53 protein-coding genes and 1 other RNA gene (2 of these 54 running past the window's edge) are annotated in these 56,316 nt (G+C 63.2%); 18 read left to right on the top strand and 36 right to left on the bottom strand.

Annotated elements, in window-relative coordinates; genetic code table 11:
* The 14 genes from LB554_RS05795 to mraZ form a co-directional block, all read right to left on the bottom strand.
* Positions 1–522 carry the 5' portion of a cell division protein FtsQ/DivIB gene (locus LB554_RS05795; protein ID WP_140822250.1) on the bottom strand. 420 nt of this gene lie to the left of the window's left edge, so 522 of the gene's 942 nt are visible here — the first part of the coding sequence; the start codon lies at positions 520–522; its stop codon lies beyond the left edge, outside the window.
* Positions 510–1,436, bottom strand: coding sequence for a D-alanine--D-alanine ligase (locus tag LB554_RS05790; protein WP_224583502.1), 927 nt, complete (start codon positions 1,434–1,436; stop codon positions 510–512). Before LB554_RS05790 ends, LB554_RS05795 begins: the two co-directional genes overlap by 13 nt.
* A 301-nt stretch (positions 1,437–1,737) precedes the next feature.
* Entirely contained in the window at positions 1,738–2,703 is a 966-nt protein-coding gene (murB, locus tag LB554_RS05785) for a UDP-N-acetylmuramate dehydrogenase (RefSeq protein ID WP_224583500.1), read from the bottom strand.
* Complete coding sequence (murC, locus tag LB554_RS05780) at positions 2,700–4,100, bottom strand: UDP-N-acetylmuramate--L-alanine ligase (protein ID WP_015317211.1); 1,401 nt, start codon at positions 4,098–4,100, stop codon at positions 2,700–2,702. The genes murB and murC overlap by 4 nt, the downstream gene beginning before the upstream one ends.
* Positions 4,097–5,224 carry an undecaprenyldiphospho-muramoylpentapeptide beta-N-acetylglucosaminyltransferase gene (gene murG, locus LB554_RS05775; protein ID WP_140789197.1) on the bottom strand — a complete coding sequence of 376 codons (1,128 nt, stop codon included), beginning with the start codon at positions 5,222–5,224 and terminating at the stop codon, positions 4,097–4,099. Before murG ends, murC begins: the two co-directional genes overlap by 4 nt.
* 1 nt (position 5,225) lies before the next feature.
* Positions 5,226–6,377 carry a putative lipid II flippase FtsW gene (gene ftsW / locus LB554_RS05770; RefSeq protein ID WP_015317209.1) on the bottom strand — a complete coding sequence of 384 codons (1,152 nt, stop codon included), beginning with the start codon at positions 6,375–6,377 and terminating at the stop codon, positions 5,226–5,228.
* The gene (murD, locus tag LB554_RS05765; RefSeq protein ID WP_224583498.1) at positions 6,377–7,777 is read right to left on the bottom strand and encodes a UDP-N-acetylmuramoyl-L-alanine--D-glutamate ligase; all 1,401 of its coding nucleotides are present in this window, start codon (positions 7,775–7,777) and stop codon (positions 6,377–6,379) included. The genes ftsW and murD overlap by 1 nt, the downstream gene beginning before the upstream one ends.
* An 8-nt stretch (positions 7,778–7,785) precedes the next feature.
* Entirely contained in the window at positions 7,786–8,868 is a 1,083-nt protein-coding gene (mraY, locus tag LB554_RS05760) for a phospho-N-acetylmuramoyl-pentapeptide-transferase (RefSeq protein ID WP_224583496.1), read from the bottom strand.
* Between the two features lie 17 nt (positions 8,869–8,885).
* On the bottom strand, positions 8,886–10,367 hold the full coding sequence (locus LB554_RS05755) for a UDP-N-acetylmuramoylalanyl-D-glutamyl-2,6-diaminopimelate--D-alanyl-D-alanine ligase (RefSeq protein WP_224583494.1): 1,482 nt from the start codon (positions 10,365–10,367) through the stop codon (positions 8,886–8,888).
* On the bottom strand, positions 10,364–11,818 hold the full coding sequence (locus LB554_RS05750) for a UDP-N-acetylmuramoyl-L-alanyl-D-glutamate--2,6-diaminopimelate ligase (protein WP_224583492.1): 1,455 nt from the start codon (positions 11,816–11,818) through the stop codon (positions 10,364–10,366). Before LB554_RS05750 ends, LB554_RS05755 begins: the two co-directional genes overlap by 4 nt.
* A 54-nt stretch (positions 11,819–11,872) precedes the next feature.
* Positions 11,873–13,597, bottom strand: a complete 1,725-nt coding sequence (locus tag LB554_RS05745) for a peptidoglycan D,D-transpeptidase FtsI family protein (protein WP_224583490.1) — start codon at positions 13,595–13,597, stop codon at positions 11,873–11,875.
* Complete coding sequence (locus tag LB554_RS05740; protein WP_224583488.1) at positions 13,594–13,989, bottom strand: hypothetical protein; 396 nt, start codon at positions 13,987–13,989, stop codon at positions 13,594–13,596. The genes LB554_RS05745 and LB554_RS05740 overlap by 4 nt, the downstream gene beginning before the upstream one ends.
* A 4-nt stretch (positions 13,990–13,993) precedes the next feature.
* Entirely contained in the window at positions 13,994–15,010 is a 1,017-nt protein-coding gene (gene rsmH / locus LB554_RS05735) for a 16S rRNA (cytosine(1402)-N(4))-methyltransferase RsmH (RefSeq protein WP_224583486.1), read from the bottom strand.
* On the bottom strand, positions 15,007–15,480 hold the full coding sequence (gene mraZ / locus LB554_RS05730) for a division/cell wall cluster transcriptional repressor MraZ (protein WP_224583484.1): 474 nt from the start codon (positions 15,478–15,480) through the stop codon (positions 15,007–15,009). The genes rsmH and mraZ overlap by 4 nt, the downstream gene beginning before the upstream one ends.
* 406 nt (positions 15,481–15,886) lie before the next feature.
* Between mraZ and LB554_RS05725 the strand changes: the two genes are divergently transcribed.
* Positions 15,887–17,002, top strand: coding sequence for a cystathionine gamma-lyase (locus LB554_RS05725; protein WP_015317200.1), 1,116 nt, complete (start codon positions 15,887–15,889; stop codon positions 17,000–17,002).
* A gap of 115 nt (positions 17,003–17,117) precedes the next feature.
* Here the strand turns inward: LB554_RS05725 and LB554_RS29410 are convergent, their stop codons facing one another.
* From LB554_RS29410 to LB554_RS05690, 8 genes are all read right to left on the bottom strand, one after another.
* Positions 17,118–17,225 (bottom strand): type II toxin-antitoxin system RelE/ParE family toxin, encoded by a 108-nt coding sequence (locus LB554_RS29410; protein ID WP_281405543.1) that lies wholly within the window; start codon positions 17,223–17,225, stop codon positions 17,118–17,120.
* A 52-nt stretch (positions 17,226–17,277) separates the two neighbouring features.
* On the bottom strand, positions 17,278–17,421 hold the full coding sequence (locus LB554_RS29405; RefSeq protein WP_263485734.1) for a type II toxin-antitoxin system RelE/ParE family toxin: 144 nt from the start codon (positions 17,419–17,421) through the stop codon (positions 17,278–17,280).
* The gene (locus LB554_RS05715; protein WP_140615618.1) at positions 17,418–17,693 is read right to left on the bottom strand and encodes a type II toxin-antitoxin system ParD family antitoxin; all 276 of its coding nucleotides are present in this window, start codon (positions 17,691–17,693) and stop codon (positions 17,418–17,420) included. The genes LB554_RS29405 and LB554_RS05715 overlap by 4 nt, the downstream gene beginning before the upstream one ends.
* 179 nt (positions 17,694–17,872) lie before the next feature.
* An RNA gene (gene rnpB, locus LB554_RS05710) (RNase P RNA component class A) lies at positions 17,873–18,272 on the bottom strand.
* Between the two features lie 64 nt (positions 18,273–18,336).
* Entirely contained in the window at positions 18,337–19,074 is a 738-nt protein-coding gene (locus LB554_RS05705) for a lytic transglycosylase domain-containing protein (RefSeq protein ID WP_015317197.1), read from the bottom strand.
* A 212-nt stretch (positions 19,075–19,286) separates the two neighbouring features.
* Positions 19,287–20,042: an N-acetylmuramoyl-L-alanine amidase gene (locus LB554_RS05700; RefSeq protein WP_140615614.1), complete on the bottom strand. Its 756-nt coding sequence runs from the start codon at positions 20,040–20,042 to the stop codon at positions 19,287–19,289.
* The gene (locus tag LB554_RS05695) at positions 20,039–20,758 is read right to left on the bottom strand and encodes a J domain-containing protein (RefSeq protein WP_224583482.1); all 720 of its coding nucleotides are present in this window, start codon (positions 20,756–20,758) and stop codon (positions 20,039–20,041) included. Before LB554_RS05695 ends, LB554_RS05700 begins: the two co-directional genes overlap by 4 nt.
* 161 nt (positions 20,759–20,919) lie before the next feature.
* Entirely contained in the window at positions 20,920–21,132 is a 213-nt protein-coding gene (locus LB554_RS05690; protein WP_015317194.1) for a hypothetical protein, read from the bottom strand.
* Positions 21,133–21,315: 183 nt separating this feature from the next.
* On the opposite strand from LB554_RS05690, the gene LB554_RS05685 reads away from it, so the two are divergent.
* From LB554_RS05685 to LB554_RS05665, 5 genes are all read left to right on the top strand, one after another.
* Positions 21,316–24,966, top strand: a complete 3,651-nt coding sequence (locus LB554_RS05685) for a hydantoinase B/oxoprolinase family protein (protein WP_224583480.1) — start codon at positions 21,316–21,318, stop codon at positions 24,964–24,966.
* 32 nt (positions 24,967–24,998) lie between these two features.
* A complete protein-coding gene (locus LB554_RS05680) occupies positions 24,999–26,297 on the top strand; it encodes a DUF3419 family protein (protein ID WP_224583478.1) in 1,299 nt (432 codons plus the stop codon).
* A complete protein-coding gene (locus tag LB554_RS05675) occupies positions 26,294–26,959 on the top strand; it encodes a class I SAM-dependent methyltransferase (protein WP_140873322.1) in 666 nt (221 codons plus the stop codon). The genes LB554_RS05680 and LB554_RS05675 overlap by 4 nt, the downstream gene beginning before the upstream one ends.
* Before the next feature lie 163 nt (positions 26,960–27,122).
* Positions 27,123–27,419, top strand: a complete 297-nt coding sequence (locus LB554_RS05670; protein ID WP_140873320.1) for a type II toxin-antitoxin system RelE/ParE family toxin — start codon at positions 27,123–27,125, stop codon at positions 27,417–27,419.
* 8 nt (positions 27,420–27,427) lie between these two features.
* On the top strand, positions 27,428–27,736 hold the full coding sequence (locus LB554_RS05665) for a HigA family addiction module antitoxin (RefSeq protein ID WP_015317189.1): 309 nt from the start codon (positions 27,428–27,430) through the stop codon (positions 27,734–27,736).
* Between the two features lie 28 nt (positions 27,737–27,764).
* Here LB554_RS05665 and LB554_RS05660 read toward each other — a convergent pair whose 3' ends face one another.
* Complete coding sequence (locus LB554_RS05660; RefSeq protein WP_140873318.1) at positions 27,765–29,144, bottom strand: serine hydrolase domain-containing protein; 1,380 nt, start codon at positions 29,142–29,144, stop codon at positions 27,765–27,767.
* Between the two features lie 288 nt (positions 29,145–29,432).
* Here LB554_RS05660 and LB554_RS05655 point away from each other — a divergent pair, with 288 nt between their 5' ends.
* Both LB554_RS05655 and LB554_RS05650 read left to right on the top strand, forming a co-directional pair.
* Positions 29,433–30,233, top strand: coding sequence for a GH25 family lysozyme (locus LB554_RS05655; protein WP_224583477.1), 801 nt, complete (start codon positions 29,433–29,435; stop codon positions 30,231–30,233).
* A gap of 287 nt (positions 30,234–30,520) precedes the next feature.
* Entirely contained in the window at positions 30,521–31,699 is a 1,179-nt protein-coding gene (locus LB554_RS05650; RefSeq protein WP_224583474.1) for a lytic murein transglycosylase, read from the top strand.
* Positions 31,700–31,793: 94 nt separating this feature from the next.
* Here the strand turns inward: LB554_RS05650 and LB554_RS05645 are convergent, their stop codons facing one another.
* Entirely contained in the window at positions 31,794–33,014 is a 1,221-nt protein-coding gene (locus LB554_RS05645) for an alanine racemase (protein ID WP_224583473.1), read from the bottom strand.
* Between the two features lie 307 nt (positions 33,015–33,321).
* Between LB554_RS05645 and LB554_RS05640 the strand changes: the two genes are divergently transcribed.
* Positions 33,322–34,239, top strand: a complete 918-nt coding sequence (locus LB554_RS05640) for a DMT family transporter (protein ID WP_224583471.1) — start codon at positions 33,322–33,324, stop codon at positions 34,237–34,239.
* Between the two features lie 434 nt (positions 34,240–34,673).
* Here LB554_RS05640 and metF read toward each other — a convergent pair whose 3' ends face one another.
* Together metF and LB554_RS05630 are read right to left on the bottom strand one after the other, a co-directional pair.
* Entirely contained in the window at positions 34,674–35,585 is a 912-nt protein-coding gene (metF, locus tag LB554_RS05635; RefSeq protein ID WP_224583469.1) for a methylenetetrahydrofolate reductase [NAD(P)H], read from the bottom strand.
* Positions 35,585–36,607 (bottom strand): ArsR/SmtB family transcription factor, encoded by a 1,023-nt coding sequence (locus LB554_RS05630; protein ID WP_015317182.1) that lies wholly within the window; start codon positions 36,605–36,607, stop codon positions 35,585–35,587. The genes metF and LB554_RS05630 overlap by 1 nt, the downstream gene beginning before the upstream one ends.
* A 176-nt stretch (positions 36,608–36,783) precedes the next feature.
* Here LB554_RS05630 and tsaA point away from each other — a divergent pair, with 176 nt between their 5' ends.
* The 3 genes from tsaA (at position 36,784) to LB554_RS05615 (ending at position 38,611) form a co-directional block, all read left to right on the top strand.
* Positions 36,784–37,308, top strand: coding sequence for a tRNA (N6-threonylcarbamoyladenosine(37)-N6)-methyltransferase TrmO (tsaA, locus tag LB554_RS05625; protein ID WP_140714549.1), 525 nt, complete (start codon positions 36,784–36,786; stop codon positions 37,306–37,308).
* Entirely contained in the window at positions 37,305–37,619 is a 315-nt protein-coding gene (locus LB554_RS05620; RefSeq protein WP_140714547.1) for a DUF2293 domain-containing protein, read from the top strand. Before tsaA ends, LB554_RS05620 begins: the two co-directional genes overlap by 4 nt.
* 152 nt (positions 37,620–37,771) lie before the next feature.
* Positions 37,772–38,611, top strand: coding sequence for an SDR family oxidoreductase (locus LB554_RS05615; RefSeq protein ID WP_140714545.1), 840 nt, complete (start codon positions 37,772–37,774; stop codon positions 38,609–38,611).
* Positions 38,612–38,650: 39 nt separating this feature from the next.
* Here LB554_RS05615 and LB554_RS05610 read toward each other — a convergent pair whose 3' ends face one another.
* The gene (locus LB554_RS05610) at positions 38,651–39,280 is read right to left on the bottom strand and encodes an MOSC domain-containing protein (protein ID WP_224583467.1); all 630 of its coding nucleotides are present in this window, start codon (positions 39,278–39,280) and stop codon (positions 38,651–38,653) included.
* Between the two features lie 184 nt (positions 39,281–39,464).
* Between LB554_RS05610 and LB554_RS05605 the strand changes: the two genes are divergently transcribed.
* Complete coding sequence (locus tag LB554_RS05605) at positions 39,465–40,031, top strand: methyltransferase family protein (RefSeq protein WP_224583466.1); 567 nt, start codon at positions 39,465–39,467, stop codon at positions 40,029–40,031.
* Between the two features lie 12 nt (positions 40,032–40,043).
* On the opposite strand, the gene LB554_RS05600 is transcribed toward LB554_RS05605, so the two are convergent.
* Positions 40,044–41,165 carry a beta-ketoacyl-ACP synthase III gene (locus LB554_RS05600; RefSeq protein ID WP_224583463.1) on the bottom strand — a complete coding sequence of 374 codons (1,122 nt, stop codon included), beginning with the start codon at positions 41,163–41,165 and terminating at the stop codon, positions 40,044–40,046.
* Between the two features lie 138 nt (positions 41,166–41,303).
* Entirely contained in the window at positions 41,304–42,089 is a 786-nt protein-coding gene (gene tam / locus LB554_RS05595; RefSeq protein WP_224583461.1) for a trans-aconitate 2-methyltransferase, read from the bottom strand.
* A 149-nt stretch (positions 42,090–42,238) separates the two neighbouring features.
* Between tam and LB554_RS05590 the strand changes: the two genes are divergently transcribed.
* Positions 42,239–43,015: a DpnI domain-containing protein gene (locus tag LB554_RS05590; protein ID WP_015317174.1), complete on the top strand. Its 777-nt coding sequence runs from the start codon at positions 42,239–42,241 to the stop codon at positions 43,013–43,015.
* A 320-nt stretch (positions 43,016–43,335) separates the two neighbouring features.
* Here the strand turns inward: LB554_RS05590 and ettA are convergent, their stop codons facing one another.
* On the bottom strand, positions 43,336–44,985 hold the full coding sequence (ettA, locus tag LB554_RS05585; protein WP_015317172.1) for an energy-dependent translational throttle protein EttA: 1,650 nt from the start codon (positions 44,983–44,985) through the stop codon (positions 43,336–43,338).
* A gap of 253 nt (positions 44,986–45,238) precedes the next feature.
* Here ettA and LB554_RS05580 point away from each other — a divergent pair, with 253 nt between their 5' ends.
* Positions 45,239–46,525 carry a sensor domain-containing diguanylate cyclase gene (locus LB554_RS05580; protein WP_015317171.1) on the top strand — a complete coding sequence of 429 codons (1,287 nt, stop codon included), beginning with the start codon at positions 45,239–45,241 and terminating at the stop codon, positions 46,523–46,525.
* A 169-nt stretch (positions 46,526–46,694) separates the two neighbouring features.
* On the opposite strand, the gene LB554_RS05575 is transcribed toward LB554_RS05580, so the two are convergent.
* Positions 46,695–47,702, bottom strand: coding sequence for a ribonuclease T2 family protein (locus LB554_RS05575; RefSeq protein ID WP_224583459.1), 1,008 nt, complete (start codon positions 47,700–47,702; stop codon positions 46,695–46,697).
* A gap of 186 nt (positions 47,703–47,888) precedes the next feature.
* Between LB554_RS05575 and LB554_RS05570 the strand changes: the two genes are divergently transcribed.
* From LB554_RS05570 to LB554_RS05560, 3 genes are all read left to right on the top strand, one after another.
* On the top strand, positions 47,889–48,821 hold the full coding sequence (locus tag LB554_RS05570) for an alpha/beta fold hydrolase (RefSeq protein WP_224583457.1): 933 nt from the start codon (positions 47,889–47,891) through the stop codon (positions 48,819–48,821).
* 99 nt (positions 48,822–48,920) lie between these two features.
* Positions 48,921–50,096: a CaiB/BaiF CoA transferase family protein gene (locus tag LB554_RS05565; RefSeq protein ID WP_224583455.1), complete on the top strand. Its 1,176-nt coding sequence runs from the start codon at positions 48,921–48,923 to the stop codon at positions 50,094–50,096.
* Positions 50,093–51,742, top strand: coding sequence for a thiamine pyrophosphate-binding protein (locus LB554_RS05560; RefSeq protein ID WP_140714533.1), 1,650 nt, complete (start codon positions 50,093–50,095; stop codon positions 51,740–51,742). Before LB554_RS05565 ends, LB554_RS05560 begins: the two co-directional genes overlap by 4 nt.
* Before the next feature lie 63 nt (positions 51,743–51,805).
* Here LB554_RS05560 and LB554_RS05555 read toward each other — a convergent pair whose 3' ends face one another.
* From LB554_RS05555 to LB554_RS05535, 5 genes are all read right to left on the bottom strand, one after another.
* A complete protein-coding gene (locus LB554_RS05555; protein ID WP_015317166.1) occupies positions 51,806–52,249 on the bottom strand; it encodes a CHRD domain-containing protein in 444 nt (147 codons plus the stop codon).
* 188 nt (positions 52,250–52,437) lie between these two features.
* A complete protein-coding gene (locus tag LB554_RS05550) occupies positions 52,438–53,409 on the bottom strand; it encodes an ABC transporter substrate-binding protein (RefSeq protein WP_015317165.1) in 972 nt (323 codons plus the stop codon).
* Between the two features lie 38 nt (positions 53,410–53,447).
* On the bottom strand, positions 53,448–54,602 hold the full coding sequence (locus LB554_RS05545) for an ABC transporter permease (protein WP_140665296.1): 1,155 nt from the start codon (positions 54,600–54,602) through the stop codon (positions 53,448–53,450).
* On the bottom strand, positions 54,599–55,477 hold the full coding sequence (locus LB554_RS05540) for an ABC transporter permease (RefSeq protein ID WP_140615568.1): 879 nt from the start codon (positions 55,475–55,477) through the stop codon (positions 54,599–54,601). Before LB554_RS05540 ends, LB554_RS05545 begins: the two co-directional genes overlap by 4 nt.
* Positions 55,478–55,797: 320 nt before the next feature.
* Positions 55,798–56,316, bottom strand: the 3' portion of a protein-coding gene (locus LB554_RS05535) for an ABC transporter ATP-binding protein (RefSeq protein ID WP_015317161.1). Its footprint extends 273 nt past the window's final position; 519 of the gene's 792 nt are visible here — the last part of the coding sequence; its start codon lies off the right edge, out of view; it ends in the stop codon at positions 55,798–55,800.

The raw sequence follows: 56,316 nt of genomic DNA, 5'->3' as shown, positions 1-56,316 counted from the left end.
GACGGAGAGGTCGTTGCCCTGCTGCCAGAGCGCGAAAGCCGCACGCTCCTCGACGCGCACTTCCAGCGTGTGCGGATAGACCTTGCGCACCGCGGCAACCTGGATCCACGGCAAGGTGGCGATACGCTCCCGCGCGGCCTCGGCGTCGAAGCCGATCAGCGACGTCCAGCCATCGAGTTCCAGCCTGTCGAGAATGTCGATCTCCGAAGTCTGACGGTTGCCGACCACCTTGACCTGGTCGACCGCGAAGCCGGTGCGGGCGGTGATGCTTTGAATGATCCCGTCGGCGTGACCGCCGAGGTAGGCGCCATAGGCGCCACTCGACACCAGCAGTACCGACGACATGATCGCGGCGGAGAAGCGCGGCGCCTGGAATTCACCATCGCCCAGGCGCGTCAGGATGCGTACCGGGCGGCGAAGCACGCGCGGCAGAACGAAATGGTCCAACGACAATGGCAGGCCGAACAGCGACGGCCCGGCCGCGCCCCTCACCTTACCCTGTCCCCATTTCAACGCAGACACGAAGCGTCCTCCACCATCCAACTCAACAATTCACCAAACGAATGCCCGGCATGGGCGGCAATTTCAGGCACCAGAGACGTCGGCGTCATGCCCGGCTGAGTGTTGACCTCGAGCCATACAACCTCGCCATTTTCGGAGTGACGATCGTCATAACGGAAGTCCGACCGGGAAACGCCCCGACAGCCGACAGCTTGGTGAGCCTTGAGCGCCAGTGTCTGTATTTTTTGGTAAATATTCGGTGAAACTTTTGCGGGGCATTCGTGTTTTGATCCCCCCGCGACATATTTTGAATCATAGTCGTAGAAGGAATGGCCCGTCGGGATGATCTCGCAGACGCCAAGCGCCACATCGCCCATGACGGCGCAGGTCAGCTCGCGCCCATGGATGTAGCGCTCGACCATGACGGTATCGCCATATTTCCATTCGGACGACCCGATCACCTGCGGCGGGTGCGATTGCCCCTCCGACACGATGACGACGCCAAAGCTCGACCCCTCGCTGACCGGCTTGACCACATAGGGCGGCTTCATCGGATGCTTGTTCCGGATGGAGAACCGATTGGCGACCTTCGATTCGGCAACGGGGACGCCGACCGATTTGACGATCTTCTTCGCCTGCTCCTTGTTCATGGCAAGCGCCGAGGCGAGCACGCCGGAATGGCTGTAGGGAATGCCGAGATATTCGAGGATGCCCTGGATGGTACCGTCCTCACCAAAAGGCCCATGCAGCGCATTGAAGGCGACGTCAGGCTTGAGCTCGGCAAGCACCGAGCCGACATCGCGCCCGACATCGACGCGGGTGACCTGGTAACCCTCCTGCTCCAGCGCATCGGCACAGGCCTTTCCGGAAGACAGAGACACGGGCCGCTCGGACGAGAAACCTCCCAGCAATACGGCCACATGCTTGCTTTTCATTCCCCGTCATCCCCTCTCACCGCGGACCAAAAACACAAGATTTCCGCAACATTGAGTCCGAGTCTCCCGGCAGGTTGCCCCCCCAGACGGAAAACGCTGAAACGCGTCGAACGACTCAAATCAGGAAACGCTTTAGGGCAGAGAATCAGAGAGTTGATTCACTGGCAAGCACTTATGATTCCGAGAGATTCACTTTCTGAGAAAACAGATGCGAAAACCGTGTCGCTGAGTCTTTGCAGCAACGATTTCACGGCATTTCGATCCCCTTGAAGTTCACGCATCACATGAACTTCAAGAGGCGCTAGAGAAGCTGGCCGAGGAACTCCTGGACGGCGTATCCGGAACGGAAATTGCCGATGCGCTTGATCTCCCACTGCAACCGGATGCCGGAATGCTCGAGCACCCGCGCGCGCACCGTCTCGCCGAGATATTCGAGGTCGTAGCCGGTCGCCGTTCCGGTGTTGATCATAAAGTTGCAGTGCATCGGCGACATCTGCGCACCGCCGATCATCAGCCCGCGGCAACCCGCCTTGTCGATCTCCTTCCAGGCCGACGTGCCTTCCGGATTCTTGAAGGTCGAGCCGCCCGTCTTCTCGCGGATCGGCTGCACGGTCTCGCGATGGTTCTGCACCGCATCCATCGCCGCCTTGATCACCGCCCTGTCCTCGACAAAGCCTTCGAAAACGGCCGAAGTGAAGATCAGCCCGGCGGGCGCCGCCGAATGGCGGTAGGCATAGCCCATCTCGGCATTGCTCAGCGTTTGGGCGTTGCCCGCGCGGTCGAGCGCCCGCACCTCGACGACGCGCTCGCGCGTCTCGACCCCGTTGGCGCCGGCATTCATCCTGAGCGCGCCGCCGATAGCGCCTGGAATGCCGTGATAGAAATGGAAGCCGCCAATGCCGGCCTCGAGCGCCACCGCCGCCATGCGCTTGTCTGGCGTGGCGGCACCTGCCTTGATCCTGATCGGGGAAACGACTTCGGCCTCGCCAAAGCCCTTGGCCGAAAGCCTGATGACGAAACCCGGAATGCCGCCGTCGCGGACAAGAAGGTTCGAGCCGACGCCAACGATGGTCAGGGGTATCTCTTCGGGAACGGCTCTGAGGAAGGCCGACAGATCCTCCTCGTCCGCAGGCTGGAACAGCGCCTCGGCAAGGCCGCCAGCCCGGAACCAGGTGATCTTGTCCATCTCGGCATTCGGCGTGATGCGGCCGCGCAGACCGGCTAGCCGGCCGCCAAGTCTGTCGATCAGCGCCTGGCCGTTCATCATGGGGCGGCAAGCTCCTTCGGCAGCGCATAGGCCCACTGAGTGATATTGCCGGCGCCGAGAAAGACGACAAAGTCGCCGGGCTTGGCGATGTCGCGGATGACGGGCGCGATGTCGGCCGGTCCCTCGATGTAGCGGGCGTCGCGATGGCCGCCGGCGCGGATACGCGACACCAGCGCGTCCGATGTCACGCCGTCCATCGGCTCTTCGCCGGCGGCGTAGACCGGGGCGACCATCACCGTGTCGGCATCGTTGAAGCAGGCGGAGAACTCGTTGAACAGATCATGCAACCGGGTGAAGCGGTGCGGCTGGGCAATGGCGATGACACGCCCGTTGGTGGCGCTGCGCGCCGCCTTCAGCACCGCCGAGATTTCGACCGGGTGGTGGCCGTAATCGTCGAACACGTCGACACCGTTCCAGGAACCGGTGTGGGTGAAGCGGCGCTTGACGCCGGCGAAGGACGAAAGGCCTTTCTTGATCGCCTCGGCCGACAGGCCGAGTTCGTGCGCGACCGCGATCGCGGCGGTCGCGTTGGAAACATTGTGGCGGCCGGGCATCGGCAGGCGCAGGCCCGAAATCGCCGTCTGGCCGCGCCCCTTGCGGTCGCGGATGATCACGTCGAACTCCGAGGTCGCCCCCGCCATGCGATGGTTGGTGAAGCGCACATCGGCCTGTGCGTTCTCGCCATAGGTGATGACACGCCGGTCCTCAATGCGCCCGACCAGCGCCTGCACTTCCGGGTGATCGGTGCACATCACCCCGAAGCCATAGAAAGGCACGTTCTCGACGAACTGGCGGAACGCCTCGCGCACATTGTCGAAATTGCCATAATGATCGAGATGCTCGGGATCGATGTTGGTGACGACGGCGATGTCGGCCGGCAGCTTGAGGAAGGTGCCGTCGCTCTCGTCGGCTTCGACCACCATCCACTCGCCATCGCCCATGCGGGCATTGGTGCCGTAGGCGTTGATGATGCCGCCATTGATGACGGTCGGGTCGAGCCCGCCGGCCTCCAGCAGCGTCGCCACCATCGAGGTCGTCGTGGTCTTGCCATGCGTGCCGCCGATCGCCACGGCCTGGCGGAAACGCATCAGTTCGGCCAGCATCTCCGCGCGGCGCACGATCGGCAACAGCTTTTCACGCGCCGCCTTCAGCTCCGGATTCGACTTCTTGATCGCCGTCGAGACGACGATGACCTCGGCGTCACCGAGATTCTCCGCCTTGTGGCCGACGAAGCATTCGATGCCCTTGTCGCGCAGCCGCTGCACATTGGCGCTGTCGGCCTGGTCGGACCCCTGCACCTTGTAGCCGAGATTGTGCAGCACCTCGGCGATGCCGCTCATGCCGATGCCGCCAATGCCGATGAAATGCACGAGGCCGATGGTCTGCGGCATCTTCATGGGTGCGTCCCCTTCCTGAAATCCGATACTGTTTTGCGGGACGCAATAGCCTCTGTGAGGTCGGCGAGCAACCGCGCCGCGTCGGGCCTGCCGACCGACTTGGCCGCGGCAGCCATCGTCGCCAGCCGCTCCGGTTGGTCTATCAGGGCGCCGAGCAGTGCCGCGATGCGCTCGGGCGAAAGCGAGGATTGCACATGCACCTCGCCACCGCCGGCGGCCGCAAGGGCGGCTGCATTGGCCGCCTGGTCGTGGTCGAGCGCGAAGGGATAGGGCACCAGCAGCGCCGGCCGGCCGATGACGGCGATTTCCGACACGGTCGAGGCGCCGGAACGAGAGATTACAAGATGCGCCGCCGCTATGCGCGCCGCCATGTCGGTGAAGAACGGCGAGACCTCGACGGCGACGCCGAGCGCGGCATAGGCCGCCTTCACCCGCGCCACGTCGTCCGCGCGAGCTTGTTGGGTCACGACAAGGCGCTTGCGCTGTGCGTCGGAAAGCAGCGCGATGGCCCCTGGCATGGCATCGGAAAAGAATTGTGCGCCCTGGCTGCCGCCGAACACCAGCAGGCGGAAGGGCTCATCCCCGGTCGAAGCCGCGTAAGGCGTCCTGGCCGCTTCGAGCACAGCCGGCCGGACCGGATTGCCGGTCGTCACCGTTTTGGCGCCGGCCGCGCTTTCATCCTGCGGCAGGAAGCCGCCGGCGATCGCGTCGACACGGCCGGCCAGCGCCCGGTTGGCGCGGCCCATCACCGCGTTCTGCTCGTGGATCAGCGTCGGCACCTTGCGCCGCGTCGCCGCGTAGAGCGGCGGCAAGGTCGGATAGCCGCCAAATCCAACCACGGCCTCCGGCTTGATCCTGCCGATGATGGCGGAGGCCTGACGCACGCCGCTCCAGATTTTCCAGAAGGCGCCGAGCAGGGCGAAGGGATTTTTCGAGCCTAACGTCGCCGACTGGATCGGATGGACGGCCGCCGCCGGAAAATGGGCGGCAAACCGTTCGGCCCGGGTGTCGGTCGCCAGATGCACCGCCCACCCGCGATCGAGGAGTTCATGCGCCAGCGCTTCGGCTGGAAACAGATGTCCGCCGGTTCCGCCCGCCGCGAGAAGGATAACGCCTCTGGCCATGTCACTCCGCCGGCATGGCGCGCTGCGGCAGGGTAAAGCCCATCTGCTTGCGCTTTTCCGGCCGCTTGCGCGTCAGCGCCAGCACCATCCCCATCGAGATGGCGATGGCGATCTGGGAGGAGCCGCCGTAGGAGATGAAGGGCAGCGTCATGCCCTTTGCCGGCACCAGTTGCAGGTTGACGCACATGTTGATGACGGCCTGCAGGCCGAACACGGTGACCAGACCGCCGACCGCATAACGGGTGAAGTCGTCATGCTCCTTGAGCGCCGTGTTGAGACCGCGCAGCACGATGAAGGCGAAGATCGACATGATGAAGAAGCACATGATCAGCCCGAACTCCTCGCCCGCGACCGAGAAGACGAAGTCGGCATGGCTGTCGGGGATGACCCGCTTGACCGTGCCCTCGCCCGGCCCGACGCCGAACCAGCCGCCATTGATCAGCGCATCGCGGCCCATATCGACCTGGAACGTGTCGCCTTCGCCGGTGAGGAATTTGTCGATGCGCAGCGCGACGTGCGGAAACACCGTATAGGCGGCGAAGACGCCGCCGACGCCGGCAGCGCCCAGCACGATGATCCAAAGCCATGGCAGCCCCGCCATGAAGAACATGATGCCCCAGGTGCCGGTGGTCAGCATGGTCTGACCGAGGTCCGGCTGCGCCACCAGCAGCGACACGACCAGCACCAGGAGCAGCATGGCGAACAGATTACCCGGAATGTCGGGCTGGCGCTTGTGCTCGGCGAACAGCCACGCGCACATGATGACGAAGGCCGGCTTGAGGAACTCGGACGGCTGGATGGACAGGCCGGCAAGCGACACCCAGCGGCGCGCGCCCTTCACCTCGACGCCGACATAGAGCACCGCCACCATCAGCACCAGCATCAGGCACAGCATGATCAGCGACATGCGCCGGATCTGCCTGGAATCCAGGAACGAGACCGCCAGCATCACGCCGAGCGCAGGCACGGTGAAGATGATCTGCCGGGTGGCGAAATGGAAACTGTCGAGGCCGATGCGTTCGGCCACCGCGGGACTTGCCGCGAAGGACAACACGATGCCTAGCCCCATCAGCGACAGGAACGCCGCCAGGAACCAGCGATCGATGGTCCACCACCAGGTTGCGACCGGACTTTTGTCGAGACGGCTCTGCATTATCGTGCCCCTCCGATGGGTTTGACGCCATCCATAGCGCTCGCAGCTTGCCTGAAGGCTTCGCCACGGACCTCGAAATTCTTGAACTGGTCGAAACTGGCGCAGGCCGGCGACAATAGCACTACCGCCTCGCCGCTGTCGTCCTTGGCCGCGTCATGCGCGGCATGCTCGACCGCCGCCGCCAGCGTGCCCGAGATCTCGTAGGGCACGGCCTCGCCGAGCGTCGCCGAAAAGGCAGGTGCCGCCTCGCCGATCAGGTAGGCCTTGGCGATGCGCGGGAAGAAACCGCGTAGCGGCTCGATGCCGCCTTCCTTGGGCAGGCCGCCGGCGATCCAGTAGATGCGATTGAAGCTGGACAGCGCGGGTGCCGCGGCATCGGCATTGGTCGCCTTGGAATCGTTGACGAACAGCACATGGTCCTTGCGGCCAACCTGCTCCATGCGGTGCGCCAGACCCGGGAAGCTTTCCAGCCCAGACTGGATCTCGCCAAGGTTGAGCCCGACCTTGAGGCAGGCGGCGACGGCGGCCAACGCATTTTGCGCATTGTGCTGACCACGCAGCGAGCCAATGCCTTCGAGGAAGGCTACCCGGCCGTAGCGGCCGTGCACGGCTTCCATCAGATTGGTGCCGTCGGCGAAATAGCCGTCGGTCAGCGGCAGGCGCTTGGAAATGCGGACGACCTGCCGCCCTGCCCGCTCCAGCCGATTGGCGATCTGCGCGCACCAGGAATCGTCGATGCCGATGATCGCCGTCTCGCTGCCCGCCACCAGCCGCTCCTTGATCGAAGCGTAGTGCTGCATGGTGCCGTGGCGGTCGAGATGGTCGGGCGTCAGATTGAGCAGGATGCCGGCCGTCGGATTGATCGAGGGCGCAAGGTCGATCTGGTAGGACGAGCATTCGACTACATAATGCCGGCCAGGCTTCGGCGGATCGAGCGTCATCACCGCACGGCCGATGTTGCCACCCATCTGCGTGTCGCGCCCGGAGGCTTGAAGGATATGCGCCGTCAGCGCCGTCGTCGTCGACTTGCCGTTGGTGCCGGTGATGGCGATGAAGGGAGCATCCGGCGCACGCTGCGTCCGTTCCCTGCAGAACAGCTCGATATCGCCGATGATCTCGACGCCGGCCCCGCGCGCCAATTCCACGGTCCAGTGCGGCTTGGGATGGGTCAGCGGCACGCCGGGCGACAGCACGAAGGCGGAAAAACCGGCCCAGTCGGCGCCACGCAGATCGCCGGTGGCGATGCCGGTGGCGGCCGCCTTGGCGACGCTGCCGGGATTGTCGTCCCAGGCCAGCACCTCGGCGCCGCCCTCGATCAGCGCGCGCGCCGTGGCGATCCCCGAGCCGCCGAGCCCGAAGAGCGATACACGCTTGCCTGCGAAGGATGCGGCGGGGATCAAGGGGCTGCCTATCTGAGCTTGAGGGTGGAAAGACCGACCAGCGCCAGGATGACGGCGATGATCCAGAAGCGGATCACCACCTGGCTTTCGGTCCAGCCGAGCTTTTCGAAATGATGGTGGATCGGCGCCATCAGGAACACGCGCTTGCCGGTCATCTTGAAGTAGCCGACCTGGATGATGACCGAGAGAATCTCGACCACGAACAGGCCGCCGACGATGACGAGCACGATCTCGTGCTTGGTGGCGACCGCGACCGTGCCGATCAGGCCGCCCATGGCCAGCGATCCGGTGTCGCCCATGAAGATCGCCGCGGGCGGCGCGTTGAACCACAGGAAGCCGAGGCCGGCGCCGATGACCGCGCCAAGCACGACCGCCAGTTCACCAGTGCCGGGCACGAAATGGATCTGCAGATATTCGGCGAAAACCGCGTTGCCCGAGAGATAGGCGATGACGCCGAAGGACGCCGCCGCGATCATGATCGGCACGATCGCCAGGCCGTCGAGGCCATCGGTCAGGTTCACCGCATTGCCGGCGCCGACGATGACGAAGCAGGAGAATGGAATGAAGAACCAGCCGAGGTTGATGATGAATTCCTTGGCGAAGGGGAATGTCAGCGACGACGAGAAGGGCGCCTGGCCATTGCGCATGATCGCCCAGGCGGCGATGCCGGCGATAACGAATTCCAGCGCAAGCCGCGCCTTGCCGGAGAAGCCGAGATGCGACTGCTTCGTCACCTTCAGATAGTCGTCGTAAAAGCCGATCGAGCCGAAGCCGAGTGTCACCAAAAGCACCACCCAGACATAGATGCTGGACAGGTTCGCCCATAAAAGCGACGAGCCGATGATGCCGGACAGGATCATCAGTCCGCCCATGGTCGGCGTACCTGCCTTTTTGAAATGGGTCTGCGGCCCGTCGGCGCGGATCGGTTGGCCCTTGCCTTGCCTGAGCCGCAGCGAATTGATGATGGTCGGCCCGAAGATGAAGACGATCAGGGCGGAGGTGATCAGCGCCCCGCCGGTGCGGAACGTGATGTAGCGGAAGACATTGAAGACAGAGACCTTGTCCGCGAAATCGACCAGCAGTGTGAACATGCGCTTTCGTCCCCCGACTAGGTCTGGTTGCTTGTTGTCGTTTCAGCCGGGAATTTGCCCAGCAGCGCATCGACCAGTTTTGCAAAACCGATGCCCTTCGACGATTTGATCATCACCACGTCGCCCGGCTTAAGCGCGGCGAGCAGCACCGGCTTCAACTCCTCGACGCCGGCGCGGTATTCCGTCCTGATATCGTCCGGCAGCGCTTCCGCCAGCGACCGCATTTCCGGGCCGCCGAGAAAGACCGTCCGCGTGCCGGTGCCGACGATGAGATCGGCAAGAGCGGCGTGCAGCTTGGCCGAGTGATCGCCGAGCTCGAGCATGTCGCCAAGCACGGCGATGCGCCTGCCCTCGCCCGTTACCGGCGTCGCGTTGAGCAGCGCCATCGCGGCCGCCATCGAGGCAGGATTGGCGTTGTAGCTCTCGTCGATCAGCGTGATCGAACCACCGGCCTGGCTCGAAATCGGGCCCCCGGCCCGGCCCGAAATCGGGCCACCGGGATGCCGCAGCACGTGGCGCTTGCCGCGCCCGCGCTCGGCCGAGAGATCGGCCAGCGCCAATGCAACCTTGTCGAGATCGGCGCCAACCAGATGGGCGGCGCCAAGCAACGCCAGCACGTTCTGCACCATGTGCCGGCCGGGCGCGCCGATACGGGCGATGATATCGTGGCCGCTGATCCGGGCGGCGATGTCGGAATGGTCGGCATGCAACTCGCACTTGACCAGCTTGAAGGTCGAGCGCGCATTCTCGCCGAAGCCATGGATATGCTCGACGCCGGCAGCCTGTGCCATCTTGTACAGCAGCTTGAAACGCGCATCGTCGCGGTTGAGGACGGCAGCACCATCGGGCTCCAGGCCCTCGAAAATCTCGGCCTTGGCCTTGGCGATCTCGTCCAGGTTGCGGAAGAAGCCAAGATGCGCGGCCGCGATCATGGTGACGATGGCGACATGCGGCCGCACCATCTTCACCAGTGGCCGGATCTCGTTGGGATGGTTCATGCCGATCTCGAACACGGCATAGTCGCAATCGGCGGGCATGCGCGCCAAGGTCAGCGGCACGCCCCAATGGTTGTTGAAGGACTGCGCCGAGGCATGCACCTTGCCGACGACCGAAAGCACGTGGCGCAGCGCCTCCTTGGTCGTGGTCTTGCCCGCCGAGCCGGTCACCGCGATGATCTTGGCTTGCGAGCGGGCGCGCGCCGCGACACCGAGCTTTTCCAGCGCAACCAGGACGTCGTCGACGACGATGATCGGCGCGGTCAACCGGCCAAGTGAGGGCAGCTTGCCTTCGGCCACCACCAGCACGCCGGCGCCGGCCTTGATGGCCGCGGTGACGAAGTCATGGCCGTCCATCGCCTCGCCCTTGATGGCAAAGAAAGCATCGCCCGGCTGCAGGCTGCGGCTGTCGATCGAAATGCCCGATATGCCTTCGGGCATGGGGCCGAGCGGCCGCCCGTCCGTGGCGGCAACCAGCGCTTCCGACGTCCACAGCAAGCTCATGCGGCATGCTCCCGGAGCGCGGCGCGCACTTCCTCGTGGTCGGAGAAATGCAGCGTTTCCGAGCCGATCGTCTGGCCTTCCTCATGACCCTTGCCGGCCACGATCAGCGTATCGCCGGCATGCAGCATGCCGACAGCCTCGTGGATAGCCTTGCGCCGGTCGCCGATCTCCATGGCGCCGGGCGCGGCCCCAAGAATGGCGGCGCGGATGGTTTCGGGCACTTCCGAGCGCGGATTGTCGTCGGTGACGATGACGACATCTGCAAGCCGGGTCGCGATCTCGCCCATGATCGGTCGTTTGCCACGGTCGCGGTCGCCACCACAGCCGAAGACGACCATGACACGGCCGGTGGTGAACGGACGCACCGAGGCCAGCACGTTCTCCAGCGCATCGGGCTTGTGCGCGTAATCGACATAGACCGGCGCGCCGCTCGCCGTGGTGCCGACGAGATCGAGCCGGCCCGGCGCCCCTTTCAATTTCTCCAATGCCGCCAAGGCTTTGGCGACAGGCGTTCCAGTGGAAATGGCCAGCCCCGCCGAAACCAGCGCATTCGCGATCTGGAAATCGCCGGCGAGCGGCAGGTCGATCTCGTGGATCACACCGTCGGCCTCGACCTCGGCACGCTGGCGATGACGCTCATGCTCGACCCGCTTCAGCCTGAGGAAATCGCCATGGCGGCCAACCGTCAGCACGTCGAGCCCGGCGGCCCGCGCCGCCTTTATCGTCGGTTCCGACCACGGATCGTCGGCGAAGACGATGGCGGGTGCGCCCTTCGGCAGCAGCGTGTCGAACAGGCGCAATTTGGCGCGATGATAATCCTCGATCGTCGGATGGTAATCCATGTGGTCGCGGCCGAGATTGGTGAAGCCCCCGGCCGAGAGCTTCACCCCATCGAGGCGGCGCTGGTCGAGCCCGTGGCTGGAGGCCTCCATCGAGGCGTGGGTAACGCCGGCATCGGCCAATTCCCTGAGCAACCGGTGCAGGGCGACCGGATCGGGTGTCGTCAGCGAACCATATTCGTTGCGGCCGGGCGCGACCACGCCAGTGGTGCCGATCGAGGCGGCGGCGTATCCCGCCTGCTCCCATATCTGCCTGGTGAAGGCGGCAACCGACGTCTTGCCGCTGGTGCCGGTAACCGCGACCATGGTTTGCGGCTGTTTGCCGAAGTAGCGGGCGGCGCTCAACGCCAGTGCAAGACGCGGATCATCGACCGCCAGCACCGGAACCGGCAAATCGGTAAGGGCGCTGCCTTTGCCCACGACGATCATGGCGGCGCCACGCCGGGCCGCGTCGGCGGCGTAGCTCGCGCCATCGGCCTTGGTTCCGGCAAGCGCGAAAAAGACGACGCCCGGTTTTACCTGGCGGGAATCGGACGAGATGCCGGTAACCTCCAGATCGGCGGAAGCTGTTCCTTCGACTGGCAGGATACCGGCTAGATCTTTGAGCTTCATCGAGTCTCGTTCACCGCAACAAAATAGCGCGCAGTTGCCGGCGCGCCCTAAGAATCACTGATAGGAAACCAGCGTTGCACCATTTTCATGGCTGAAATCTGGCTTCACGCCAAGCATGGCCGCTGAACGCCTGATGATATTGCCGGCCATAACCCCAGCATTGTTGGCGGCGACGTCGGTCATCCCGGGCTTTTCCGGATGCGGGGCATCGGCGATCGTGAACACCAGATATTGCGGATCGTCCATCGGGAAGGCGGCGACGAAGGTGTTGAAATTCAACTCCTTCGAATAACGGCCGTTGATGACCTTCTCGGCCGTTCCGGTCTTGCCGCCCACGCGGTAGCCGGGAACGCGGGCGTTTCTGGCCGAACCCTTCTCGGCGTTGAGCGAATAGAGGTAGCGCATGCCCTCGACGGTCTTTTCGGTAACCACTTTCTTGGCCGCCGCCATCGCGTCCTCCTGGCTGCGGACCAGAAATGTCGGCTGCATCAGGAAGCCGCCATTGACCAGCGCCGCGCAGCCGACAGCCGCTTGCAGCGGCGTCGTCGACACGCCATGGCCGAAGGCAATGGTGAACGAATTGACCTGCTTCCAGACTTTCGGCTCGGTCGGGCGGGCGACTTCGGGCAGTTCGGTCTGCATCTTCTCCAGAATGCCGAGGCGGTGCAGGAATTCGCGGTGCGCCTCGATGCCGACCAACTCTGCCTCCCTGGCCGATCCGATGTTGGACGAATAGAGGAACACCTCCGGCAACGACAGCACGCGGTTCTTGCCGTGGAAATCGTGAATGGCCTGGTGGCCGACGCGGATTGGATGCGAAGCGTCGAAGCGGCTCGACATCGTCGCCTTGCCGGAATCGAGCGCCATGGCCGAGGTGAAGCTTTTGAACGTCGAGCCCATTTCATAGAGCCCCGCCGACATCCGGTTGAGCCGGTCCTTGTCCTGCGCATTGTAGGGATTGTTCGGATCGAAATCCGGCACCGAGGCCATGGCCACCACTTCGCCGGTCTTGACGTTGAGCACGACCGCGCCAGCGCCCATGGCGCGATAGCGCTCCAGGCCGGCGGCAATCTCGTCGCGCACCACATGCTGGACGCGCAGGTCGATCGAAAGCTTCACCGGCCTGAGATCCTTCGCCACCGCCAGGCCCGACGCCTGCAGGTCGCTCAGGCCCTGCTCATCGATATATTTCTCCATGCCGGAAATGCCCTGGTTGTCGATGTTGGTCAGACCGACAACGTAGGACGAGGTTTCGCCGCTTGGATAGAAACGGCGCTTTTCGGTGCGGAAGCCAAAACCGGGAATGCCGAGCTGCATGATGTCGGCCTGCTGCTTGGGCGTCAGCTGCCGCTGCAGCCAGACGAAGCCGGCGCCGCTCTTCAGCTTGTGATAGGTCTGCTCGTAGTCGATTTCGGGCAGCACCGTCGACAGCTTCTCGATCGCCTCGTCGGCATCGACGATGCGGCGCGGCTCGGCGAACAGCGACGCCGTCTTGATGTCGGTGGCCAGCACTTCGCCGTTGCGGTCGACAATGTCGGGCCGCGAGGCGGTCACCCGGCTCTGCGGCCCGCCCGACAGGTCGGGTGTCTGGAAACCGAGATAGACCAGCCGCCCGGATATGGTCGAGAAGATGCCGAAGAACACCGCCATCGTCATCACGATGCGCGCCTTGCCCTTGCCACCTGTTGCCTTGCGGGCGCCTTCGACCACGATCGATCCGTCCTCGCCCGTCCTGGCGCGGCTTACCGACGCGAAGCGCTTCAGCAGTTTGCCGATCATTGGGCGATGTCTCCGGTCACGACGGGATCCTTGTCGCCTGAAGGCGCCTTATCGGAATTGTCGGCCATGGCGCCCTCGCGCCCGTTCAGGATGTCCTGGATATCGAGGGCCTTGGCCGGCAGGTCGCCCAGGCCCACGATCTGGCGAGCACTGACCGGCTCCAGCGCGAGCTGCGATTTATAGAGTTCGGCCAGCTTCTGCAGGCGCGACGGCTGGGTGAGCAGGCTCCAGTCGGCCTTGAGCAGGTCGATCGTGTCCTCCTCGTAACGGATCTCGGCATGGATCTTCTGCACGGCCGCCAACTGGTCCTCGGCCTCGCGCTTGGCCTTGTAGGTCAGGGCCGCCGCCGAAACCATGACGGCGATCAGGACAATGTCGCTGGTACGAAACACGTGCTTACCTCTCCCCCGGCCGGTCGATGCCGGGAAGCTTTGGAAGGCCGAAAATCGAAAAATCGTCGCCGCGCGCCGGAGCCTCGGTGCGGATCGCGGCACGCAACCTGGCCGAGCGGGCGCGCGGGTTGGCTGCAATCTCGGCGTCGCCTGCGGTCACGCCGCCACCAGCCTTGCGGAATGTCGCGGTGCGCGCCTGCGCCTCCGGCATGTGGCGCGAGCCGGTCATGGCGTCGGCGCGGTCGGCGATGAAGCGCTTGACGATGCGGTCTTCCAGCGAATGGAACGTCACCACGGCGAGCCGTCCACCGGGCTTCAGCGCGCGTTCGGCCGCGAACAGCGCCCTGGCCAGTTCGCCGAGCTCGTCATTGACGAAGATGCGCAGCGCCTGGAAGACGCGGGTCGCCGGATGGATCTTGTCCTTCGGCGCGCGTCCAATATGGGTTTCGATCGCATCGGCGAGTTCGAGCGTGCGCTCGAATGGGCGTTTTTCCCGGCGCGCCTCGATCATGCGGGCGATGCGGCCGGCGTGACGCTCTTCGCCGAGGAAGCCGAAGATGCGGGCAAGGTCGCCCGGCTTGAAACTGTTGACGACATCGGCAGCACTCAGGCCCGCCTGCGCCATGCGCATGTCGAGCGGTCCGTCGTTGCGGAAGGAAAAGCCGCGCTCGGCCTGGTCGAGCTGCATGGAGGAAACGCCGATGTCGAGCACGACGCCATCGACGCTTTCGACGTGCTCGTCGAGCGTCGAGAACGGCGCCTGCACCAGCTTCAGCCGGCCGCCGGATTGCGCCTCGAGGTCGCGGCCGGCCGCGATGGCATCCGGATCGCGGTCGATGGCAATCACGGACGCGCCTGCCGCCAGGATGGCCTTGGTGTAGCCGCCGGCGCCGAACGTGCCGTCGATGACGATGTCGCCCTCCGCCGGCGCCAGCGCTTCCAGCACTTCGCCAAGGAGGACCGGAATGTGGCGGACCGATCCGCCGACGGCGTTGATATCATCGCCGTGGCCCACCGTCATTCCGGTCGCTCCCCAGCCTTGGCCTCGTGAGCCTTCGTCCCCCGCCGAAGCTGCAAAAGCCTGGCACGCGCCTGCGCGCCGTAGGTCGCAAGCCGTCCCGGCTCCCAGACCTGAAAGAAATTGCCGCGCCCGACAAAGGCCACCTCCGCGGAAATGCCGGTATGTTCGCGGATGAAATCGGTCATGGTGATGCGGCCGTCCTGGTCGAGTTTCAGGAACGCTCCGTCGCCATGGCAGAAGAACGACATGTCGTCCGCAGCCTGCAGGAACGGGTCTTCCCGCGCGATGCGTTGCTCGTAGCGATCGAGCAGATCGAGCCCGCCGACATCCATCGCCGGCAGGTCCAGGCACCGCAGCGCATAGAGTTCCGAATAGCCGCGCTTCTGCACCACGGCACGGAAATGCGCCGGAACGGACACCCGTCCCTTCGCATCGATCCTGCTCACCGTGTTCGACAGAAACCGGTCCATCACACGTTGCAGCCGCCTGCGCGGCCGCACCCCTCTTCATCGTGTCGCACGCGCCACCGCAGCGCTGCGTCTGCCCCGCACCAACCTCGTCCACACGGGCAAAAAGCGGCAAACGCGCAGCCGCCGCGGCTGCCCGATTGGCGTACGCTTTACCCTGACGCGGAACGAAGGCTTTGATGTCGAAATGGGATACCATGGGGCACTATGGGCGTCAACGGGAATAGGCTTCACAAACATGCGCATCACGGCGACGAGAAGGCTTTGACGGCACGTCTCGTCTTTATGGTCTATTAAGCCTAACGAACCGTTTAGAGCCTCGCTGGTCTAACTGGAGACGCCTTGCCGCGAGCCGCGGCCGGGCATAGCGTCTCCCCATATCACCGATCGCCAAGGGACTTGAAACTCGATGTCTGAAACTGCCAAATCGCGCGCCGCGGCCCTTCCCCATTTGCGTCGCAGCGGGTTTGCCATGGGCGATTCCATTCCCCTGCCACTGACCATGGCCGCCATCTTCCATGCACCGGGCGATGCCACCGGCTTCAACCAGTACGGCCGTTTCAGCAACCCGACCTGGGATGCCGTCGAACACATGTTGTCCCATTTGGAAGACGCGCCCTGCGTCGGCTTTCCCTCGGGAATGGCAGCGATCTCGGCGGCATTCTTTGCCGTGCTCAAGGCCGGCGACCATGTCCTGCTGCCTTCGGACGGTTATCACACCACCAGGGCGCTGGCTGATCGCTTCCTGCAACCGCTCGGTGTCTCCTACGATGTCCGGCCGACATCGACTTTCCTTGACGGCGGTTTTGCGGGCTATCGGCTGGCCTTCGTCGAAACGCCGGCCAATCCGGGGCTGGACATCTGCGATATCGCCGCTGTCGCCGAAGCCGTCCACAAGGCCGGCGCGCTGCTGGTGGTCGACAACACGACGATGACGCCCTTCGGCCAGCGCCCTCTCGATCACGGCGCCGATATCGTTGTCGCCGCCGACACCAAGGCACCCAATGGCCATTCCGACGTGCTGTTCGGACATGTTGCCAGCCGCAATGCGGATATCATCGCCGCCGTGACCGGCTGGCGCGAAGTCTCGGGCAGCATCCCCGGGCCGTTCGAAGCCTGGCTGGTGCATCGCGGCCTGGAAACATTGGATGTGCGCTTCGACCGCATGTGTTCGTCGGCGGAAGTGATCGCGCGGCGCCTGCAAGGCCATCGGGCGATCAACGGCCTGCGCTATCCCGGCCTGGAAGGCGATCCCTCGCACAATCTTGCCCGCGCCCAGATGGAGCGCTTCGGCTTCCTCATCTCCTTCGAACTCGCTTCCGAGCAGAAAGCCGAGGATTTCATCAACAATTGCGACCTGATGCAGGCCGCAACCTCCTTCGGCGGCGTCCACACCTCGGCCGAGCGGCGCTTGAAGCGAGGCGACGCGGTTCCGGCCGGCTTCGTTCGCCTGTCGGTCGGTTGTGAGCCGGTGGAAGAACTCTGGAAGGCGATCGAGGCCTCGCTGGACAGGATCAGCGACTGACAAATCGACCACGAGCGGGTCAGCGTTTGATGGGATCGCCGAACCGCCCTAACTCCTTGTTTTACGCAATTACGCGATTCCGCAAGGGAAAGCGCTAGCGCTTCTCCTGGATTGCTTAGGAGCCGAGGTCATTGGCTTCGATGTTGCGCCGACCATGCAGCACGCGAAGAACTTCGATCGCATCACCGCCGACCCGGTACAAGGTGAGATATTCGCCGACAATCAGATGGCGGATACCCGGCGCAATGTCGTCGCGTGGCGCACCTGAGAAGGGATTAAGTCGACAATTGCTGCCATCTTGCCGCTAAACGATCAAGCAACCGGTCCGCTGCTGCCTCGTTGTTGCCCGCAATATGAAGCCAGATCGCAACCAAATCCTCTTCCGCACGAGCGCTGCGGTCGATTGGCAGCAACTTCATGCCGCGTCGTCAGATCGCAGACGCCTGCGGGCCTCCGCCTTGATTTCGTCCATCGAGGCAAACCGACCAGGCCCGCTGTCGATCCCCTCCTGCACCAGCTTGCGCAGTTCCTCAACCGTGTAGCCCATCAGGTCGCGGCGGTCCTTCCATTGCCTCAACGCATCGCGGATCACCTCGCTCGCCGAAGCGTATTCTCCAGCCGCGACCACATCGTCGACGGCCTGAGCCAACTCCGGCGAAAGCGTGATGCTGCGTTTGTCGACCTGACCCACGATAGGCTCCTGATGATGAGCCGTGATGGTACGATTTAATCGCACCAATTTCAAGAAAAGTCGGCGGATATCTCTGTCTTGCGGCGGGGCAAATGAGCGCCATGCGTTGAATCAGAAGCTGCGCCCATGGGCGTAACCTTCTGGCACCAAAGGCTTTATCCCAGATGTCGTGGAGAGGAACTGCCAGCTGGCCTGTAAGCCGGGTTTTGTATGGCCCTCGCCCCTTGCGAGGCGAGAACGTGGCGGCCATTCATCTTGGGCGCATGTTGCCATGCGCCTCACGCAACCTACCCGGACGGTGGGCCGGAAACAGCCCTCGAGGGTTCCCCCTCGCACCGCCCCTATTCGGTCTTGCTCCCGGTGGGGTTTACCGTGCCGCTCCTGTTGCCAGTCGCGCGGTGGGCTCTTACCCCACCCTTTCACCCTTACCCCGACAAAGTCGTGGCGGTTTGCTTTCTGTGGCACTTTCCCTGGGGTCGCCCCCGCCGGCCATTAACCGGCACCGTGTTTCCATGGAGCCCGGACTTTCCTCACCCGCGGCCTTTCGGCGTTTGCGGGTGCGGCCGCCCGGCCAGCTGGCAGGGCGTATAAAGGGGTTCACACCGCAAAACGCAACCGAAAAAGCCGTCGTGCCCGGTTCTTGTCAAGCCGGTGCGCCGACAGCCGCCAACTGGACCTTGACCTTGCTGCAATAGGCCGCCGAAACCGGGTTCATGCGGGTGGCGCCATGGCCGGCATTGTATTTCAGGATGGTGCCGCAGGTCGTGCCGCCGCCGAGGTCGCGCGCCATGGCGAGGTACTTCATGCCGTATTTGATGTTGGTGTCGGGATCGAACAGGCCCTTGGCCGACCCGCTGTAACCCATCATGCGCGCGGTTGCCGGCTTGATCTGCATCAGTCCGATCTCGCCGGCGCCGCCGACCATATTCGGCCGGTAGTTGCTTTCGATCTTGATCACGGCCTGGGCCAGCGACACCGGAACCCCGTAGGTCGCCGCGTAGCGGCCGACAATCGCGGAATACTGGCCACCGCTCGTCACCGCCGCGGTCGCCGCAGCGAGGTTGCCGAGACCGATCGATGCTGTCGTCGTCATGTCCACGGTTTTGCGGCCGCGCTTTGTCTGCCTCTTGGCGGAGGATTTCCCTGCCCCGGTCTTACTTGCCTTGGTCCCACTTGCCTTGGCCCAGCTTGCCTTTTCCACTTTCGCGGAAACCTGCTTCGTCGTCTTGTTGCTTTTGGCCGAAATGGCCTTGCCTTTGGCGGATGCCGCGACGAGGCCCTGGTCGGCCCGTGGACTTAACGGCGCGGCGTCGGCCGCACTGAAGGCAAAACTCATTACCCCGGCAGCAAGAGCTGCCGTTAAAACGGTCAATTTCTGCATGTGATCCTGTTCTGTTGGGGCCACGCGAAGATCTTCGCGTGGCATCGCTTGATCAATATCGGAACACCCGGGGGGATGGACGTCCGACAAACTGTACGAAACGCCCTTTGAAGTCCGATTTGGCGCCAATGAAGGCGAGGCAAGTCACTTTCAGTGACAGTTTGTAACTTTATGACCAGCGAGGATTACTTGGACCCGCTCTTGACCTGAGGTCAATTCCTCGCGGAAGCAAGCAGTTTCTGCAGCGTGCGCATCGTCGAGCCGTCGGCGATTCCGTCGATCCGGCGCGGTCGAAAATGCCGTTGAAAGGCCTCAACGACAATTCGTGTCCGGTCGTCGAAAATGCCCGATATCTCGACGCCATAGCCATAAAGCGACAGCATCGACTGCAGCGTCTCCACATCGGCACCGCGGTCACCGGACTTCAGCGCGGCTCCGCGCCTGACGGGAGCGGCCGGCACGAGATGACCGACACCGGCCTTAAACAGCGCGGCCCATGGGAACTTCTCGCCGGGATCGATCTTGCGCCCCGGCGCCACGTCGGAGTGCGCCAACACCCGCTGGGGGGTGATCGCGTGCCGCGTGACAATCCCCTTGCACAGCTCGATGACCGCCGTGATCTGACGTTTCGGAAAGCCGGGATAGCCCAGTGAATGGCCGGGATTGACGATTTCGATGCCGATCGAGCAGGAATTGATGTCGGTGCGTCCGAACCAGGAACTCTGGCCGGCGTGCCACGCGCGATCGCTTTCCCGCACCATCTGCACGACGTGACCATTCTCATGGACGAGATAATGCGACGAGACTTCACTCGCCGGATCGCACAGCCAGGCTTCGGCCGCGGCCCCGGTAGCCATGCCCGTGTAGTGCAGCACAATCATGTCGGGCTTCTGCGCGTCGCGCCTTGGCCCGAAATTCGGCGATACCCTGACCTCGGCGCTTGGCTCGTCGGGCAGGAAGCCGCTCATGCGTGCCGCAGACCCCGCTCGATCATCTCGTAGGCGGCGTTGATCGCCGCGACCCTGGTCGTCGCGATCTTGATGAATTCCTGCGGCAGCCCGCGCGCGATCAGCCGATCCGGGTGGTTGTCCGACACCAGCTTGCGATAGCGTTTCCTGACCTCCTCGAACGGCTTGCCCCGCTCGATGCCGAGGACGACATAGGGGTCGCCGGTACCAAGATTGACGTGCCGCGCCATGATTGATTCGTAATGCGTCTCGTCAATACGGAAGATCTCGGCGATACGGTGCAGGAAGATGCCTTCGCGCTCATGCACCAGCCCATCGGCCTTGGCGATGTGGAACAGGCCGTCGAGTATGTCTTCCAGCATCACGCAATTGGAGTGCCCGGAGCCGCAGAGCTGCGCCATGCGCTCGGCGTAGGTTTCGAAACCGGCCACATCCCGCTGGGCCAGATCGAACAGCCGCGCGACGTTGCGCGTCTCCTTCGGCGGCACTTCGAAGATTTCCTGGAAGGCGCGCACCTCATCCTGGGTGACGATACCGTCGGCCTTGGCCATCTTGGCCGACAGCGCGATCATCGCCACCGAGAAGGCGACGCGGCGGCGCAGGTCGGCATCGCCGGAGAAAACCGTGCGCACAGCTTCGACCACGTCGGCGACGCCTGACGTGGTCGAAGACGAAACGCGCGTGATGAAGTCGCCGAGGCGGTCCCAAATCGACATGGCCAGCTTCATAGAGCCAACCGGTCCCCGCTATCAAGCCAATAACGGCCACTCTCTGTCGGGTCCGTGACCTCCGACGGTCGACGGTCCCGAGCCCAGTCTCCACGAGAAAAGGCCGGCATGAAGCCGGCCTTCCTCCCAAGACACCTACTGCTTACAAACTACTGCGCGGGCGCAGGAGCGGGCGTTGCCGGAGCCGGCTCGGCAGGCTTGGTCGAATTATCGGCCGGGGCCGCAGGCTTCATCGGCTGCTCGGCAGCCGGCGGATTGGTGCTCTGCGTGGTGGTGTTGTCAGTGCCTGTGCCACTGTCGCTGCAGGCGGCAACGCCCAGCAGGGCCAGGGCGGACACCGAAGCAAGAATGAGCTTTTTCATTACGTCTCTCCTTCAACACACGTTCACGTTGCGGTGAACGGTCGAAGGAGAAATGCCCCGGACGGCCATGGGTTTCATAACGTTGCGTTTCCGCCTGTAACATCAATGGCATGCAGGCGACATTGCTGCCGGCGCTTGGGCGCTTTAACAACGATAACGAAAACGAATACCGGAGACAGCCGCATGACCGCGAAATGGGATTTCTGGATCGATCGCGGCGGCACCTTCACCGATATTATCGGCCGTGACCCGCAAGGCGGGCTGCATCCGCGCAAATTGCTGTCGGAGGATCCTGAGGCCTATGCCGATGCGGCCATTCAGGGCATCCGCGACCTGCTCGACCTTGAACCGGCCGCCGCGATCCCGTCCAGCCTGATCGGCGACATCAAGATGGGCACGACCGTGGCCACCAACGCCCTCCTGGAGCGCAAGGGCGACCGCGTGTTGTTGCTCATCACCAAGGGGTTTGGCGATGCGTTAGGGATTGCGTACCAGGCGCGACCGGACATCTTCGCCAAGGAGATCATCCTTCCCGAACAGCTCTATGAGCGCGTCATCGAGGTCGACGAGCGTGTGCTCGCCGACGGCCGCGTCGAACGGTTGCTCGACATATCAGCCTGCCGGCCGGCCATAGAACAAGCGAAAGCCGATGGCATCGATGCGGTGGCGATCGTCTTCATGCATGCCTGGAAATATCCCGATCACGAGAAGGCGGTGGCCAAGGTCTGCCGCAAGCTTGGTTTCGGACAGGTCTCGGTCAGCCACGAGGTCTCGCCGCTGATCAAGCTGGTCGGCCGCGGCGACACCGCGGTGGTCGACGCCTATCTGTCGCCGATCCTGTCGCGCTATGTGCAAAGGGTGGCGGGAGAACTGGGGGTGGCGGGAGAACCGGGTGCGGCGGGAAAAAACAACGAATCCCCTCGCCTGATGTTCATGATGTCTTCTGGCGGGCTCACCGCCGCCGACATGTTCCAGGGCAAGGACGCATTGCTGTCGGGCCCGGCCGGCGGCGTGGTCGGCATGGTCGAGACGGCGAAGCTCGCCGGTTTCGACAAGGTCATCGGCTTCGACATGGGCGGCACGTCCACCGACGTCGCCCACTATGACGGCGAGTATGAACGGGCCTTCGACACCGAAGTCGCCGGTGTGCGCGTCCGCGCGCCGATGATGCGCATCCACACGGTCGCCGCCGGCGGCGGCTCGATCCTGCACTACGAGGCCGGCCGTTTCCGCGTCGGACCGGACTCCGCGGGCGCCAATCCCGGCCCCGCCGCCTACCGGCGCCGCGGGCCGCTGGCCGTCACAGATGCCAATGTGATGCTCGGCAAGCTGCAGCCCGACTTCTTCCCGTCGATCTTCGGTTCCGGCCAGGACGCGCCGCTCGACGCGCAAACCGTACTTGCGAAATTCGCGGCACTTGCCACCGAGATCGGCGATGGCCGGCCGCCCGAATCGGTCGCTGAGGGCTTCGTCACCATCGCGGTCGAGAACATGGCCAATGCGATCAAGAAGATTTCCGTACAGCGCGGCTACGACGTCACCGAATACCTCCTGAACTGCTTCGGCGGCGCCGGCGGACAGCACGCGTGCCTGGTCGCGGACGCGCTTGGCATGGAGGCCGTGCTGATCCATCCCTTCTCCGGCCTGCTTTCGGCCTATGGCATCGGCTTGGCCTCCGTGTTCGCCTCGCGCCAGCAGGCGCTGCTCAAGCCGCTCGCCGAAGAGTCCAGAACGGAGATTGGCGGCCTCATCGCCACCTTGAAAAAGGCCGTGATCGCGGAACTGGCGGCGCAAGGCATCGCCAAGGACGCGGTTGCCACCAGGCCGGTGCTGCACATTCGCTATGACGGCACCGACACGACCCTCCCGGTGAATTTTGAGAACGATTCGATCTTCCAGGCAAAGCGCGATTTCGAAATCGCCCACAAAGCGCAATTCGGTTTCGTCTATGACGACAAGCCGATGGTGGTCGAGACCGTCGGCGTCGAGGGCACCGAAACCGGCCAGACCAGCGCCGAGGCCCATGCGCCTGCCGGACCGGCAAGGGTCCATCCAGCCGCTTCCGAGACCCGGCTAATCTACACGGAAGGCCAGTGGCATGAAGCTGGCGTCTACCGTCGCGAGACCCTCGGACCGTCCAATCTGGTCGCCGGCCCCGCCTTGATCATCGAGCCAAACCAGACCATCGTCGTCGAGCCGGGCTGGCGGGCCGAAATCACCAACCTCAATCACGTCGTTATACGCCGCACGGAAAAGAAAGCGCGCGCCGCTGCCCTGGGCACGCAAGCCGATCCGGTGATGCTCGAAGTCTTCAACAATCTCTTCATGTCGATCGCCGAGCAAATGGGCGTGACGCTGCAGAACACCGCCTATTCCGTCAACATCAAGGAAAGGCTGGATTTTTCCTGCGCCGTATTCGACCACACCGGGGCGCTGGTCGCCAATGCGCCGCACATGCCGGTGCATCTCGGCTCCATGGACCGTTCGGTCGAAACCATCATCCGGCTCAACTCCGGCGACATCCATCCCGGCGACGTCTTTGCCTTGAATGCCCCCTATAATGGCGGCACGCATCTGCCCGACATCACCGTGGTGACGCCGGTGTTCGACGACATCAGGAAAAACATCCTCTTCTGGGCGGCCTCGCGCGGCCACCATGCCGACATTGGCGGCACCGCCCCGGGCTCGATGACGCCGCTCGCCACCACGGTCGACGAGGAAGGCGTTCTGTTCGACAATTTCCGCATCGTCGACCGCGGAAAATTCCGCGAGACGGAGTTGCATACGCTGCTCACCGATCATCGCTACCCCGCACGCAACCCGCACCAGAACATCGCCGATCTCAAGGCACAGATTGCCGCCAACGAGAAGGGTGTCGCCGAACTGCGCAAGATGGTCTCCCATTTCGGACTTGATGTCGTCGAGGCCTATATGGGCCATGTCCAGGACAATGCCGCCGAGAGCGTGCGCCGGGTGCTGGAGCGGCTGCCGGACACGTCGGAATATGAATATCCGACCGATACCGGCCAGGTCATCAAGGTGAAGATCACGGTCGATCGCCAAAAGCGCGAGGCGACCGTCGACTTCACCGGCACGTCGCCTGTCATGAAGAACAATTTCAACGCCCCTGAGCCGGTGGCGCGCGCGGCCGTGCTCTACGCCTTCCGCGTCATGGTCGAGGACATGATCCCGATGAATGCCGGCTGCCTCAGGCCGATCAACATCGTCATTCCCGACGGCTGCATGCTGAAGCCCGCCTATCCTGCCGCCGTCGTCGCCGGCAATGTCGAGACCTCGCAGCACGTAACCAATGCGCTGTTCGGCGCCATGGGCGCGATGGCCAATGCGCAGGGCACGATGAACAACCTGACTTTCGGCAACAAGAAGTACCAATATTACGAGACCATCTGTTCCGGCTCGCCGGCCGGCCATATGAACTCCGGCCGCGGCTTTGCCGGCACCTCCGGCGTGCACACCCATATGACCAATTCGCGCCTAACCGATCCGGAGGTGCTTGAACTGCGCTTTCCCGTGGTGCTGGAGGATTTTCACGTCCGCGAAGGCTCGGGCGGCAAGGGCAAATGGAACGCCGGCGACGGCACCAAACGCACCATCCGCTTCCTCGAGAAAATGGAATGCGCGATCCTGTCCTCGCACCGCAACCGCCCGCCACGGGGGCTGGATGGCGGCGGCGACGGCGAAGTCGGCTCGACCAAGGTCCGCCGCAACGACGGCACGGTCGAGGTGCTGAAGGCCTGCGACCAGACCGTGCTCGACGCTGGCGAGGCGGTGATCGTGACGACGCCGACGCCGGGCGGGTTTGGCAAGCTGTAAGGGAGACGTCAACAGGCTGTCACCGGCCTGTCATGACCCTGGGTTACCCGCTTGCGGCAAAGCAAATGGGGAATCACTTTGCCATGACGGACGTCTCCTCGGACCTGGTTTTTCGCCGCGGCAAGGAAGTTGGAAAAGCGGTCTACCAGAACCGCGCGCTTTCGAAAGCCGGCATTTCCGAGCGGCTGTTCGCCTTCCTGTTTTCCGGCCTTGTCTATCCGCAGATCTGGGAAGACCCTGACGTCGACATGGACGCGATGCAACTTGGCCAGGGTCATCGCGTCGTCACCATCGCTTCCGGCGGCTGCAACATCCTGGCCTACCTTACCCGTTCGCCGGCACGGATCGACGCTGTCGACCTCAACGCCGCTCACATCGCGCTGAACCGCATGAAGCTTGAGGCAGTCCGCCATCTGCCTTCGCAGGGCGACCTGTTCCGCTTCTTCGGCGCCGCCGACACCAGCCACAATTCGGAAGCCTACGACCGTTTCATCGCGCCGCATCTCGACCCGGTCAGCCGCCACTATTGGGAACACCGCAACTGGCGCGGCCGCCGGCGTATTGGTGTCTTCGACCGCAATTTCTACCAGACCGGCCTGCTCGGCCTGTTCATCGCCATGGGCCACCGCACGGCGAAATTGTTCGGCGTCAACCCGGCCCGCATGATGGAAGCCAGGAATATCGGCGAACAGCGCCGCTTCTTCAACGAGGAGCTGGCGCCGGTCTTCGACAGGAAGCTGCTGAAATGGGCGACCTCGCGAAAAGCCTCGCTGTTCGGTCTCGGCATTCCGCCGGCGCAGTATGATTCGCTGATCACCTCCGGCGACGGCACCATGGCCAGCGTGCTTAAGGCCCGCTTGGAGAAGCTTGCCTGCGACTTCCCCTTGGAAAACAATTACTTCGCCTGGCAGGCCTTTGCTCGCCGCTACCCGGAACCAGGCGAGGCCGCCCTGCCCGCCTATCTGGAAAAGAACAATTACGAGACCATCCGCGGCAATGTCGACCGCGTCGCCATCCATCACGCCAACCTGATCGAATTCCTCGCCGGCAAGGATGCCGGCGCCGTCGACCGCTTCATCCTGCTCGACGCGCAGGACTGGATGACCGATGACCAGCTCAATGCACTGTGGTCGGAAATCACCCGCTCCGCCTCCACTGGGGCGCGCGTCATTTTCCGCACCGCTGCCGAGCCCAGCCTGCTGCCGGGCCGCGTTTCCACCTCGCTTCTCGACCAGTGGGATTACCAGAACGAGGCCTCGCGCGAATTCTCGGCCCGCGACCGCTCGGCCATCTATGGCGGCTTCCACCTCTATGTGAAGCGCGCCGCATGAGCACGACGGAGCTGCCGGCCAGCCACGCCGAACTGATGGACGGCGTCTACCGCTGGCAGCGCCACATCTACGACCTGACCCGCAAATACTACCTTCTCGGCCGCGACAAGCTGATATCGGGACTGAACGTGCCATCGGGCGGCACCGTACTTGAACTCGGCTGCGGCACCGGCCGCAACATCATCCTCGCCGCCCGCGCCTATCCAGACGCGCGCTTCTTCGGCCTCGATATTTCGGCCGAAATGCTGGAGACGGCAGGCGCTGCGGTTGCCCGCGAAGGCCTCTCTGATCGCGTCATGCTGGCAAGGGGCGATGCCACGGATTTCAACGCGAAGGCGCTGTTTGGCCAAGGCAGCTTCGACCGCGTCTTCGTATCCTATTCGCTGTCGATGATCCCGGGCTGGGAGAAGACGGTATCGGCAGCACTTGCCGCGCTGGCCCCGATGGGCTCGCTGCACGTCGTCGATTTCGGCCAGCAGGAAGGTCTGCCAGGCTGGTTCCGCACCTTGCTGCGCGGCTGGCTGAAAAAATTCCACGTCACGCCGCGTGAATCCCTGCGCGACGTTCTGGAATCGGAAGCCGAGCGAACCGGCGCAACCTTCCGTTTCCGCACGCTTTATCACGGTTATTCCTGGCTGGCTGTGATCAAGCTCGGCATCTGACATCGCAGACAAAACAGCCGTAAAACCCGGCGCGCTTTCGCCATCGGCGGCCCAACGCTCCAATTCCAAGGTCAATCCGGTGAACGCGATCAGCAGGGTTCGCCCTTCGCGATTGCAGAATGACCCAAAGGGTGGTACATTATCTCCATGCTGGAGATAGAAAGTGATCGTCGGGTTTCGGGACGGATGGCTGCGAGCCTTTTTCGTGGAAGACATCCATTCCCGCAACATTCCGTCCGATCTTGAAGGCCGGTTGTTCCGCAAGCTCCAGATGATCGATGACGCGACGACCGATCAGGATTTGCGCGTACCGCCGAGCAATCATTTCGAAAAGTTGCGTGGTAGTCTCGATGGCTTCCACTCAATCCGCGTCAACAACCAATGGCGGCTGATCTTTCGGTGGAATGGCGGCCGTGGTGAAGCGTCGGATGTCCATCTCGACGATCATAGCTACAGATGAGACGACACATGTTGATGACCACACGCAAGCCGGCAACGGTGGGTGAAATCCTCACGGAAGAATTTATGCAACCACTTGGCCTGACACAGGCTGCTTTGGCGGAAGCGATGGGGGTTCAGCGCAAGCATGTCAACGAATTGTGCAACGACCGCCGCAACGTGACGGCCGCGACCGCGCTCATTCTGGCGCGGGTCTTTGGCAACAGCCCGGATTTCTGGCTCAACGTGCAGCGCCGCAGCGATCTTTGGCAGGTCATGAATTCACCCGAGGAGCGGGCGCGGATTGATCGCGCCAAGCCTTTGGCGACCGCGGCCTAGAAGAAACTCTACAGCAACCGACTGCCGCTTAATGCAGCGCCTTCACGAGCGCCCCCACCATTGCTTGCGGGCGGTAGTTGAACGTGGCCGGCGTAAGCCCGAGCCGCACCACCACCAATTGCTCAGACGGAATGATGGCGACGGTCTGTCCGTCATGGCCCTCCATCCAGTAAGTGTCCTTCGGCAGCCCGGCCGCGACGCCGGCGCCGGGGTTTTCCTCGTCGCCCGGCGCTTCGATCCATAACTGGCCCTTGCCGTAGACCTTCGAGGCGGATGCCGGCTCGCGCATCCATTCGACGAAGCCGGCCGGCAGGATTTGGTTGCCGTTCCATACACCGCCCTGCAGCAGGAACTGGCCGAAGCGGGCCCAGTCATGCGCTGTGGCGTAGAGATAGGACGAGCCGACGAAAGTGCCCTGCTCGTCGGTCTCGAGCACCGCGCTACGCATGCCGAGCGGCTCGAACAGCGCCATGCGCGGCCACGTCAATGCCTTGGCCTTGTCGCCGATCGCGTCCTGCCAGAGGCGCGACAGCATCACCGCCGTGCCACTCGAATAGGAAAACGTCTTGCCGACCTCACCGGTGAGGGGTTTGGTTGCGGCAAAGCCCGCCATGTCAGGTTCGAGATAGAGCATGCGCGTGACGTCGGCGACGTCGCCATAATCCTCGTTGAACTCCAGCCCGCTCGACATCGCCATCATGTCGGCAAGGCTGATCGCGGCGCGGCCGTCGGCCTTCCACGACGTGAACAGGCCCTTGTTGTCGACCGTCATCTTCCCATCCTTGACCAGCGTGCCGACGATAGCGGCATTCACTGTCTTGGTCATCGACCAGCCGAGCAGCGGCGTCTTGGCCGAAAAACCGTCGCCGTAGCGTTCGGCGACGACGCGGCCGTTCTTGATCACCACGATCGCGCGCATGCCGGTGCCGGCCAGCGCGTCATCCCCGACGATCTTCGAGACCTCGAGATTTTGCGAGGCATCGACCCGCTCGCCCTCGGGCCACAGCGCGTCCTGATTGGCCGGCGATGGCGAGGCATGGATTGCCGTGCGCCGCGCCTTGCCGACATCGCCGTCGGGGACCGAGGCGCAGCCCAACCCGTCGCGGGCAACCGCCTCGCTCTTGCCGAGGAAGCCGAGCAGGCCGGCCGAAACCGTCCCCCGGTTCTTGTCGACCGAGACCCGCATCAAGCGCAGCAGCGGGTGGCCCGGCGCCTGCACGTCGACTGCCAGCACCTCGTTGGCATCGCGCCCGGCGATGAAGACGTTGGAGCAGACGATCTTGGCCGAATAGCCCGAGCCGACGCGGATCAGTTCCGGCGGCGCGATATAGAGCCAGGCAAACAGCGCGGCGATAGCCAGCACGATCAGGCCAAGCAGCCATTTGACGATCTTGACGACGAACCGCATCCCTTGCCTCCCAGGCATTCGCCTGACGCTTATGTCATCGAATTGCCGCCATTGCTTCCGCAAAATCGGGCCTCTTGTCGAGCGCCATAAACCAGATATCAACCATGATCGGCGATCACAGGGATGCATGTCGCCCAAAAGCGCGCAGCGGTTTTGGGACACGACATGCATGAAAAACGAATATGCCAGGCGATGCGTGGGGCGATCGCCTGGAGAGGGCCAGACCAGCTTCGGCCATCAGTGCACAGACCCATCAGCGACCGGCTGATTCCGGCTTGGAAGTTGCGGATGCGCCGTCTTGCGGCCCTTTTCATGCTGACGCTGCTCGGCGCCTGCTCGACCGTGGACGATCTCTCGCCGCTATCGCCATCCGCGTCGAGCAGTCCGGCGGTGGCCGTGCGCGCGCCGCGCTTTGCCGATTCAAAGCCGCATGAGTGGGACAGCGGTGCGCCGTGGAACTATGCCGTCCATGGTACCGACGTGTCCAAATACCAGACCTCGGTCGATTGGCCGACGGCCAAGGCCAGCGGCATCTCCTTCGCCTTCATCAAGGCGACGGAAGGCGGCGACCGTTTCGATGAGTATTTCAGCGAGCACTGGGCGCGCACGAAAGCCAACGGGATTCCACGCGCGGCCTATCATTTCTTCTATTTCTGCACTCCGGCGGCCACCCAGGCGCGCTGGTTCATCCAGAATGTCCCCGTCGACCGCTCCGCTATGCCTCCGGTTCTCGACATGGAATGGAACCCGAACTCGCCGACCTGCCGGCTGCGCCCCGACGCCGCCACGGTGCGCGCGGAGATGACGACCTTCCTCGAAATCGTCGAGCGGCATTACGGCAAGAAGCCGATCATCTACACCTCGGTCGACTTCTTCGACGACAATGAACTGTCGACCTTCCGCGGCTATCCCTACTGGCTGCGCTCAGTCGCCGGACACCCGCGCGAGAAATATGGCAGCCACCCTTTCACCTTCTGGCAGTACACCGGAACCGGCATCGTTCCCGGCATGACCGGCAAGTCCGACATCAACGTCTTCAACGGCTCGGAATCCGCCTGGAACAAGTGGCTGCGGCAGAACACCCGTTGACGCCGTGGCAACGGCAGCAAGCCGCGGGAATGGGGGTTGCGGCAGAAGACCCGTTGACACCGTGGCAACGGCAGCGAGGCCGCGGGAATGGTGGTTGCGGCAGAAGACCCGTTGACACCGTGACAACGGCAGCAAGCCGCGGGAATAGTGATTGCGACAGATCAGCCGTTGACACCGGGCCTGCCGCCTGCTTTCGACACAGCCAGCGCTAAAGGGTGCAACCGCTGGTAATTCAGGGCGTTGCGCTTTCAGGCACGACAATGCCCTCTCGTTTCGAAAGGAAGCTGATGCGACTGCGTTCCCAAGCCCTCGCGGCGCTGTTCTTGTGCGCCACGGCCTTGCCGGCGATGGCGCAGGAATGCGGCGGCGATTTTGAAACCTGGAAGCAGGGTGTGGCGGCGGAAGCCAAGGCTGCCGGTGTCGGCGCGGTCGGTCTTGATGCGCTGGAGGACGCCAGGATCGACGAGAGGGCTCTGGCGCGCGACCGTGCGCAGGGCGTCTTCACGCAAACCTTCGTCCAGTTTTCCAACCGCATGATCTCGGCCTACCGGCTGAAGCAAGGTGCGGCGAACATGAAGAAATACGCCGACATCTTCGCCCGCGCCGACCAGCAGTTCGGCGTCCAGGCCCCCGTCATCACCGCCTTCTGGGCGCTTGAAACGGATTTCGGCGCCGTGCAGGGCGATTTCCATACGCTGAGCGCATTGGTGACGCTGTCGCATGACTGCCGCCGCCCGCAGCTTTTCCGCCAGCAACTGGTGCCGCTCCTGGAACTGATCGATCGCGGCGTGCTGCCGGCCGACGTCACCGGCGCCTGGGCCGGCGAGATCGGCCAGACGCAGATCCTGCCATCCGACTATCTCGCGCGGGGCATCGATGGCGACGGCGACGGCAAAATCGATCTGCGCGGCTCCGTGCCCGACGTGATCATGACCACGGGCAACAAGGTGCTGTCGCGCGGCTGGAAACGGGACGAACCCTGGATCCAGGAAGTGCGCGTGCCCGAAGAGATGCCGTGGGACCAGACCGGGCGCACCAACAAGCTGCCGCTGACACAGTGGGCGCAGTGGGGCGTCACCAATCCCGACGGCTCGCCGCTGGCCGACAAGGGGCTGAAGGCCGGCCTGGCGCTGCCCATGGGCCGCAAGGGCCCGGCGTTCCTCACCTACGAGAATTTCGACGTCTATCTCGAATGGAACCAGTCCTTCACCTACGCGCTGACGGCGGCAAACCTCGCCGCGCGGCTGGCGGGCGCGCCGCCGCTTGACCCGCGCAATCCCGAGCCCGGCCTCAACAATGAGCAGATGAAAGAACTGCAGACCAAGCTCGAGGCCAGGGGCTACGACGTCGGCACCGTCGACGGCATTTTGGGCACCAACACCCGTGAAGCCATCCGAAAGGAACAGATGCGGCTTGGCCTGCCGGTGGATGGCTGGCCGACGCCGGAGCTGTTGGGAAAATTGTGAAGAGAGCGAGTAGTGGGTAATGGGTAGTGAGATATAGAGATTCCCTGCTGGCTACTGGACTACTCATGACTACTGACTACTCACCCCTTTTTTCCTAATCCGCCATCGTCTCCAAACTTGCAAACCCCACCGGCGCGTCGCCCTCGTCGAAGGGCGTCGTGACCTCGACGAAGGTGTCGGGATAGAAGCCGTTGAAGCGGGTTCTGAGCGACAGCGAGTAAGCGCCGATATGGCCGATCTCGATCCAGTCGCCGGTGTCGACGGTTTCCGGCAGCCAGAACGGCCGCGACAAGATGTCGACGGAATCGCAGGTCGCCCCGCACACCTTGAACGGTACGATCTTGTTCTCGTCGCCATTGCGCGTGCGGATTGCCGGATCGGGGATAAACCGCGCCGGCAGCGTGATCTTGCCGGTCCACGAATCCGACAGCGACGCCCAGATACCGTCATTGATGTAGAGCCGCTTGCCCTTGCGCAACAGCACGCGCACGATCAGCGACAGGCAGCGCGCGACGATCACCCGGCCGGGCTCGGCCACCAGCGGTATCTGATCGAACTGGTACTCCTTCAGGTCGCCTGACAGCCGCGACATGATCTGGCCGAGCGACGGCATTTCGATCTGCTTGCGGTTGGGATCATGGCCATATTCGGCCGGGAAACCGCCGCCGACATCGAGCCCGGCAATGTCGAAGGTCAGCCGGTTGCGCACCCAGTCGGCCGAGGCCAGCGCCCGCTCATAGGTGTCGGGATCCTCGATCTGGCTGCCGACATGGAAACACAGGCCGACCTTGTAGCCGGTGCGGTTCAGCCGCTCGGCGAGTTCGACCGCATAGGCAGGCCCGGCGCCGAATTTCTTGGACAGCTCGTAGGCGGCATGGCCCTTTGTCTGCACACGCACGAAGACGCTGACCGCGCCCGGGTCGATATCGAGCGCCCGCACCACGCGGGTCAGCTTGGTGATCTCGTCCTCATGGTCGAGCGAGATGACGCGAATGCCGTATTTCTCCAAAGCCAGCTTGATGTCCGACTGCGCCTTGACGGGATGCATGTAGAGCATCTCCGCATCGGGCGAGACGGCGCGCACGGCGGCGAACTCGCCTGGTGAAGCGACGTCGAAGGCGGTGACGCCGGCCTCGACCAGCGTCTTCAGCACGATCTGCTCGCCATTGGTCTTGACCGCGTAGGCGGTCTTGCCGGGGAACATGCCCATGAACTGCTTCGCATCCGCCTTCAAGACCTGCGGGCGGAAGCAGTAGACCGGGTCGTCCGGGCGAAGCGCCAGTGCAGCCTCGCTTGCATTCTCGAATCGCTGCATGGACGAATCCTCGACTTCAGCTCGCACAATTAATCCAAGCTAGCGGCTAGCGCATGACCCCGAAAGGTAATTTCGACTTCGGAAGGGATCATGCGCCAGGGATGAGCCTTGCAAGCGTCCTTTGCGCATCTCTGGAGGCGCGCGGTGCTGCAACGAAAACAATTCTGTGTCTCGTGCTCCTGACGGCACGGCACTGGCCTTTGCCGAAAGGCTTGGCTGCCGGTCGGGTTTCGGGTGGCCCTTGCCCCCGGACCAGATATGGCTTCCGCCTGTCGGCTGGCATTCCGGCTGTCTGGAGAGGATTCATATGGCAGTGACCGCTGCATCTGCGCCACGCGGACCGATGACGGTCAGGGACTGGGGGCAATTGCTGCTGCTCGGCGCCATCTGGGGCGGCTCGTTCTTCTTCGCCCGCATCGCGGTGGCGGAGCTTCAACCGCTGGTGCTGGTGCTGTTTCGCGTCGCCATCGCGGCGATAGCCCTGCAGCTCTATCTCGGCTTGCGCGGACCGTCCTTCCGCGCCGCTCTGCCGCATGCCGGCCTGTTCTTCCTGCTGGCCTTCACCAACAATGTCGTCCCGTTCTCGCTGATCTTTGCCGGTCAAACCCAATTGGGGGCCGGCGTCGCTTCCGTCCTCAATGCCACGACGCCGTTCTGGACGCTGCTCCTGGCCAATGCGTTGACATCAGATGAAAAGCTGTCCTGGAACAAGCTCGCCGGCATTGGGCTCGGTGTCGCCGGCACCGCTGTGATGATCGGTCCCGGCCTGCTGGCGGGGCTCGGCGGCCCTGTCTGGGCCAAATTCGCGCTGATCGGCGCCTCGCTGTCCTATGGTATCGCGCTGATGGTCGCCCGCCGTTTCAAGGGCGTGCCCTCGCCGGTCGTCGCCACCGGGCAATTGACGGCTTCGACCATCATCATGATCCCGGTCGTGCTCTTCGCCCATGGCCCGGCCGGCCTGTTCTCCGCCTCGGCGCCGGTGTGGGCGGCGGTGCTGGCGCTGGCGCTTCTTTCGACGGCCTTCGCCTACATCCTCTACTTCAACCTCGTCGCCTCGGCCGGGGCAACCAACGCCTCGCTGGTCACGCTGATCGTGCCGGCCAGTGCCATGCTGCTCGGCTTTCTTTTCCTTGGCGAGCGGCTGGAATCGTTTGAGATCGGCGGTGTGGTGCTGATCGGACTTGGTCTTCTGACAATCGACGGGCGAGTGTTCGGACGGCGTTAGAGCTCGGCATGTGCAATCGCGAAAGTCGGAGGCGAGTTTCGCGGGGGTAGCGCTGCCACGACACAGCATCGACACGCCACCGCCATAATTTATTCACAGACATGAAGCGGGTTTTTGCCAAGGAGTTTCAACGGCTAACGGCGAAACCGAAGTCGCAAAATCCACAATCACGTCGCAATGCAGCACATTTTCCGCTTGCCTGTGGCACAAATGAACCTAGACTCCAGGGCATAGCTCTTTAAGAGGAGGCTATGTCATGGGACTTACGAGGCCAATCAACGCATTGATGATTTGTGCTGCGTTTGCTTTCATCGGCGCCCTCATTATGGGCGTCCTTCCCTGAACCCGCCAAGACGGGGAAGACCAGCAGCAAATAGTCCAACCGATTCGAAAGGCCGGGTTTTTACCCGGCCTTTTGCTTACCTGACTGACCCTCAGGCAGCAGCGGAGCCCGCCACCTCATGCGAGCGGATGCCGATCATATGGCAGACCGCGAAGACGAGGTCGGCCCGGTTCATTGTGTAGAAGTGGAAATCGCCCACGCCGCGCTCGACTAGGTCCAGCACCTGTTCGGCGGCCACGGCGGATGCCACCAGCGCATGCGTCTGAGGGTCGTTCTGCAGGCCGTCGAAACGCTCGGCCAGCCATGCCGGCACCAGCGCGCCGCAGCGCGCCGAGAAATTGGCGACCTGGGTGAAATTGTGCACCGGCAGGATGCCCGGAACGATCGGGATGTAGATGCCGGCGCGGCGCGCGCGCTCGACGTAACGTTCGTAGAGATCGTTGTCGAAGAAGAACTGGGTGATCGCCCGCGTCGCGCCGTTGTCGACCTTGCGCTTCAGCATGTCGATGTCGGTGGCGAAGTCTGGGCTTTCCGGATGCTTTTCCGGATAGGCCGAAACCGAGATGTCGAAATCGCCGGCGTCCTTCAGCGCCCCGACCAGCTCGGCGCCGTTGGCGTAGCCGTCCGGATGCGGCCGGTAGGCGGCGCCGACGCCTTCCGCCGGATCGCCGCGCAAGGCGACGAAGCGCTTCACGCCCATGTCGGTGAATTCCTGGATCACGGCGTCGACCTGATGGCGAGCGGCATCGACGCAAGTCATGTGCGCGGCCGGCGTCAGGCTGGTCTCCTTCAGGATACGGCTGATGGTGCGCGCCGTGCGCTCACGCGTCGAACCGCCGGCGCCATAGGTCACCGAGACGAATTTCGGCTGCAGCGGCTCGAGCCTTGTGACCGTATCCCACAGCCTTGCCTCCATCTCGTCGTTCTTTGGCGGGAAGAACTCGAACGAAACCCTCACCTTGTCGCCGATATCGGGCCGGCGGGAAAAACGAAACTGGTTCATCAGGCGATTTCCCCTATCGAGCTCACTCTGGTCTGCTGGCTGGCATTGGCAGGATCGGCGATCAACAGGCGCCGGTCGCGGCCAAGCCAAAGCTTGACGGTGAGCCTGGCCTCGTTGCCGCCGCGCGGTTCGAACTCCTGGGCATCCTCGAGATCGAGGCCGGCTTCGGAGAACCATTCTCCGATCTGCCGGTCGGAAAAGCCCAGCCGCATATGCGCATGCTCGTCGCGCAGGAATTCCAGTGTGTGCGGCGCGAAATCGACGATGACGAGACGGCCGGCCGGCCGAAGCAGCCGCGCCGCCTCATGGATGGCGCGGGCCGGGTCGTCGAGATAGTGCAGCACCTGGTGGATGGTGACGAGATCGAAGGCATCCCGCTCGACCGGCGGCGAAAAGATATCGCCCTGCCGCACCTGCGCATTCGAAACGCCGGCCTTGTCGAGATTGGCGCGCGCCACGGTCAGCATCTCTCGCGACATGTCGATGCCGATCCCCCGCCGGTAGAGCGGCGAGAAGATTTCGAGCAGCCGCCCGGTGCCGGTGCCAAGGTCGAGCATGGACTGGAACGGCCGCTTGCCGACCAGCTTCAGCATCGCGGCCTCCACCGCACGGTCGGGCACATGCAGCGAGCGGATATGATCCCAGCTTGCGGCGTTCTGCGAAAAATACGCGGTGGCGCGGTCCTGGCGCTTGCGCTTGACCGAGGTCAGTCGCTCCAGATCGCGCTCGACCTGCGGATCGGCGCCGCGAATGCCGGCAACCAGCCTCATCACGAAGTCTCGCGCCGAATCGGCGTCCGACAGGCGGAAGAAGGCCCACGACCCTTCCTGGTAGCGGCCAATCAGCCCCGCCTCGAGCAGCAGCTTCAGGTGGCGCGAGACACGCGGCTGCGACTGGCCGAGAATTTCGGTAAGGTCGGAAACGGTGAGGTCGCCACGCGACAACAATGCCAATATCCGCAGGCGGCTGGATTCGGCCGCCGCCTTCAGCGTATCCACCATGGTGTCGAGCGAGACATGCATCAGCGTATTCTCTTTGAAAAAGATATAAACATATGTTTATGTCGAATTCGGCGACCTTGCAAGCGCTATGTCGCTTCCGGACCAGAAAATGCCGCATGCGTAATTTCCCGGTCCGGGTCAGCCCGAAACGTCTAGCGGTTTTGAGACAATGGCATGCACCAGCACAGAGACAGGCAATGACCGAACCGCGTGAGATGTTCGAAGCTCGCGAAGGCGAGCAGAGACTGGACCAGGATCCGGCCTTGATGCCGCCGGACGCCGGCATCGTCTTCATCGGCCGCATTGCCTCGCCGTGGACCACCCGGGATAGCTGCCCGAAGAACATGCGCGCGGCGCGCGAGGCAGGACGGTCCGCGGTGCTGACCATCGATGCGCCCTATCGTGCGGGCCTGCGCGGGCTGGAGCGCGCCAGCCACGTCATCATTCTGTCCTGGCTGCACCACGCGCCGCGGAATCTGATTGTGCAAAAACCCCGCCATGCGGCTGAAGCGAAAGGCGTGTTCGGCCTGCGCTCCCCTGCCCGGCCGAACCCGGTCGGCCTGCACATGGCCAAACTCGTCGGATTGGACATCGGCACCGGGCGCATCGGCCTCGACGCCATCGACGTGCTCGACGGCACGCCGGTCATCGACATCAAACCATATTTCGCCTCGACCGATGCCTTTGCCGAGGCGACCGTTGAGGGGCGCGGGGAGCAATGACCGCGCCCACCGGCCGCCGCCGCGCCATCGCCAAGGCTTTGACAGCACTTCTGCCGCTGGCGCCTTATGCCGACATGGAGAAGATCCGCACCGACGCCGGCTCGGTCCATATGAAAACCTTGCCGCCGACGATCGCGGTATGGCTGGCGACAATCGCCCACATCCGCCACATGCACACCGATTACGAAAAGCTGCTGGCCGAGGGGTATGACCGCGACTCCGCCCGTTTCTTCGTCATCGAGCAAACCAACACCATGCTCACGCGCTGGCGCGCCACGCGCCTGCTCGACGCCGACGACGAGGAGGAATGACGCCACTGCCGGGGAGATGGCGCTCTGCGTCTTGTTCAAAAAGATTCCCCCTCGCCTCTGGAAAATCACGGAACAGGCCGTATATGCCCGAAAGCGGAGAAGCCTCCGCTTCCATCCAGAAATTGCGCCCGCAGGGGCAAGGATTCCACATCATGACATCTAAGGTTTGGTTCATCACCGGATCGTCGAAGGGCTTTGGCCGCGTCTGGGCCGAGGCCGCACTGGCGCGTGGCGACCGCGTTGCAGCGACCGCTCGCGACGCCGGCACGCTCGCCGATCTCGTCGATAGATACGGCGACAACATCGCCGCCATAAAGCTCGACGTCACCGACAAGAAAGCCGTCGATGCCGCTGTCGCCGAGGCGCACAAGCGCTTTGGCCGGCTCGACGTCGTCATCAACAATGCCGGCTACGGCCATTTCGGCGCCATCGAGGAAGTCAGCGAACAGGAAGCCCGCGACCAGATCGAGACCAATGTGTTCGGCGCACTGTGGGTTACCCAGGCTGTCCTGCCGATCATGCGGGCGCAGCGCTCCGGCCACATCATCCAGATCTCGTCGATCGGCGGCGTCAATGCCTTTGCCTCGCTCGGCCTCTACCATGCCTCGAAATGGGCGCTGGAAGCCTTCAGCCAGTCGCTCAGCATCGAGGTCGCGGAATTCGGCATCCATGTCACGCTGGTCGAGCCGGGCGGCTTCTCCACCGACTGGTCGGGAGCATCGGCCAAGGTCTCCAAGCCGATCGAGGCCTATGCGCCCGCCCGCGCCAAGATGGCCGAGCGCCGCGCCAACTCGGTTGCTGGCGATCCCGAGGCGACCGGGCCGGCGATGCTGGCCATCGTCGATGCGGCAGAGCCGCCGCTGAGGGTGTTCTTCGGCGATGGCGGCCTGCCGATGATACGCCAGGAATACGCCAACCGCCTCGCCACCTGGGACAAGTGGGACCACGTCTCCGTCATGGCGCAAGGCGTCAACAAGAACCGCAAGGGCTGACGCCCAACGTAGTAGCTGCGCCGCCTACGGGCGGCGTAGCTATGCCTTGTAAATCCATTGCTCCGGCACACGCACCGAAATCTCTTCGCCGACCCTGACCACGCCGGGTTTTTCAACCCAGGCGACAAGGCCACGCAGCCGCTTCGCCGTCTGCGGGAAGAGCAGCGCGGCTGCATCGCGATCCGATGCATGGGCATGCGTGGCGATGGATTGCCCGGCGACCCGGCACGGCTTGTTCTGCGCGTCGATTTTGATCGTCACGCCCCCTTGGAAGAACATCAGTGAGCCGGCCGGCAGCATCGACAGACGTGGCACGCCCCCGATCAGCATATTGGCGCCGATCCACTCCGGCTTGATCTCCTCCAGGCCCATGCGCTCGGCGACGATCGAAAGCTCGTCCGCGGCGACCAGCGACAATTGCCGCTCGTTGCGCATCTCCGTGCCGCGCGGATACCAAGGCTCGCGCCCACCGGAACGCCGCGTCGTTCCGGAATGGAAGTCATTCGCGATTCCGTCGAAGCCAAGATCCAATTCCTCGACGGCTTTCGTCTCGAAATGATCGGACGGAGCGGCATAGAGCGCCACTGCCTTTGCCGTCAGCTTGCGGCCCGGGACGATGTCGATCGTGGGCTCGGAAGTTGGAAAAAGTTCTAGGTTTGTTTCCTGCATGCTGCTGGTCTAGAGGCCTCGGACAATGCGGTCCAGTCGAAAGCGCTGATGATCCGATCACTGCGTTTGATGCCGATCACGACGTTATTACCGGAAATGCCGTCATGTTGCAGCGAGCGCATCCCATTGCCGCCGCGCCGCCTATACATATATTCGGCGCCAAGTCGGGAGGAGGAGGTTCGGCATGCAGGTTGGACAGGCCATCGCAGCGCTCTGGCTGTTCTGGGTGGCATCCTGGATCGTCGCTGCATCCTGGGCCGATCCGGCGCAAAAGCGCGCCACCATCGGGGCGGAGGCCCGCTATCGCGTCTTCTGGCTGGCCGGCACCGTCCTGCTGTTCGTTCCAGCGCACGGCTATGAAGGCAGGCTGAGATTGTGGACGCCGACCCTTGCCGAAGCCTGGGCCTGCGTTGCCCTGATCGCGGTCGGCATCGGCTTCGCGTGGTGGGCGCGCATCCATCTCGGGCGGTTGTGGTCCGCCACGGTCACAGCCAAGGCGGATCATCGCGTGGTCGACACCGGCCCCTATCGCCTGGTGCGGCATCCGATCTATACCGGGCTGCTGCTGGCTGTGCTTGCCACCATGACGGCAAAGGGCACGGTCTGGGGCATTGCAGGTACGGCCCTGCTCATCATCGGCGTCGTCATCAAGGCGAGGCTGGAGGAGCGTTTCCTGCGCGACGAACTCGGGCCCGCCTATGACGATTACGCCAAGCGGGTGCCGATGCTGGTTCCCTTCACGCCGGCCTAGCGCGGCATCACCTCAGAGCATTCTCAGCAGCGCGCCACCGATCGAATATCCCGCACCGAAGGCGCAGATCAGGCCGTGGTCGCCCGGTTTCATGTCGGCATGGTTCTCCGACAGCGCGATGATGGCTCCGGCGCCCGCCGTGTTGCCGAGCCGCTCCAGCACCATCGGCGCGCGGTCATGGCCGACATCGTGGCCGAACGCCAGTTTCAGGATCATCGCATTCATGCGCGCATTGGCCTGGTGCAGCCAGAAGCGCCGCACCGCTTGCGGCGTCAGCCCGTGTTCGGCGAGGAATTCGACGATGAATTTGTGCCCGGCGACGGTGACTTCCTTGAACACCTTGTTGCCGACCTGCTTGATGAGGTTGCCTTCCAGGTCGATCCTGTAGGGATCGTCCTGGGCGGTGCGGGTATGATAGCCGAGATTGGTGCGGATGTTGTTCGACATCTGCGTCCATATGCGCGTGTCCAGCACCTCGAAGCGGCCCGGCCGCCTCTCACCCTGGGCAAGCCCCTCCACCACCATCGACACCGAAGCGTCCCCGAAGATGAAATGCGTCTGCCGGTCGCGGAAATTGAGATGGCCGGTGATGATTTCCGGCGTCGTCACCAGGATGCGCTTGTGCGCGCCCGAGCGCACCAGATTGACCGCCATGTGCAGCGCAGCCGCGGCCGACGAACAGCCAAGCCCCATGTCGAAGCCCGCGCCCCTCGTGCCCAGCGCCTCCTGCATTTCGATGGCGATCGCCGGATATGGCCTCTGCTGATGCGAGGACGAGCAGATCACCAGATCGACATCCGACGCATCGACCTCAGCGTGCTCGATCGCCTTCCGAGCCGAAGCGATGCCGAATTCCGCCTGCAGCGAGAGCGCGTCGTCCGGACGCGCCGGAATGCGCGGCGCCATGCGGGTGGGGTCGAGAATGCCTTCACGCTCGACCACGTGGCGGGACTTCACACCTGACGCATGAACGATGAAGTCGGCATCCGATTTCTGCAGCAGCGTCTCGCCGGCGGCCTGGCGCCGCACGTTCTCGGTGTCGACCCAGGCATTGAAGCTGGCGACCAGTTCCTCATTCGTGATGACAGGCTTGGGAATTTCAGCGCCGATGCCGCTGATGATGACGCGATGCATGTTTAAGTCCGTCCATCCGCGGGCGTTGCGGCTTGATGTGGGCGCCGAAACGTTTCGGCGCAACACTTTTCTCACTCGGCCGGTTTACGCCGGCTTAAACCAAGGTTTAGGCCGGCTTAAACCAAGGTTTTCGCCAGCCTATCCCGCCCCCTTGGCGATGATGAAAATGCGGGGGAAACGCAGCAGCACCTTGCCATCGGCGGTCTTCGGATAGGCCTTGGCGACCTTGGCCGTGTAGCTGTCGAGGAACAGCTTGCGCTCATCCGCGTCCAGCGGATCGAGGAAGGGCTTCAGCCCTGTCGACTTCACCCACTCGACGATCGCCTCGGCATCGGCCAACGGATGGTTGTAGATGGTGTGCCAGATGTCGAGCCGAGCCGAGAGCGGCGACAGCAGGTCGTAGTAGAACGACACCGGCGGCAGCGGCGCACGGGCCGCATCCCTGATCTTTGCCGCGAAAGGCGCTTCGGCGGCGGTCTCCCGCATCAGGCGATGAGAATCCTCGGCCATATTGTCGGGCATCTGGACGGCCAGCGCGCCGCCGGGGGCCAGAAAACCCATCAGGCGCTGGAACACCGCCGGATGCTCCGGCAGCCACTGGAAGACGGCGTTGGCGAAGATCACGTTGACCGGCTCGGCCGGCTGCCAAGTCGACGCATCGGCGAGGTCGAAGCTGACATTGGGCAGCCGCGTCCTCGCCTTCTCGATCATGTCGGGAGAGGTGTCGAAGCCGCTCACTTGCGCATCCAGCCAGCGCTCGACCAGAAGTTCGGTCGAATTGCCCGGCCCGCAGCCGATATCGACTACCCGGCGCGGAAAGTCGACCGGCACTTGCGCCACGAGGTCACGCGCCGGGCGCGTGCGCTCGTCCTCGAATTTCAGATATTGGGCGGCGGACCAATCCCTACCTTCGTTTGTCGTCATATCCGTTTCCTATGATTTGATCCGACAATGCCGGTATCATTCGAAGCTAAGGGCAACTGGTCCCCTATTGCGTTGTCAGCCTCTTGATTGCTTTTGTCACCGAACGGTAAGCTTCGTCTTTCAACGTCTTCCGACAGTTTGGGGCCTTAATGAAATTTGGTTTCGAAGAGGCACAAACAAAATACAGCAGTGGTTCGCAACGAGCCAGAATTTGGACGGAGCAGTGGGTTTCCCGATGGATTTATTGCCCTAATTGCGCGAACTCGCGTCTGAGTCAGTTTCCTGCCAATCTGCCAGTTGCCGACTTCCTCTGCGGTAATTGCAACGATCAATTCGAGTTAAAAAGCCAAAGGAAGGCCTTCGGCGCAAAGGTAGCAGACGGAGCTTATTTTACCAAGATTGAGAGGCTGGCGTCCTCAACTAACCCGAATTTGATATTGCTCAACTATAGCCTGGGAACGATGGCGGTATTGAACGTTTGCATGGTGCCAAAACACTTCTTCATCCCAGAAATCATCGAGAAGAGAAATCCACTGGCCTCTACAGCCAGAAGAGCCGGTTGGATCGGCTCCAACATATTGCTTGGTCGCGTACCGCAATCGGGGCGAATTTGTATTGTTCGAGATGGGGTTCCGGTTCCAAAGGAAACCGTCATCGCACAATGGCAAAAAACCCTTTTTCTTCGCGAAGAAGACGCGGATGCTCGTGGTTGGCTAATCGAAGTAATGAAATGCCTCGACTTAATTGGCACGGTAGAATTTGATATCGAACAAGTTTATGCGTTCGAAGGACGACTGGGTGCCCTATACCCACACAACATGAATGTGAGGCCAAAAATTCGTCAGCAATTGCAACGCCTCAGAGATAGCGGATACCTCGATTTTATATCCCGCGGTCGCTATCGCATTAGGAGTAGTCGGCCGTGACGTCACAATGGGAGGGCTTGTCCAAATGGCGTGGTATCTAAATCACTACGAATGCTACAGATGCAGCGAGCACTGGACCGACGAATGGTCGTGCATGTGTGATGACGAATGTCCGAATTGCGGCGCGCGTCATGCAACGCCAATCGATAGTGAAGACCTTACCTTGCAAGTCTTGGCGGAAGCGGGCGAATTCGTAGTAGTAAGATCGCCCGACACTGCGGAACACAGTCCAGACTATGAAGAGGCCGGACGTTTCGCCAGCGAGGCACTGGCGAAACGATTTGCCCAGTTGGGAGCGAATTAGGCTAAGCCGGCAAGCCTTACCGCGTCAGCCTCTTGTAGGTCATGCGGTGCGGGTTGACGGCTTCAGGCCCGAGCCGGCGGATCTTGTCCTGCTCGTAATCCTCGAAATTGCCCTCGAACCACTCGACATGGCTGTCGCCCTCGAAGGCGAGAATGTGTGTCGCCAGACGGTCGAGGAACATGCGATCGTGCGAGATGATAACCGCGCAGCCGCCGAAATTTTCCAGCGCGTCTTCGAGCGCCGCCAGCGTTTCCGTATCGAGATCGTTGGTCGGTTCGTCGAGCAGCAGAACATTGCCGCCGGTCTTCAGCATCTTGGCCAGGTGCACGCGGTTGCGCTGACCGCCGGAGAGGTTGCCGACCTTCTGCTGCTGGTCGCCGCCGCGGAAGTTGAAGGACGCGCAATAGGCGCGGGTGTTGGCCTCGAACTTGCCGAGCTTGACCACTTCGGCGCCGCCCGAGATTTCTTCCCACACGGTCTTTGACGGATCGAGCGCATCGCGGCTCTGGTCGACATAGCCGAGCTTGACCGTCTCGCCGACGCGGACAGAACCCGCATCCGGCTTTTCCTGGCCGGTGATCATGCGGAACAATGTCGTCTTGCCGGCGCCGTTCGGGCCGATGACGCCGACAATGCCACCCGGCGGCAGCTTGAATTCGAGGCCTTCGATCAACAGCGTGTCGCCGAAGCCTTTCGACAGGCCCTCGACCTCGATGACCACGTTGCCGAGCCGCTCGCCATGCGGGATGACGATCTGTGTATCCGTCGGCCGCCGCTTGTCGGCTGCATCGAGCAGGTCCTGGAACGCCTGGATACGCGCCTTGGACTTGGTCTGGCGAGCCTTCGGGCTCGACTGGATCCACTCGCGCTCGCGGCCGATGGCACGTTGGCGGGCGTCGTCCTCGCGGCCTTCCTGCTTGAGGCGCTTGGCCTTGGCTTCGAGATACTTGGTGTAGTTGCCCTCATAAGGAATGCCGCGTCCGCGATCGAGTTCGAGAATCCAGCCGGTGACATTGTCGAGGAAGTAGCGGTCGTGGGTGATGATCATCACGGCGCCCGGATAGGCGCGCAGATGCTTTTCCAGCCACGCCGTCGTCTCGGCATCGAGATGGTTGGTCGGTTCGTCGAGCAGCAGAAGATCAGGCTGGCGCAGCAGCAACTGGCAGAGCGCGACGCGGCGGCGCTCGCCACCCGACAGCTTGGTGACGTTGGCATCCTTTGGCGGGCAGCCCAGCGCTTCCATTGCCATCTCGACCTGCTGTTCGAGATCCCACAGGTTCAGCCGGTCCATCTCGTCCTGGAGCTTGGCCGACTCGTCCGCCGTCTCGTCGGAATAGTTCATCATCAATTCGTTGTAACGCTCGATGATGGCGGTCTTGGCCGCGACACCTTCCATGATGTTTTCGAACACGGTCTTGTCGGGGTCGAGCGCCGGCTCCTGCGCCAGGTAGCCGACAGTGGCGCCTTCGGCGAGCCATGCCTCACCGCTCCAGTCCTTGTCGATGCCGGCCATGATCTTGAGGATCGTCGACTTGCCGGCGCCGTTTGGGCCCAGGATGCCGATCTTGGCGTCCGGGTAGAAGGACAGATGAACGTTCTCGAGCACCTTCTTGGTGCCATAGGCCTTGTTGAGGCCGGCCATGTGATAGATGAACTGGCGTGCCACGCGCGCTTTCCCTGAAAAATGACTGGATTTGTCGAATTGAATGGAGGTTGGCCGCTATGTAGGCGATGCGGCGCCGAACGGCAATCGCTTTTGCCATATCAAGCCAACCACACGGATAAGTGTGCACCGACGGCCAGGTTTTCAACCGGTCGATGGCGCGCGGAAATCTCCGGTTAACCCTTCCACGTCAAAACAGCATCGGAGTGGAATCGCTGGCTGGCCGCGATTTCGAAAAGAGAGCGGATCGACGGCATTGCTGAACAGTTTCCTGCTCCTTGCCGAAGCGATCGTCTACTTCAGCGTCATGGTGACGCTTTTCCGCTTCCGCAAGCGGATCGGCCTGGGCGTCTTCATCTGCGCACTCGGCGTCATGCATTTCCTGGAAACCTATCTCGCCAGCGTCTTCTACGTCGCGCTGCCGTTCGGCATGGTCTCGCCGGGCTCGGCGGTGCTGTTTTCGGGCAAGCTGGTGATGCTCCTTCTGCTCTACATGAAGGAGGATGCCGCCACCGTGCGCCAGCCGATCTATGGCCTGCTGCTCGGCAATGCGCTGATGATCGGTCTGGTTCTGCTCCTGCGCCTGCACGCCATCGCTCCGCTTCCCGATGGCCGGCTCCCCGACATCGGCTTCATCGACGAGATGGGCTGGCTGATGGTTTGGGGCACGACGCTGCTGTTCGTCGATGCCATCCTGATCATCCTGCTTTATGAGAAACTTGGACGCGTCCTGCGCAAGGCGCGGTTCGCACGCATCCTGATTTGCGTCGCCTGCGTGCTGACTTTTGATCAGGCGGGATTCTTCACCGCGCTGCATTTCGTTGCCGGCGCGCCGATCGCGGTCTTCTTCGGCGGCTGGTTCGCCAAGATGGCGGCAGCACTGACCTTCAGCGCCATGCTGGTCGCCTATCTCAAATGGTTCGAGGTCCGGGATGTCCAGATGCCGCGTGGGCTGACCGACATCTTCGAGACCTTGACCTATCGCGAACGCTACGAGGCGCTGGTCGAACATGTCGGCCGCGATGGCCTGACCGGACTGCTGCACAGGGGACGCTTCGATGCCGATGGCGAGGCCGCCGTCCAGTCCAGCCTGCGCACGGCGAGGCCGCTCAGCCTGCTCATCGTCGACGTCGACCACTTCAAGTCGATCAACGATCGTTTCGGCCATGCCGAAGGCGACAAGGTGCTGAAGGCGGTCGCAACCGTACTTTGCGAGGCGGCAGGCGCCGAGGACCAGGTGTTCCGGATCGGCGGCGAGGAATTCGCGATCCTGAGTTCGCGTCCACACTCCGTCGCCAGGCTCTTTGGCGAAAGCGTCCGCACCGCGCTCAAAGCATCGGCCGCCACCAGCCGGTTCGAATTGACCGTCAGCGCCGGCGTTTCCACCGTCAGCGAAACGACGCAGTGCCTGGCCGACCTGTTCGCGCTCGCCGACCAACGCCTTTACAAGGCGAAATCGACCGGACGCGACCGCGTCGTCGGCGAACCCGGCGGGCATGAAGCCGACGCCGATATCGCCTGGACCAGGTCCGCGCAGATCTAGCCAAAGTCAGTCCAGACCCAACCTTGTCGCTACGATTTCCCCTGCCGTGCCGGCGCGCTGCTCGTCATGCCACTCATGCAACCCCCGCTGAATGAACACCGCCATGCCAACATAACAGCAGGCACGGCAAGCGAAAGCCCGGCTGGCTGCCTAAATCCGTGCCCGTGCGTTACTGGAACCCGATCGCGTCGACCGTGCCGGTCGGGCAACCGGCCTTGTTGGTCGGCACGGAGGCCAGCAGCAGATCCTTGAGCGAGCTGTTCGGACCGATCGGGCCGGCAAGGCCAAGCGTCAGTTCGCCGATCAGCCGCCGGCCGCTCGACGGATCGATAAGGCAGGACACACGCACCCGGTCCCCTGCTCCCGCGCCGAAGGACTGGTCGAAGGCGCTGCGGATCTGGTCCGCGGTCAGCTTGCCGCCGATATTTTTGGCGAAGAGGTCGCGCACGGGCGAGCTGTTGACCTCACGCATCAAATGAAGGGCGTCGGAAAAATACTCCTGCTGGCTTTTGCCATAGCAGGTGCCGTGCTTGATCCATTCATGCCGTTCCAGCTTCGAGGCGGTGCCCGGCATCACCTTGTCGAGCTCGGCGCGGGTCTCGGCATCGAGGTTGACCGGTGGCAGGTCCTGCCAGTGAGCCGGATTGTCATTGGCCTTGTCGCTGGCCGAAGCCTGGCAATAGAAATTGCCGTTCGGCTGCGGCCACAGGCCGTGCAGCGTGAAATTGGTGGCATCGAATTCGCCAGGGTTCTGCGCCTTGCATTCGGTCTTGTTCGACTTGGTCTCGCAGAAGGCCGGCTGCCAGCTCAGCGCGAAGACATATTCGGGTTTTCCCGAGGCCGCCGGCTTGCCTTGCCCGCCCGGTGCCGCCGGCGCGGTCACCGCACTGCTGCCCGACAGATGGCCGCAGCTGACCTTCACCCAACGGCGCTCGGGATCGGCGCCCGGCACCAGGATGAGGTAGTGGCTCGGAGCGTCCTTGTTGCCGGCCAGCAATTGATAGGTCTTGCCCGCATCGGTCGAGACATTGCCGGGGTTCTTGGCGTTCTTGATCGCCTGCGTCGCGGGACAGGCAGCGTCGGCCACGAAGGTGCCGCTCATCTTGACGTCGGCATGCGCCGCGCCTGCCAGCGACCCCGCCAGCAAGGCCAATCCGAAAACAACAGCAATGCGCATGGAGAATCCCCTGCTGGAAAGTGGGCGACAGACTGAAGCTGTCTCCATGTCAGAATTGCGATATTTTGCGGGCCCGTGGCAAGAAAGATCGTCGCGGAAAAGCCGGCAGGCCCGATTGACGCAAATCTGGCGCCGGCGCACACGTTGGACATTGCAAAGGGCGGAGCCAGGGGGAGGCCAGCCGGCATGCCATTCAGCCAGCAGCGCGTGGTCCGCTCGCCGACCGGCGCCGACCTCAATCTGTTCGTCCGGCAGGCCGACAGCTCTCCGCGTGCGGTGGTCCAGATCAATCATGGCCTGGCCGAGCATGCCGGGCGCTACGACCGCTTCGCCGGTTTCCTGGCCGCTCGGGGTTTCCATGTCTTTGTCCATGATCACCGTGGCCATGGGACGACCAGGGCGCCCGACGCGCCGCTCGGCAGATTCGCCGACAAGGACGGCCCGGCCAAGGTGATCGCCGATGTCGACGCCATCCGCGATCTTATCGCCCGCGAGCAGCCTGACCTGCCGGTGATCCTTTTCGGCCACTCGATGGGCGCGTCCGTGGCGCTGAACTACTTGTTACGGCACTCGAATCGGATCCATGCCGCAGCCATCTGGAACGGCAATTTCTCGCAGGGCCTGCTCGGCCAGGTGGCGCTCGGCATCCTGGCCTGGGAACGGATGCGGCTGGGCTCCGATGTCCCGTCGCGCCTGCTGCCGAAACTCACCTTCCAAGCCTGGGGCAAGGCGGTCCCCGACCATCGCACCTTGTTCGACTGGCTTTCGCGCGACGAGGCGGAAGTCGCGAAATACATCGCCGATCCGCTCTGCGGCTGGGATGCCTCCATATCGATGTGGCGCGATGTGGTCGCAATGGCGCTGAACGGCGGCAAGGATGCAGGCTTTGCCGGTATCCGGCGCGACCTTCCCGTCGCCATCGTTGGCGGTGAGAAAGACCCGGCTTCCGACTACGGCAGGGGCATCACCCATCTCGCGAACCGCATGCGCAAGATGGGCTTTTCTAATCTGGTTTCGAAGGTTTACCCCGGCACCCGCCACGAGGGCCTGAACGAGGTGAACCGGGATACCGTCATGGACGATTTCGGCAACTGGGCGGACGCTGTCCTGAAAGCTTGACGGTTTGGCCCATCGCAAGAACCGTGACAGCCGCCGCCGGGCTTGATAGAGGCTCTGCTTTCGCAGCGATCAGGATGATTGCAGCAACCACGGTGATTTATGGCCGAACCCCCGCTGAAAGGCGTCCGCGTCGTCGAACTCGCCCGCATTCTTGCCGGGCCCTGGGCCGGGCAGTTGCTTGCCGATCTCGGCGCCGATGTCATCAAGGTCGAGAGCCCCGACGGCGGCGACGACACCCGCAAATGGGGTCCGCCTTTCGTCATCAGCCACGACGGCGAGAACCTGTCGGCCGCCTATTACCATTCCTGCAATCGCGGCAAGCGCTCCATCGCCATCGACTTCTCGACGCCCGAAGGCGCCGAGACGGTGCGCCGGCTGGTCGCGACGGCGGATGTGCTGATCGAGAACTTCAAACTCGGCGGCCTGAAGAAATACGGGCTCGACCACGGCAGCCTGAAGGAAATCAACCCTCGCCTCGTCTACTGCTCGATCACCGGTTTCGGTCAGGATGGGCCTTATGCGCCTCGCGCGGGCTACGATTTCATTATCCAGGCCATGGCCGGCATGATGTCGATTACCGGCGAGCCCGGCCGCGAGCCGCAAAAAGCTGGCGTCGCCATCTCGGATATCTTCACCGGCCTCTATTCGGTCATCGCCATCCAGGCAGCACTTCGCCATGCCGAACAGACCGGCGAAGGCCAGCACATCGACATGGCGCTGTTCGACACCCAGATCTCGGCGCTCGGCAACCAGAACCTCAATTATCTCGTTTCCGGCAAGTCGCCGGTGCAGATGGGCAATGCCCATATGAACATTGCCCCCTACGAAGTGCTTCCGGTCAGGGACGGCCACATCATCCTGGCTGTCGGCAATGACGGCCAGTTCGCCAAATTCTGCGCCGCGGTCGGGCTGGGCGATTTGCCGGCCAATCCCGATTTCACCACCAATCCGGCCCGCGTCGCCAATCGCGTGGAACTTCGCGCACGCATCATCGAGGCGCTGAAGATTTTTGATCGCGATCCGCTGCTGGCGAAGCTCGAAGCCGCCAGCGTGCCGGCAAGCCCGATCAACACGATCGGCCAGATGTTCGACGACCCGCAGACCATTGCCCGCGGCATGCGGCTCGACCTCGACGACGGCCATGGCAACCGCCTGCCATCGGTGCGCGCGCCGATGGTGATGTCGGGCACACCGCTTACTTATGAACGCCCCTCGCCGCGCCTTGGCGAGCACACTGACGAAATCCTTGCCGAACTGGAGAAGTCTGGGAAATGAAGACCGGTGGACAACTGATCGTCGACGCCCTCGAAGCCAATGGCACCGACCGTATGTTCTGCGTGCCGGGCGAATCCTACCTTGCGGTGCTTGACGCGCTGCATGATTCCTCGATCCGCACCATCGTCTGCCGCCAGGAAGGCGGCGCTGCCATGATGGCCGACTGCCAGGGCCGGCTGACCGGCAAGCCCGGCATCTGCTTCGTCACCCGCGGACCCGGCGCCACCAACGCTTCGGCCGGCATCCACATCGCCATGCAGGATTCGGTTCCTCTCATCCTGTTCATCGGCCAGGTCGCCAGCCACGCCAAGGAGCGCGAGGCGTTCCAGGAAGTGGACTATGTCAGGTTCTTCGGCGACATCGCCAAATGGGTGGTCGAGATCGACGACGCCTCGCGCATCCCCGAATTCGTCACGCGCGCCTTTGCCGTGGCGACGTCGGGCCGCCCCGGTCCGGTCGTCATATCGCTGCCTGAGGATATGCTGACCAGCGTCGTCGACGCGCCGGAAGCACTTCCGCACACGCCGGTCGAAACCTATCCCGGCGAGGCCGAACTCGACGCACTGGAAATGCTGCTTGCCGGCGCGAAGCGTCCCTTCGTCATTCTTGGCGGCACACGCTGGAACGCGGACGCGGTGGCGCGGATGCATGAGATCGCCGAGGCCTGGTCGCTTCCTGTCGGCTGTTCCTTCCGCCGCCAGATGCTGTTCGACCATCTTCATCCAAACTATGCCGGCGATGTCGGCATCGGCATCAATCCGAAGCTGGCAACGGCTATCAAGCAGGCCGACGTCGTTCTCTTGATCGGCGGGCGCATGGGCGAGATGCCCTCTTCCGACTACACGCTGCTGAAGAGCCCCTATCCCGACCAAGCCCTTGTGCATGTCCATGCCGATGCCGGCGAACTCGGCCGCGTCTACCGTCCGACCCTGGCGATCAATGCTTCGCCAGCGGCTTTCGTCGAGGCTTTCACCAAGCGCATGCCGGCCGGAACGCCATCATGGGCGGCCGAAACAGCCAAGCTGCATGCCGCCTATCTCGACTGGTCGACTCCGCCTGAAAACGGTCCCGGCCCGGTCCAGATGGGACCGATCATGAACTACCTGGAAAACGTGCTGCCGGACGATGCCATCCTCACCAATGGCGCCGGAAATTACGCAACCTGGGTACACCGCTTCCATCGCTTCCGCCGCTTCGCCACGCAAGGAGCGCCGACGTCGGGCTCGATGGGCTACGGCACGCCGGCGGCGGTCGCCGCCAAGGCGCTGTATCCGGAGCGCACAGTGGTCGCCTTCGCCGGCGACGGCTGCTTCCTGATGAACGGCCAGGAATTCGCCACCGCCGTGCAGTACGACCTGCCGATCGTCGTCATTCTCGTCAATAACGGTATTTACGGCACCATCCGCATGCACCAGGAACGCGAATATCCCGGCCGCGTCGTCGGCACCGATCTGAAGAACCCTGATTTTGCAGCACTTGCCCGCGCCTATGGCGGCCATGGCGAGACGGTGGAGAAGACAGCTGATTTCGCGCCTGCCTTCGAGCGCGCGCGAACCAGCGGCAAACCGGCGATCGTCGAGATCAGGCTCGATCCCGAAGCGATCACCCCGACCCGGACGATGACGCAGATACGCGACAGGGCTTAAGGGCCGGCAGGACAGAGGGCGGGCTGTCCCGCCGGCCTTCAAGCGTTAGCCGCGCTTCCGGCTCTACATCGCCTTTTCGATCTGGCCGCGAATCTCGCCGTCCTTGTTGGCCGCCGTGTGCACATTGACGTAATACTTGCCGGCCTCGAGGTCAGCGGCCTGCGCATCGGTCAGCGTCGCCGACCCCTTGATCGGGCTCTTGAGCTTGCCTTTGAACGGGATCACCGGAGGCGCATTCTCGCCCGCCGCCGCCGGGCCGTGAATGTGCGCCGCTGTCGCCGGGCCGCTGAGGCCGGAATACTTCACGTTCCAGCTGAGCTTCTTCTTGGTGGTGTCGAAGGTGAGAGTGGCCGTCCCCTTGCCCTTCGTGGTGACGGCTGGACTCTGCTGGCCGCCATCGAGGGTCGCCTTGTATTTTACCATCTCGGCCATGGCCGGTGATGCGAACAGGAAAGCGGTGGAAATGGCGAGCGCCGATAGCGCCGGCAGAAAGGAGTGAGCGCGCATGAAGGACCTCCGATTGACAAAGCGTGCGTCGCGGCTCCCCGACGCGCGCATGCTTCAATGCAACGGCTGGACGGCGCAATGTATCCCCGCACACGGTTTTGTGATTGGAGCGCATGGAAAAGGGGCGGTCGCCCGCCCCTTTGATCGTCAGACCCGGTCTCAGGCGCTGTTGATCGCGCCTGCGAGGCCTACTTGACCGCCTTGTCGGTGATGGCGGTGGTATAGGCGCCTTTCGGCTCCTTGGTGATGATCTTCTGGTCGAGCAGCGCCTTGGCGGTGCGTTCGTAGGTCGCCGGGTCGAGCTTGCCGTCGGCATTGTCGATCAGCTTGGCAACTTCGCTCATCATCCGCTTCTGGTGATTCTCGTCCTGGCCGCCGCCGTCCATGACGATGCTTGCGGCTTCGTCATTGTTGTCGACCGCGTATTTCCAGCCCTTCATCGAGGCGCGCACGAACCGCACCATCTTGTCCTCGAAGGCCGGATCCTTGAGCTTGTCTTCCGAGGCATAGAGGCCGTCCTCAAGCAGGTCGTTGCCCATGGCCGAGTAGTTGAACACGGTCAGCTGTTCGGGCTTATAGCCGGCGTCGATCAGCTGCCAGTACTCATTGTAGGTCATGACCGAGATGCAATCGGCCTGCTTCTGGATCAGCGGCTGCACGTCAAAGCTCTGCTTCAGCACGGTGACGCCATCGGGGCCACCCTCCGTCTTGAGGCCAAGCTTGTTCATCCACGCGTAGAACGGATATTCGTTGCCGAAGAACCAGACGCCGAGCGTATGACCCTTGAAGTCGGCTTCGGTCTTGATCGGGCCGTCCTTCGGGCAGACCAGCTCCATGCCGGCCTTCTTGAACGGCTGGGCGATGTTGACCAGCGGCACGCCCTTCTCGCGCGCGGCGAGCGCGCCGCCCATCCAGTCGACGATGACGTCGGCACCGCCGCCCGCGATCACTTGCTCGGGGGCGATGTCGGGACCGCCTGGCTTGATGTCGACGTCGAGGCCTTCGGCCTCATAGAAACCCTTGGCCTTGGCGACATAGTAGCCGGCAAATTGCGCCTGCGTGACCCATTTCAGCTGCAAGGTCACCTTGTCGGCGGCCATTGCCTGGAACGCGGCCAGCGACATCGCGCCGGCCAGAACTGGAATGATAAGTCTTTTCATTTTTTACCCTCTGAAGTTAGTGCCCAAACCCACCGCCCCTATCCACCACGGACAGAGGGATGCCAAAACGTGACGGCCCTTTCGACAAGGGCGACCACGCCATAAAAGACCGAACCCGCAAGTGCTGCAACTGCGATTTCGGCCCAGACCATGTCGATGTTCATCCGCCCGACCTCGGTCGAAATGCGGAAGCCCATGCCGACGACGGGCGTGCCGAAGAACTCGGCGACGATGGCGCCAATCAGCGCCAGCGTCGAATTGATCTTCAGCGCGTTGAAGATGAAGGGAGCGGCGGCCGGCAGCCTGAGCTTGACGAGCGTCGGCCAGTAGCCCGACGCATAGGTGCGCATCAGGTCGCGCTCCATATGGCCGGACGCGGCGAGCCCGGCGACCGTATTCACCAGCATCGGGAAGAAGGTCATGATGATGACCACCGCCGCCTTGGATTGCCAGTCGAAGCCGAACCACATGACCATGATCGGCGCCACGCCGATGATCGGCAGCGCCGAGACCATATTGCCGATCGGCAGAAGTCCACGCCGCAGAAACGGTACGCGGTCGGCGAGAACAGCGGTGATGAAGCCAGCGCCGCTGCCCACCACATAACCGAAGAGCACCGCCTTGAAGATGGTTTGCCGGACATCGGCGCCGAGCACCGGCAGCGAGCTGACGATGCGCGCGCCGATGGCGCTCGGCGGCGGCAGCAGGATGAAAGGAATGCCGGCGCCGCGTGTGACGGCTTCCCAGATGATCAGGATCCAGGCGCCGAAGATAGCGGGGATGACCAGACGCAGTGCGGTCCGGACCCATCCTGCCGTCGGCCGCAACCCCGAAAGCACCGCCACACAACGCCAGCCAAGCAGCCAGGCAGCCGCGAGCAGAAGGAAATACGGCGCCAGCGCCGTCCCTTCGAAGCCTGAAATGCCCGATATCAGCAGCCAGGCGACGAGATGGGCGCCTATGAAGAGCATCACGGCCTCCGCCAGGGGCGGAATCCTGACCATGGAGATCAGCGCCGCCAGCACGGCCACGCCAAGCATCAAGCCCTTCATTCCGAGATAGGGGTAGTCGATACTGGCCGTCGGATCGGCAAGCGCTGCCGCTTCCGGCTTCGAAATGGCGCCGACCGCAATCGCGATCAGGCACAGCACGATCGCCAGCACAGCCTGCCAGGAAGGTTTCAGCCAGTTCATGCTGGCCTCCCACCCATGGCGCGGTCAACGACGCGGCCGGCGATGCCAACCACCATCACCAGCAGCGCCGCCACGATGGAGCCGGCGACCAGCGCTGACCAGATGTCGATCGACTGGCTGTAATAGGCGCCCGCCAACAGCTTGGCGCCGATGCCGGCGACCGCGCCTGTCGGCAGTTCGCCCACGATGGCGCCTACTAGGCTTGCCGCCACCGCGACCTTCATCGAGGTGAACAGGAACGGCACCGAGGCCGGCACACGCAGTTTCCAGAAGGTCTGCGCGCGGCTGGCATTGTAGGTGTGCATCAGGTCGAGATGCATGATCTCGGGCGAGCGCAGGCCCTTCACCATGCCGACCGTCACCGGGAAGAACGACAGATAGGTCGAAATCATCGCCTTCGGGATCAGTCCGGTAATGCCGATCGCCGCCAGAACGACGATGATCATCGGCGCCACCGCCAGGATCGGAATGGTCTGCGAGGCGATGATCCACGGCATCAGGCTGCGGTCGAGCGTCGCCACATGGACGATGCCGACGGCGATGACGATGCCGAGTGCGGTGCCGAAGGCGAAGCCGAGCAGCGTCGAGGACAGCGTCACCCAGGCGTTGTAGACGAGACTGCGGTTCGAGGTGATAGGCCGCAGAAAAGTGTTCTCGAAGAAATTCACCGCCACCTGATGCGGCGCCGGCAGCGTTGGCTTGGGCTGCGACAGCGTCTTGCCGATGAGTTCGCCGAACGTGGAGGTTTCGTTGGCACGCCGGTCGAGATCGCGCTGGAACGGCGCGTTGAGGATAACGGCGAAGACGTACCAGAGCACGACCACGCCCAGAAGGATGGAGGTTACGGGGATGATCTTGGAGCGGAAGCTATCCATGGGCGGGGCCTCCTCCTCTCCCCCACGGGGAGAGGATGGCTGGAGCGAAGCGAAGGCCGACCACCTTCGCCTTCGTCATCCTAGGGCGGAGCAACGCGAAGCGTCGCGCAGACCCTAGGATCCATTCCGTGACGTTGGCCGGGGGGTATAAGCGGTCGAGAGTGTTCGCCTTCGAACGCACGGCGTAAGGTGCATCGGTCTGCACCGCTGCGGAACGTTGAGGTAACGGCATGGATCCTAGGGTCTGCGCCGCGTCGCTTCGCTCCTTGCTCCGCCCTAGGATGACGAAGTCGCGATGGACCGCGCGCTTGTCGCTCCCCTCAATCATCATAACTATGCCCTGCCCTCAACCCATCGCGCACCCGCGCGGCGATCGCCAGAAACTCCGGCGTCTCGCGGATGTCGAGCGGCCGCTCTTTCGGCAGCGTCGATTCGATGATGTCGCTGACCCGGCCCGGGCGCGGCGACATGACGACGATGCGCGTCGACAGGTAGACGGCTTCCGGAATGGAATGGGTAACGAAGCAGATGGTCTTGTTCGTCCGTCCCCATAGTTGCAGCAATTGCTCGTTGAGGTGGTCGCGCACGATCTCATCCAGCGCGCCGAACGGCTCGTCCATCAGCAACAGGTCGGCATCGAAGGCCAGCGCACGCGCGATCGAGGCGCGCTGCTGCATGCCGCCGGAAAGCTGCCAGGGGTATTTCTTCTCGAAGCCACTGAGGTTGACGAGGTCGAGCGTGCGCTTGATCCGCTCCGCTTGCTCGGTCTTGGACAGGCCCATGATTTCCAGCGGCAGCCCGACATTGCGCTCGATGGTGCGCCAGGGAAACAGGGCGGC

The sequence above is a fragment of the Mesorhizobium sp. CO1-1-11 genome, assembly GCF_020164995.1.
Taxonomy (GTDB): Bacteria; Pseudomonadota; Alphaproteobacteria; order Rhizobiales; family Rhizobiaceae; genus Mesorhizobium; species Mesorhizobium australicum.
The sequence above is the reverse complement of the archived record's forward strand: the minus strand, read 5'-3'. Positions and strand labels throughout refer to the sequence as shown.

What these genes read in the sequence shown, in the direction of transcription:
- LB554_RS05790 (WP_224583502.1), bottom strand. Translation starts at nt 1,436, where the DNA reads ATGAAAAGCAAGCATGTGGCCGTATTGCTGGGAGGTTTCTCGTCCGAG.
- murB (WP_224583500.1), bottom strand. Translation starts at nt 2,703, where the DNA reads ATGATGAACGGCCAGGCGCTGATCGACAGACTTGGCGGCCGGCTAGCC.
- murC (WP_015317211.1), bottom strand. Translation starts at nt 4,100, where the DNA reads ATGAAGATGCCGCAGACCATCGGCCTCGTGCATTTCATCGGCATTGGC.
- murG (WP_140789197.1), bottom strand. Translation starts at nt 5,224, where the DNA reads ATGGCCAGAGGCGTTATCCTTCTCGCGGCGGGCGGAACCGGCGGACAT.
- ftsW (WP_015317209.1), bottom strand. Translation starts at nt 6,377, where the DNA reads ATGCAGAGCCGTCTCGACAAAAGTCCGGTCGCAACCTGGTGGTGGACC.
- mraY (WP_224583496.1), bottom strand. Translation starts at nt 8,868, where the DNA reads ATGTTCACACTGCTGGTCGATTTCGCGGACAAGGTCTCTGTCTTCAAT.
- LB554_RS05755 (WP_224583494.1), bottom strand. Translation starts at nt 10,367, where the DNA reads ATGAGCTTGCTGTGGACGTCGGAAGCGCTGGTTGCCGCCACGGACGGG.
- LB554_RS05750 (WP_224583492.1), bottom strand. Translation starts at nt 11,818, where the DNA reads ATGAAGCTCAAAGATCTAGCCGGTATCCTGCCAGTCGAAGGAACAGCT.
- LB554_RS05745 (WP_224583490.1), bottom strand. Translation starts at nt 13,597, where the DNA reads ATGATCGGCAAACTGCTGAAGCGCTTCGCGTCGGTAAGCCGCGCCAGG.
- rsmH (WP_224583486.1), bottom strand. Translation starts at nt 15,010, where the DNA reads ATGACGGTGGGCCACGGCGATGATATCAACGCCGTCGGCGGATCGGTC.
- mraZ (WP_224583484.1), bottom strand. Translation starts at nt 15,480, where the DNA reads ATGGACCGGTTTCTGTCGAACACGGTGAGCAGGATCGATGCGAAGGGA.
- LB554_RS05725 (WP_015317200.1), top strand. Translation starts at nt 15,887, where the DNA reads ATGTCTGAAACTGCCAAATCGCGCGCCGCGGCCCTTCCCCATTTGCGT.
- LB554_RS29405 (WP_263485734.1), bottom strand. Translation starts at nt 17,421, where the DNA reads ATGAAGTTGCTGCCAATCGACCGCAGCGCTCGTGCGGAAGAGGATTTG.
- LB554_RS05705 (WP_015317197.1), bottom strand. Translation starts at nt 19,074, where the DNA reads ATGCAGAAATTGACCGTTTTAACGGCAGCTCTTGCTGCCGGGGTAATG.
- LB554_RS05700 (WP_140615614.1), bottom strand. Translation starts at nt 20,042, where the DNA reads ATGAGCGGCTTCCTGCCCGACGAGCCAAGCGCCGAGGTCAGGGTATCG.
- LB554_RS05695 (WP_224583482.1), bottom strand. Translation starts at nt 20,758, where the DNA reads ATGTCGATTTGGGACCGCCTCGGCGACTTCATCACGCGCGTTTCGTCT.
- LB554_RS05690 (WP_015317194.1), bottom strand. Translation starts at nt 21,132, where the DNA reads ATGAAAAAGCTCATTCTTGCTTCGGTGTCCGCCCTGGCCCTGCTGGGC.
- LB554_RS05685 (WP_224583480.1), top strand. Translation starts at nt 21,316, where the DNA reads ATGACCGCGAAATGGGATTTCTGGATCGATCGCGGCGGCACCTTCACC.
- LB554_RS05680 (WP_224583478.1), top strand. Translation starts at nt 24,999, where the DNA reads ATGACCCTGGGTTACCCGCTTGCGGCAAAGCAAATGGGGAATCACTTT.
- LB554_RS05675 (WP_140873322.1), top strand. Translation starts at nt 26,294, where the DNA reads ATGAGCACGACGGAGCTGCCGGCCAGCCACGCCGAACTGATGGACGGC.
- LB554_RS05665 (WP_015317189.1), top strand. Translation starts at nt 27,428, where the DNA reads ATGTTGATGACCACACGCAAGCCGGCAACGGTGGGTGAAATCCTCACG.
- LB554_RS05660 (WP_140873318.1), bottom strand. Translation starts at nt 29,144, where the DNA reads ATGCGGTTCGTCGTCAAGATCGTCAAATGGCTGCTTGGCCTGATCGTG.
- LB554_RS05655 (WP_224583477.1), top strand. Translation starts at nt 29,433, where the DNA reads ATGCGCCGTCTTGCGGCCCTTTTCATGCTGACGCTGCTCGGCGCCTGC.
- LB554_RS05650 (WP_224583474.1), top strand. Translation starts at nt 30,521, where the DNA reads ATGCGACTGCGTTCCCAAGCCCTCGCGGCGCTGTTCTTGTGCGCCACG.
- LB554_RS05645 (WP_224583473.1), bottom strand. Translation starts at nt 33,014, where the DNA reads ATGCAGCGATTCGAGAATGCAAGCGAGGCTGCACTGGCGCTTCGCCCG.
- LB554_RS05640 (WP_224583471.1), top strand. Translation starts at nt 33,322, where the DNA reads ATGGCAGTGACCGCTGCATCTGCGCCACGCGGACCGATGACGGTCAGG.
- metF (WP_224583469.1), bottom strand. Translation starts at nt 35,585, where the DNA reads ATGAACCAGTTTCGTTTTTCCCGCCGGCCCGATATCGGCGACAAGGTG.
- LB554_RS05630 (WP_015317182.1), bottom strand. Translation starts at nt 36,607, where the DNA reads ATGCATGTCTCGCTCGACACCATGGTGGATACGCTGAAGGCGGCGGCC.
- tsaA (WP_140714549.1), top strand. Translation starts at nt 36,784, where the DNA reads ATGACCGAACCGCGTGAGATGTTCGAAGCTCGCGAAGGCGAGCAGAGA.
- LB554_RS05620 (WP_140714547.1), top strand. Translation starts at nt 37,305, where the DNA reads ATGACCGCGCCCACCGGCCGCCGCCGCGCCATCGCCAAGGCTTTGACA.
- LB554_RS05615 (WP_140714545.1), top strand. Translation starts at nt 37,772, where the DNA reads ATGACATCTAAGGTTTGGTTCATCACCGGATCGTCGAAGGGCTTTGGC.
- LB554_RS05610 (WP_224583467.1), bottom strand. Translation starts at nt 39,280, where the DNA reads ATGCAGGAAACAAACCTAGAACTTTTTCCAACTTCCGAGCCCACGATC.
- LB554_RS05605 (WP_224583466.1), top strand. Translation starts at nt 39,465, where the DNA reads ATGCAGGTTGGACAGGCCATCGCAGCGCTCTGGCTGTTCTGGGTGGCA.
- LB554_RS05600 (WP_224583463.1), bottom strand. Translation starts at nt 41,165, where the DNA reads ATGCATCGCGTCATCATCAGCGGCATCGGCGCTGAAATTCCCAAGCCT.
- tam (WP_224583461.1), bottom strand. Translation starts at nt 42,089, where the DNA reads ATGACGACAAACGAAGGTAGGGATTGGTCCGCCGCCCAATATCTGAAA.
- LB554_RS05590 (WP_015317174.1), top strand. Translation starts at nt 42,239, where the DNA reads ATGAAATTTGGTTTCGAAGAGGCACAAACAAAATACAGCAGTGGTTCG.
- LB554_RS05575 (WP_224583459.1), bottom strand. Translation starts at nt 47,702, where the DNA reads ATGCGCATTGCTGTTGTTTTCGGATTGGCCTTGCTGGCGGGGTCGCTG.
- LB554_RS05570 (WP_224583457.1), top strand. Translation starts at nt 47,889, where the DNA reads ATGCCATTCAGCCAGCAGCGCGTGGTCCGCTCGCCGACCGGCGCCGAC.
- LB554_RS05565 (WP_224583455.1), top strand. Translation starts at nt 48,921, where the DNA reads ATGGCCGAACCCCCGCTGAAAGGCGTCCGCGTCGTCGAACTCGCCCGC.
- LB554_RS05560 (WP_140714533.1), top strand. Translation starts at nt 50,093, where the DNA reads ATGAAGACCGGTGGACAACTGATCGTCGACGCCCTCGAAGCCAATGGC.
- LB554_RS05555 (WP_015317166.1), bottom strand. Translation starts at nt 52,249, where the DNA reads ATGCGCGCTCACTCCTTTCTGCCGGCGCTATCGGCGCTCGCCATTTCC.
- LB554_RS05550 (WP_015317165.1), bottom strand. Translation starts at nt 53,409, where the DNA reads ATGAAAAGACTTATCATTCCAGTTCTGGCCGGCGCGATGTCGCTGGCC.
- LB554_RS05545 (WP_140665296.1), bottom strand. Translation starts at nt 54,602, where the DNA reads ATGAACTGGCTGAAACCTTCCTGGCAGGCTGTGCTGGCGATCGTGCTG.
- LB554_RS05540 (WP_140615568.1), bottom strand. Translation starts at nt 55,477, where the DNA reads ATGGATAGCTTCCGCTCCAAGATCATCCCCGTAACCTCCATCCTTCTG.